The sequence below is a fragment of the Mesorhizobium sp. M0276 genome (genome assembly GCF_040321755.1).
Classification (GTDB): Bacteria; Pseudomonadota; Alphaproteobacteria; order Rhizobiales; family Rhizobiaceae; genus Mesorhizobium.
Window position 1 is genome coordinate 1 of record NZ_JAMYSC010000028.1, and the last position, 53,815, is coordinate 53,815.

Annotated in this window: 64 protein-coding genes (1 of these 64 cut by a window edge); 11 read left to right on the forward strand and 53 right to left on the reverse strand. The window is 61.4% G+C overall.

Annotated elements, in window-relative coordinates:
* Positions 1-114: 114 nt before the first annotated feature.
* The 6 genes from NKJ01_RS21455 to NKJ01_RS21480 form a co-directional block, all read right to left on the reverse strand.
* On the reverse strand, positions 115-480 hold the full coding sequence (locus NKJ01_RS21455; RefSeq protein WP_023757931.1) for a PRC-barrel domain-containing protein: 366 nt from the start codon (positions 478-480) through the stop codon (positions 115-117).
* A gap of 71 nt (positions 481-551) precedes the next feature.
* Positions 552-755, reverse strand: coding sequence for a dodecin family protein (locus NKJ01_RS21460; protein WP_352486701.1), 204 nt, complete (start codon positions 753-755; stop codon positions 552-554).
* A gap of 96 nt (positions 756-851) precedes the next feature.
* Positions 852-1,697 carry a 3-deoxy-8-phosphooctulonate synthase gene (gene kdsA, locus NKJ01_RS21465; RefSeq protein WP_352730766.1) on the reverse strand — a complete coding sequence of 282 codons (846 nt, stop codon included), beginning with the start codon at positions 1,695-1,697 and terminating at the stop codon, positions 852-854.
* Positions 1,694-2,584, reverse strand: a complete 891-nt coding sequence (locus tag NKJ01_RS21470) for a VOC family protein (protein ID WP_352730768.1) — start codon at positions 2,582-2,584, stop codon at positions 1,694-1,696. The genes kdsA and NKJ01_RS21470 overlap by 4 nt, the downstream gene beginning before the upstream one ends.
* A 73-nt stretch (positions 2,585-2,657) precedes the next feature.
* Positions 2,658-2,948, reverse strand: coding sequence for a Dabb family protein (locus tag NKJ01_RS21475; RefSeq protein WP_352730770.1), 291 nt, complete (start codon positions 2,946-2,948; stop codon positions 2,658-2,660).
* Between the two features lie 99 nt (positions 2,949-3,047).
* Entirely contained in the window at positions 3,048-3,182 is a 135-nt protein-coding gene (locus tag NKJ01_RS21480; RefSeq protein WP_352730772.1) for a hypothetical protein, read from the reverse strand.
* Between the two features lie 71 nt (positions 3,183-3,253).
* Here NKJ01_RS21480 and NKJ01_RS21485 point away from each other — a divergent pair, with 71 nt between their 5' ends.
* The gene (locus NKJ01_RS21485; protein ID WP_352730853.1) at positions 3,254-3,466 is read left to right on the forward strand and encodes a DUF1365 family protein; all 213 of its coding nucleotides are present in this window, start codon (positions 3,254-3,256) and stop codon (positions 3,464-3,466) included.
* Positions 3,467-3,526: 60 nt separating this feature from the next.
* Entirely contained in the window at positions 3,527-4,783 is a 1,257-nt protein-coding gene (locus NKJ01_RS21490) for a class I SAM-dependent methyltransferase (RefSeq protein WP_352730774.1), read from the forward strand.
* 46 nt (positions 4,784-4,829) lie between these two features.
* On the opposite strand, the gene NKJ01_RS21495 is transcribed toward NKJ01_RS21490, so the two are convergent.
* Together NKJ01_RS21495 and NKJ01_RS21500 are read right to left on the reverse strand one after the other, a co-directional pair.
* Entirely contained in the window at positions 4,830-6,809 is a 1,980-nt protein-coding gene (locus NKJ01_RS21495; RefSeq protein WP_352730776.1) for a bifunctional 2',3'-cyclic-nucleotide 2'-phosphodiesterase/3'-nucleotidase, read from the reverse strand.
* 211 nt (positions 6,810-7,020) lie between these two features.
* Positions 7,021-8,286, reverse strand: a complete 1,266-nt coding sequence (locus NKJ01_RS21500; protein ID WP_352730778.1) for an NAD(P)/FAD-dependent oxidoreductase — start codon at positions 8,284-8,286, stop codon at positions 7,021-7,023.
* A 166-nt stretch (positions 8,287-8,452) separates the two neighbouring features.
* Here NKJ01_RS21500 and NKJ01_RS21505 point away from each other — a divergent pair, with 166 nt between their 5' ends.
* Positions 8,453-9,115, forward strand: coding sequence for a 5-formyltetrahydrofolate cyclo-ligase (locus NKJ01_RS21505; protein WP_352607698.1), 663 nt, complete (start codon positions 8,453-8,455; stop codon positions 9,113-9,115).
* 140 nt (positions 9,116-9,255) lie between these two features.
* Here the strand turns inward: NKJ01_RS21505 and NKJ01_RS21510 are convergent, their stop codons facing one another.
* Positions 9,256-9,729 (reverse strand): Lrp/AsnC family transcriptional regulator, encoded by a 474-nt coding sequence (locus NKJ01_RS21510; RefSeq protein ID WP_013531467.1) that lies wholly within the window; start codon positions 9,727-9,729, stop codon positions 9,256-9,258.
* Positions 9,730-9,887: 158 nt separating this feature from the next.
* On the opposite strand from NKJ01_RS21510, the gene ald reads away from it, so the two are divergent.
* Entirely contained in the window at positions 9,888-11,003 is a 1,116-nt protein-coding gene (gene ald / locus NKJ01_RS21515; RefSeq protein ID WP_352730780.1) for an alanine dehydrogenase, read from the forward strand.
* 226 nt (positions 11,004-11,229) lie between these two features.
* Here ald and NKJ01_RS21520 read toward each other — a convergent pair whose 3' ends face one another.
* The 5 genes from NKJ01_RS21520 to NKJ01_RS21540 all read right to left on the reverse strand — a co-directional run bounded on the left by NKJ01_RS21520 (position 11,230) and on the right by NKJ01_RS21540 (position 15,217).
* On the reverse strand, positions 11,230-11,697 hold the full coding sequence (locus NKJ01_RS21520; RefSeq protein WP_352730782.1) for a DUF1203 domain-containing protein: 468 nt from the start codon (positions 11,695-11,697) through the stop codon (positions 11,230-11,232).
* A 282-nt stretch (positions 11,698-11,979) separates the two neighbouring features.
* A complete protein-coding gene (locus NKJ01_RS21525) occupies positions 11,980-12,543 on the reverse strand; it encodes a GNAT family N-acetyltransferase (RefSeq protein ID WP_352730784.1) in 564 nt (187 codons plus the stop codon).
* 5 nt (positions 12,544-12,548) lie between these two features.
* Entirely contained in the window at positions 12,549-13,400 is an 852-nt protein-coding gene (sseA, locus tag NKJ01_RS21530; RefSeq protein WP_352730786.1) for a 3-mercaptopyruvate sulfurtransferase, read from the reverse strand.
* A 39-nt stretch (positions 13,401-13,439) separates the two neighbouring features.
* Positions 13,440-14,183, reverse strand: a complete 744-nt coding sequence (locus tag NKJ01_RS21535; protein WP_352730788.1) for an alanyl-tRNA editing protein — start codon at positions 14,181-14,183, stop codon at positions 13,440-13,442.
* Positions 14,183-15,217, reverse strand: coding sequence for a cysteine synthase A (locus tag NKJ01_RS21540; RefSeq protein WP_352730790.1), 1,035 nt, complete (start codon positions 15,215-15,217; stop codon positions 14,183-14,185). The genes NKJ01_RS21535 and NKJ01_RS21540 overlap by 1 nt, the downstream gene beginning before the upstream one ends.
* 227 nt (positions 15,218-15,444) lie before the next feature.
* On the opposite strand from NKJ01_RS21540, the gene NKJ01_RS21545 reads away from it, so the two are divergent.
* Together NKJ01_RS21545 and NKJ01_RS21550 are read left to right on the forward strand one after the other, a co-directional pair.
* Positions 15,445-16,266 (forward strand): SDR family oxidoreductase, encoded by an 822-nt coding sequence (locus tag NKJ01_RS21545; protein ID WP_023757949.1) that lies wholly within the window; start codon positions 15,445-15,447, stop codon positions 16,264-16,266.
* 79 nt (positions 16,267-16,345) lie between these two features.
* The gene (locus NKJ01_RS21550) at positions 16,346-17,320 is read left to right on the forward strand and encodes an alpha/beta hydrolase (RefSeq protein WP_352730792.1); all 975 of its coding nucleotides are present in this window, start codon (positions 16,346-16,348) and stop codon (positions 17,318-17,320) included.
* A 102-nt stretch (positions 17,321-17,422) separates the two neighbouring features.
* On the opposite strand, the gene NKJ01_RS21555 is transcribed toward NKJ01_RS21550, so the two are convergent.
* Positions 17,423-18,847 carry a DEAD/DEAH box helicase gene (locus NKJ01_RS21555; RefSeq protein WP_352730794.1) on the reverse strand — a complete coding sequence of 475 codons (1,425 nt, stop codon included), beginning with the start codon at positions 18,845-18,847 and terminating at the stop codon, positions 17,423-17,425.
* A gap of 409 nt (positions 18,848-19,256) precedes the next feature.
* Here NKJ01_RS21555 and NKJ01_RS21560 point away from each other — a divergent pair, with 409 nt between their 5' ends.
* Entirely contained in the window at positions 19,257-20,789 is a 1,533-nt protein-coding gene (locus tag NKJ01_RS21560; protein WP_352730796.1) for an acyl-CoA carboxylase subunit beta, read from the forward strand.
* A 4-nt stretch (positions 20,790-20,793) separates the two neighbouring features.
* Here the strand turns inward: NKJ01_RS21560 and NKJ01_RS21565 are convergent, their stop codons facing one another.
* Positions 20,794-22,326 (reverse strand): NAD(P)H-hydrate dehydratase, encoded by a 1,533-nt coding sequence (locus tag NKJ01_RS21565; protein ID WP_352730798.1) that lies wholly within the window; start codon positions 22,324-22,326, stop codon positions 20,794-20,796.
* Positions 22,327-22,678: 352 nt separating this feature from the next.
* Here NKJ01_RS21565 and NKJ01_RS21570 point away from each other — a divergent pair, with 352 nt between their 5' ends.
* Together NKJ01_RS21570 and glnA are read left to right on the forward strand one after the other, a co-directional pair.
* Positions 22,679-23,017 carry a P-II family nitrogen regulator gene (locus tag NKJ01_RS21570; RefSeq protein WP_006205430.1) on the forward strand — a complete coding sequence of 113 codons (339 nt, stop codon included), beginning with the start codon at positions 22,679-22,681 and terminating at the stop codon, positions 23,015-23,017.
* A 61-nt stretch (positions 23,018-23,078) separates the two neighbouring features.
* Complete coding sequence (gene glnA, locus NKJ01_RS21575; RefSeq protein WP_023757955.1) at positions 23,079-24,488, forward strand: type I glutamate--ammonia ligase; 1,410 nt, start codon at positions 23,079-23,081, stop codon at positions 24,486-24,488.
* A 1,063-nt stretch (positions 24,489-25,551) separates the two neighbouring features.
* Here glnA and NKJ01_RS21580 read toward each other — a convergent pair.
* The gene (locus tag NKJ01_RS21580; RefSeq protein WP_352730801.1) at positions 25,552-26,592 is read right to left on the reverse strand and encodes a glutamine synthetase beta-grasp domain-containing protein; all 1,041 of its coding nucleotides are present in this window, start codon (positions 26,590-26,592) and stop codon (positions 25,552-25,554) included.
* Positions 26,593-26,907: 315 nt separating this feature from the next.
* Here NKJ01_RS21580 and NKJ01_RS21585 point away from each other — a divergent pair, with 315 nt between their 5' ends.
* Positions 26,908-27,105: a DUF2735 domain-containing protein gene (locus NKJ01_RS21585; protein WP_023757957.1), complete on the forward strand. Its 198-nt coding sequence runs from the start codon at positions 26,908-26,910 to the stop codon at positions 27,103-27,105.
* 77 nt (positions 27,106-27,182) lie between these two features.
* Here the strand turns inward: NKJ01_RS21585 and NKJ01_RS21590 are convergent, their stop codons facing one another.
* The 6 genes from NKJ01_RS21590 to NKJ01_RS21615 form a co-directional block, all read right to left on the reverse strand.
* The gene (locus tag NKJ01_RS21590; protein WP_352730803.1) at positions 27,183-29,072 is read right to left on the reverse strand and encodes an MFS transporter; all 1,890 of its coding nucleotides are present in this window, start codon (positions 29,070-29,072) and stop codon (positions 27,183-27,185) included.
* A gap of 195 nt (positions 29,073-29,267) precedes the next feature.
* Positions 29,268-30,059 (reverse strand): ATP12 family chaperone protein, encoded by a 792-nt coding sequence (locus tag NKJ01_RS21595; protein ID WP_352730805.1) that lies wholly within the window; start codon positions 30,057-30,059, stop codon positions 29,268-29,270.
* An 11-nt stretch (positions 30,060-30,070) separates the two neighbouring features.
* Complete coding sequence (locus tag NKJ01_RS21600) at positions 30,071-30,943, reverse strand: DMT family transporter (RefSeq protein WP_352730855.1); 873 nt, start codon at positions 30,941-30,943, stop codon at positions 30,071-30,073.
* 62 nt (positions 30,944-31,005) lie between these two features.
* Complete coding sequence (locus NKJ01_RS21605) at positions 31,006-31,986, reverse strand: RluA family pseudouridine synthase (RefSeq protein WP_352730807.1); 981 nt, start codon at positions 31,984-31,986, stop codon at positions 31,006-31,008.
* 62 nt (positions 31,987-32,048) lie between these two features.
* Positions 32,049-32,423 carry a fluoride efflux transporter CrcB gene (gene crcB, locus NKJ01_RS21610; protein WP_023757962.1) on the reverse strand — a complete coding sequence of 125 codons (375 nt, stop codon included), beginning with the start codon at positions 32,421-32,423 and terminating at the stop codon, positions 32,049-32,051.
* Positions 32,424-32,500: 77 nt separating this feature from the next.
* Positions 32,501-34,159, reverse strand: a complete 1,659-nt coding sequence (locus tag NKJ01_RS21615) for a hypothetical protein (RefSeq protein ID WP_352730809.1) — start codon at positions 34,157-34,159, stop codon at positions 32,501-32,503.
* A gap of 320 nt (positions 34,160-34,479) precedes the next feature.
* On the opposite strand from NKJ01_RS21615, the gene tnpA reads away from it, so the two are divergent.
* Positions 34,480-34,908, forward strand: a complete 429-nt coding sequence (gene tnpA / locus NKJ01_RS21620; RefSeq protein ID WP_352730811.1) for an IS200/IS605 family transposase — start codon at positions 34,480-34,482, stop codon at positions 34,906-34,908.
* Positions 34,909-35,004: 96 nt separating this feature from the next.
* Here the strand turns inward: tnpA and NKJ01_RS21625 are convergent, their stop codons facing one another.
* The 30 genes from NKJ01_RS21625 to rpsJ all read right to left on the reverse strand — a co-directional run.
* Positions 35,005-35,835 carry an aspartyl/asparaginyl beta-hydroxylase domain-containing protein gene (locus NKJ01_RS21625; protein WP_352730813.1) on the reverse strand — a complete coding sequence of 277 codons (831 nt, stop codon included), beginning with the start codon at positions 35,833-35,835 and terminating at the stop codon, positions 35,005-35,007.
* Positions 35,836-36,231: 396 nt separating this feature from the next.
* Positions 36,232-37,539 (reverse strand): replication-associated recombination protein A, encoded by a 1,308-nt coding sequence (locus tag NKJ01_RS21630; RefSeq protein ID WP_352730815.1) that lies wholly within the window; start codon positions 37,537-37,539, stop codon positions 36,232-36,234.
* 47 nt (positions 37,540-37,586) lie between these two features.
* On the reverse strand, positions 37,587-39,074 hold the full coding sequence (locus tag NKJ01_RS21635; RefSeq protein ID WP_023757966.1) for a Do family serine endopeptidase: 1,488 nt from the start codon (positions 39,072-39,074) through the stop codon (positions 37,587-37,589).
* Between the two features lie 195 nt (positions 39,075-39,269).
* A complete protein-coding gene (rplQ, locus tag NKJ01_RS21640; RefSeq protein ID WP_027044984.1) occupies positions 39,270-39,701 on the reverse strand; it encodes a 50S ribosomal protein L17 in 432 nt (143 codons plus the stop codon).
* Positions 39,702-39,805: 104 nt separating this feature from the next.
* On the reverse strand, positions 39,806-40,816 hold the full coding sequence (locus NKJ01_RS21645; protein WP_352487615.1) for a DNA-directed RNA polymerase subunit alpha: 1,011 nt from the start codon (positions 40,814-40,816) through the stop codon (positions 39,806-39,808).
* A 104-nt stretch (positions 40,817-40,920) separates the two neighbouring features.
* A complete protein-coding gene (gene rpsK, locus NKJ01_RS21650) occupies positions 40,921-41,310 on the reverse strand; it encodes a 30S ribosomal protein S11 (RefSeq protein ID WP_006205444.1) in 390 nt (129 codons plus the stop codon).
* 125 nt (positions 41,311-41,435) lie between these two features.
* Positions 41,436-41,804: a 30S ribosomal protein S13 gene (gene rpsM / locus NKJ01_RS21655; protein ID WP_023757968.1), complete on the reverse strand. Its 369-nt coding sequence runs from the start codon at positions 41,802-41,804 to the stop codon at positions 41,436-41,438.
* A 207-nt stretch (positions 41,805-42,011) separates the two neighbouring features.
* The gene (locus NKJ01_RS21660; protein WP_352730818.1) at positions 42,012-42,608 is read right to left on the reverse strand and encodes an adenylate kinase; all 597 of its coding nucleotides are present in this window, start codon (positions 42,606-42,608) and stop codon (positions 42,012-42,014) included.
* Entirely contained in the window at positions 42,605-43,945 is a 1,341-nt protein-coding gene (gene secY / locus NKJ01_RS21665) for a preprotein translocase subunit SecY (protein ID WP_023757970.1), read from the reverse strand. Before secY ends, NKJ01_RS21660 begins: the two co-directional genes overlap by 4 nt.
* A gap of 193 nt (positions 43,946-44,138) precedes the next feature.
* A complete protein-coding gene (rplO, locus tag NKJ01_RS21670; RefSeq protein ID WP_023757971.1) occupies positions 44,139-44,612 on the reverse strand; it encodes a 50S ribosomal protein L15 in 474 nt (157 codons plus the stop codon).
* 22 nt (positions 44,613-44,634) lie between these two features.
* Positions 44,635-44,832, reverse strand: a complete 198-nt coding sequence (gene rpmD / locus NKJ01_RS21675; protein ID WP_006205449.1) for a 50S ribosomal protein L30 — start codon at positions 44,830-44,832, stop codon at positions 44,635-44,637.
* Between the two features lie 24 nt (positions 44,833-44,856).
* Positions 44,857-45,420, reverse strand: a complete 564-nt coding sequence (gene rpsE / locus NKJ01_RS21680; RefSeq protein ID WP_006333394.1) for a 30S ribosomal protein S5 — start codon at positions 45,418-45,420, stop codon at positions 44,857-44,859.
* A 77-nt stretch (positions 45,421-45,497) separates the two neighbouring features.
* On the reverse strand, positions 45,498-45,857 hold the full coding sequence (gene rplR, locus NKJ01_RS21685; RefSeq protein WP_112395070.1) for a 50S ribosomal protein L18: 360 nt from the start codon (positions 45,855-45,857) through the stop codon (positions 45,498-45,500).
* A gap of 140 nt (positions 45,858-45,997) precedes the next feature.
* A complete protein-coding gene (gene rplF, locus NKJ01_RS21690; protein ID WP_013531432.1) occupies positions 45,998-46,531 on the reverse strand; it encodes a 50S ribosomal protein L6 in 534 nt (177 codons plus the stop codon).
* A gap of 92 nt (positions 46,532-46,623) precedes the next feature.
* The gene (gene rpsH / locus NKJ01_RS21695) at positions 46,624-47,022 is read right to left on the reverse strand and encodes a 30S ribosomal protein S8 (protein ID WP_013531431.1); all 399 of its coding nucleotides are present in this window, start codon (positions 47,020-47,022) and stop codon (positions 46,624-46,626) included.
* A 12-nt stretch (positions 47,023-47,034) separates the two neighbouring features.
* Positions 47,035-47,340, reverse strand: coding sequence for a 30S ribosomal protein S14 (gene rpsN, locus NKJ01_RS21700; RefSeq protein ID WP_010909282.1), 306 nt, complete (start codon positions 47,338-47,340; stop codon positions 47,035-47,037).
* Between the two features lie 27 nt (positions 47,341-47,367).
* Positions 47,368-47,967, reverse strand: coding sequence for a 50S ribosomal protein L5 (gene rplE, locus NKJ01_RS21705; protein WP_013531429.1), 600 nt, complete (start codon positions 47,965-47,967; stop codon positions 47,368-47,370).
* A complete protein-coding gene (gene rplX / locus NKJ01_RS21710) occupies positions 47,960-48,274 on the reverse strand; it encodes a 50S ribosomal protein L24 (RefSeq protein ID WP_013531428.1) in 315 nt (104 codons plus the stop codon). The genes rplE and rplX overlap by 8 nt, the downstream gene beginning before the upstream one ends.
* 12 nt (positions 48,275-48,286) lie before the next feature.
* On the reverse strand, positions 48,287-48,655 hold the full coding sequence (gene rplN / locus NKJ01_RS21715; RefSeq protein WP_006205457.1) for a 50S ribosomal protein L14: 369 nt from the start codon (positions 48,653-48,655) through the stop codon (positions 48,287-48,289).
* An 84-nt stretch (positions 48,656-48,739) separates the two neighbouring features.
* Positions 48,740-48,979, reverse strand: a complete 240-nt coding sequence (gene rpsQ, locus NKJ01_RS21720) for a 30S ribosomal protein S17 (RefSeq protein ID WP_010909280.1) — start codon at positions 48,977-48,979, stop codon at positions 48,740-48,742.
* 11 nt (positions 48,980-48,990) lie between these two features.
* Complete coding sequence (rpmC, locus tag NKJ01_RS21725) at positions 48,991-49,191, reverse strand: 50S ribosomal protein L29 (protein WP_006205459.1); 201 nt, start codon at positions 49,189-49,191, stop codon at positions 48,991-48,993.
* 13 nt (positions 49,192-49,204) lie between these two features.
* Positions 49,205-49,618 (reverse strand): 50S ribosomal protein L16, encoded by a 414-nt coding sequence (gene rplP, locus NKJ01_RS21730; RefSeq protein WP_013531427.1) that lies wholly within the window; start codon positions 49,616-49,618, stop codon positions 49,205-49,207.
* A gap of 27 nt (positions 49,619-49,645) precedes the next feature.
* Positions 49,646-50,371: a 30S ribosomal protein S3 gene (gene rpsC, locus NKJ01_RS21735; protein ID WP_023672753.1), complete on the reverse strand. Its 726-nt coding sequence runs from the start codon at positions 50,369-50,371 to the stop codon at positions 49,646-49,648.
* Positions 50,371-50,760: a 50S ribosomal protein L22 gene (rplV, locus tag NKJ01_RS21740; RefSeq protein WP_006205462.1), complete on the reverse strand. Its 390-nt coding sequence runs from the start codon at positions 50,758-50,760 to the stop codon at positions 50,371-50,373. The genes rpsC and rplV overlap by 1 nt, the downstream gene beginning before the upstream one ends.
* Positions 50,761-50,762: 2 nt before the next feature.
* Positions 50,763-51,041 (reverse strand): 30S ribosomal protein S19, encoded by a 279-nt coding sequence (gene rpsS / locus NKJ01_RS21745; protein WP_006205463.1) that lies wholly within the window; start codon positions 51,039-51,041, stop codon positions 50,763-50,765.
* Between the two features lie 16 nt (positions 51,042-51,057).
* Entirely contained in the window at positions 51,058-51,891 is an 834-nt protein-coding gene (rplB, locus tag NKJ01_RS21750) for a 50S ribosomal protein L2 (RefSeq protein ID WP_027026960.1), read from the reverse strand.
* A 23-nt stretch (positions 51,892-51,914) separates the two neighbouring features.
* Positions 51,915-52,208, reverse strand: a complete 294-nt coding sequence (locus NKJ01_RS21755) for a 50S ribosomal protein L23 (RefSeq protein ID WP_023757976.1) — start codon at positions 52,206-52,208, stop codon at positions 51,915-51,917.
* Positions 52,205-52,825 (reverse strand): 50S ribosomal protein L4, encoded by a 621-nt coding sequence (gene rplD, locus NKJ01_RS21760; protein ID WP_023757977.1) that lies wholly within the window; start codon positions 52,823-52,825, stop codon positions 52,205-52,207. The genes NKJ01_RS21755 and rplD overlap by 4 nt, the downstream gene beginning before the upstream one ends.
* Positions 52,825-53,547 carry a 50S ribosomal protein L3 gene (rplC, locus tag NKJ01_RS21765; RefSeq protein WP_023757978.1) on the reverse strand — a complete coding sequence of 241 codons (723 nt, stop codon included), beginning with the start codon at positions 53,545-53,547 and terminating at the stop codon, positions 52,825-52,827. Before rplC ends, rplD begins: the two co-directional genes overlap by 1 nt.
* A 61-nt stretch (positions 53,548-53,608) precedes the next feature.
* Positions 53,609-53,815 carry the 3' portion of a 30S ribosomal protein S10 gene (gene rpsJ, locus NKJ01_RS21770; RefSeq protein WP_010909272.1) on the reverse strand. The gene runs 102 nt beyond the window's last position, so 207 of the gene's 309 nt are visible here — the last part of the coding sequence; the start codon falls outside the window, past its right edge; the stop codon is at positions 53,609-53,611.

Consider the following 53,815-nt stretch of genomic DNA (forward strand, 5'->3'; position numbering starts at 1 on the left):
ATCCCGCTCAGCCACAAACGACTCAAGGCACGATGGGCCGATCAAAACCTGCTTAGCCTCTTTACTCATATGCGATAGCCCTGCCGTCGAGACGGGGCCATTTTGTTTGAGCCGTCAATGCCAGTAGGGCGTGACCTTGTAGTAGTCGTAGGATGCGTCGCGAGCGATCTCGCCATCCGCGCCGGCCAGTTCATTGATCGAATAGGCAGGTGCGGCCTTCAACTGCTCCTTGGAGAACGGTACGACATAGCCGCCCTTGTCCTCGTCATAGTCGAGGCTCGCCCACGGTATCGCGTGATACTTCTCGCCGATGCCGAGGAAGCCGCCAAAACCGATCACCGCGAACATGATGCCGTTCGACATCTTGTCGAGCATGACGTCCTGGATGGTGCCGATGCTTCTGCCTTCGGTGTTGTAGACCGACGTGCCGATGACTCGCGAAGCCGCGATAGCTTCGGTGTGGCCAGTCTGGGTTGTCATGGTCTTGCTCCTCATTGTCGTTGAACTCTGCTTGGACAATGAGGGCTGCGGGCGAAGGTTCCCGACGCCGGTCACTCTGCGAGGATGAAAGTGACCTTCATATTAACGCGATAGGCGGCGATCTTGCCGTCCTGGACGACGATCTTCTGATCCTGGATCCAAGCACCTTCGACGTTCTTCAGGGTTTTCGATGCTCGCGCAATCCCCTGTTCGATGGCGTCTTGAAAGCTCTTCTTCGACGACGACGTGATTTCGGTGACGCGGGCGACGGACATGGCTTCCTCCTGCCAAAGCGCTCATTTGCCAGGCAAAGCGTACAGCCGGCCCATGCCTTCCACAAGCGCCGGCAGTCGGCAGGGGATGCGACTGGCTTAGTGACCCTTGGCGATGCGATCGAATGCCATCAGCCGTTCGAGCAGGGCCGGCATGTCCTTCAGCGGCAGCATGTTCGGGCCGTCGGAAGAGGTCGAATTGTCCGGATCCTGGTGGGTTTCGATGAACACGCCGGCGACGCCGACAGCGACGGCGGCGCGGGCCAGAGTCTCGACAAAGCGGCGCTCGCCGCCCGAGGAACCACCCTGCCCGCCCGGCTGCTGTACCGAATGCGTGGCGTCGAAGATCACCGGCGCGCCGATCTCGGCCATAACAGGCAAAGCGCGCATGTCGGACACCAGCGTGTTGTAGCCGAAGGAAGCGCCGCGCTCGGTGGTCAGCACATTGGCATTGCCGGAACCGGTGATCTTGGCGACGACGTTCTTCATGTCCCAAGGGGCTAGGAACTGTCCCTTCTTCACGTTGATGACCTTGCCGGTCCTGGCGGCGGCGACCAGCATGTCGGTCTGGCGTGACAGGAAAGCCGGAATTTGCAGGACGTCGACATGCGGCGCGACGATGGCGCACTGCTCCTCTGTGTGGACATCGGTCAGCACGGGAAGCGAAAATTCCTTGCGCAGTTCGTCGAAGACGGGAAGGGCTGCATCCATGCCGGCACCCCTCGTCGCCGACAGCGAGGTGCGGTTGGCCTTGTCGTAGCTGGTCTTGTAGACGAGGCCTATGCCGAGCTTGCCGGTCAGTTCCTTCAGCGCGCCGGCCATGTCGAAGGCATGCTGGCGCGATTCAAACTGGCAAGGGCCCGCGATCAGCGACAGAGCCGCCTTGTTGTCGAAGACGACATTGCCGACGGTTACCGACGAATTGGGCGCCAGGGGTTTGCTCATGGGATCTCCCGGAAGATGAAGGCCGCGCCCTGTCCGGGTGCAGGCTGCACGACGATATCATTGCCGGCTATATCGTGTTGGATGGAATTGGCTGCAAGCAGCCTCGATGTCACATCGGCGCTCCGGACCGAAAAGACGACCGCGGCGAAGCGAAGGTTCGTCGGCGGGCCGGCAGGCAGGCCGTAACGCGCGGTGAAAGATGCTGGGTCGAGCACGCTCAAACCTGCATTCGGCAAGTGAAATGTGCCGCCCTGGCCATCGGCGGTCGGATCGTTCACCGCCACCGAAATCAATCCATGCTGTTCTGCAGGTTGATCGCTGACCGCCACGATCTCGACAATTCCAGTGGCGCCGTTGGCGTGCGCCTGCAAAGCCGCGCGGTCCACATCAGGCGCGTTGACCCGCTCGCAGGCAAACAGGAAGGCGTCCGTGGCCTTGGCTCTCGCCGCAAAGGCGAGCTTGAACGATGCGATGTCGCTTTTCCCCGCCGAATCAGCGAAGGCGCGCGAAAAGCTCAGCATGTCTCCCGCCGAGATGCCGGCCGCGAGGTAGCGCGCATGGTCTTCATCCGCGTCGCTGGTCCCAAGGACCACGGCGGAAAATCCCTCGCCGCCATGGTTGTTGCGATAGAGCCGGTCGCGCGCGACGAACACATTGCCATCGGCAATGGCTGTCGTCGCCACTTGTCCATCGCCGATTGCGAGTGGTTCGAGATAGGTGCCGTCCGCGAGGAACACACAACAGTTTTCGGTCCCGAAGGGATGTATCCCGGTCGGAGCAACAACGAAGCCGAGCGCGGTAAGCCGGGCACGCGCCACATCGAGGTTCTGCGTGGGCAGCACCAGGTGATCGAGCGGATGGGTACCGGCAGCTGTGTTTCGGGTCATGCAGGCGCGATGTGCATCATTCTGCAAGGCGGTTCAAGGCTTGATCGCAATCGCGGCTGGAGCGCAGTCTCGATCAGCTCCCCGCGAGGACATCGGCCGAATAACGCAGCTCTCGCATTGGTTTGACCTTGCTGGTGGTCTGCGCATAGAGCGGGTGCGCCTTGTAGGCGGCCAGCGCGGCGGCATCGGCGAATTCCGCATAAACGACCACATCGACCTCATCCGACAGCGGATCCACCTTGGTGTTCAGCGTCACTTCGAAGAGGCTGGAATGAGGAATGTCGCCGAGCGCCAGCAGGCCTGCACGCACCGCCTCCACATCCTCCTTGCGCCGCGCGCTGAAGAAAACGATATGCCGGATCAACGCCGCCTCCTCGATCTAAATGCCGGAGGTCTTTTGTGACGGCATGACGGTGGCGTCAATCGACAAGGATGTCGCGGCTGCCGGTCATTTGAATGGACGCTAGATATTGCTGGTGACGGACCGCACGACGTGCGTGGCACCACGCACCGTGGAGTCGAGATACCGGCCCTGATTGTATATGCCATCCCAGATCAGGAAAAACGCGACGGCGGCAATGACGACTACATAACGCATGGCTAAATCTATCGCACAGGTCATGCCGCAGCCATAGTGTTTTTGGCGCGTTCGGCCTTTGCTGCGCAAAAATCAGATCCACCGCCGACGAGCGCCAATCACTTGGCACAGCCCGACTTGCAGCCTGCCCCTTGAAGTTCTCCCTCATGACGTGGAAGATTGCCGCAGGGGTTCACTGGGAAGCGCTGAAGCTCAGGCGAAAAAAGGGCGCGCGCTTTCGTTCGAAACCGCTGATCGCGGTCAGCTACCGGGATCAGGCAACAGCGTTCGAACCTGGCGAATGAACCGCGAGAACCGGTGCTCGGCAATTTGCGCAGATACCGCGGAGGTCAGGGGCGCGTGAGATGGCACACAGGGAACATCATGGCATAGCGTTGAACGACGCGGTCAGGCTCGACGAATTCAATTTCGCCGAGATCGTCAAGGGTCTACCGGCCAAGGCGCGCATGGTGCTGTCGGCGGCGATGAACCTGCCGCGTGGTTCGCTAAAGGTCAGAATGCCCGACGGTCGCGCCGTCCTCGTCGGCGGGAAGGGACCCGGCCCGGATGCCGAACTGGTGCTCAAGAATTGGCGACTGCCCGGCCGCGCCTTTTCCGGCGGCACGATCGGCGTGGCCGAATCCTACATGGACGGTGATTGGGATAGCCCCGATGTGACCAGTTTCCTGGAGCTGTTCGTGATCAATTCGGCCATCGGCGAGCGTATCGCGGGTGGCGCCAACTGGCTGATCAACACCGTCCAGCGCATTCGCCACTGGTTCAACCAGAACACACGCACCGGCTCGGCGCGCAACATCTCGGCGCATTACGACCTTGGCAACGCCTTCTATAAGCAATGGCTCGATCCGAGCATGACCTATTCCTCAGCACTCTACACGACCGGTGCCAACGACCTCGAAGGCGCCCAGGCCGCCAAATATCGCGCGCTGGCGAAGGACATAGGCATCGGCCCGAAGGACCACGTGCTGGAAATCGGCTGCGGTTGGGGTGGCTTCGCCGAATTCGCGGCGCGCGAGATCGGTTGTCGGGTGACCGGGCTGACGATCAGCCGCGAGCAGCACGACTTCGCCACGGCGCGCATCGCCAAGGCCGGGCTTGCCAATAAGGTCGACATCAAGCTGCAGGACTATCGCGACGAAACCGGCACCTATGACCGCATTGCCTCGATCGAGATGTTCGAGGCCGTCGGCGAAAAATACTGGCCAGTGTTCTTCAGCAAGATGAAGGCATGCCTGAAGCCCGGCGGTACGGCCGGGCTGCAGATCATCACCATCAACGAAGCTTCTTACGGCACCTATCGTGCCAGGCCGGATTTCATCCAGCGCTACGTGTTCCCAGGTGGCATGCTGCCGACCCCATCGATCCTGAAGTCACTTGGCAAAGATCACGGTCTTGCCCATCTGCGCGAGCGCATCTTTCCGGACGACTACGCGCGCACGCTCGCCGAATGGCGCCTCCGGTTCTGGGCCTCATGGGAGAAGATCGTCCCGCTCGGCTTCGACGACCGTTTCAAGAAGCTCTGGGAGTTCTACCTGCATTATTGCGAGGCCGGATTCCGCGCCAGCTACATCGACGTGCGCCAGGTGGTCTACAAGGCGTAGGTCGACGCGCCGTGACGGCATGGAACCGAGCTTCGAACAGCAGTGGTCAGAGCAGGATGCGGTATTTCGCGAAGCCTGCCTCGCCCTCGCCCGCCGCTTCGATCCTCACCGACTTCACCTGCGCAATGAATTCCTTGGCCTTGGCGCCGGTTTCGAACACCACGCTGGTTCCAGGCATCGGCACGAACGACCAGTTATCGTCCGCAGACGGGTTGATCGTGCCCTCGCTGACGATGTAACGAACGATGACGTCGCGATTGGTGTCCGGCGCTTCGTAGATTATCTTCGAAGCATCGATGTCAGGGAAATTGCCACCGCCGCCGGCACGATAATTGTTGGTCGCGACGACGAATTTCTGTTTGGGATCAATCGGCTTTCCGTCGAACATCAAGTCGACGATACGATTGGCGCCAGCATTCGCCAGCCCACCCTTGGCATCATATTTCGGCGGCTGCGACAGGTCTATCCTGTAGGTGACGCCATCGATGACGTCGAAATTGTAGGACCGGAAGTCGGCGTTGATGAGGGCCTGGTCGGCTCTCCCTGGCTCGATCCGGTTGAAGATGCCGGCCGACATTTCCAGCCATTCCTTGACCTCAGCACCGGTGATTTCGACCGCCCGCACGGTGTTGGGATAGAGATAGAGGTCGGCAACGTTCTTGATGGCGATGTCACCTGCCGGCACGTCGGTATAGTAGTCGGCGCCGTTGCGTCCGCCGGCCTTGAAGGGAGCTGCGGCCGACAGCAGCGGCAGGTCCTTCCATTGCGTGTTCTTGAGAATATCCCTGAGGTACCAGGTCTGCGCCTGGCTGACGACCTGCACCGACGGATCGTCGGCGACCAGCGCGAAATAGGAATAGAGCGGGGCTGAGGTCTTGCCGACCGGCCGACGCACATAGGCCAGCGTCGCCTGGTGATCCTGTTCGAGTGCCGCGATGATGCGGTTGTCGTCCGGGACGGCCGGCTTGTTCTTGTTGTCGACGCGTTCGAAGATCGGCCGCGCCTCCGAGGTGGCTGAAACGACCTTCCATTTCGACCCGTCGCGCTCCAGCATCAGGTCGATCAGTCCCATATGCGAACCCCAGAAGCCACCCATGACGGCGGGCTTGCCCTGCAGCGTGCCTTTCTGCGTGTCGACGCCCTCAAGCGACTGGAAGTCCTTCTTGCCCGGGAACACCAGATGCTGGTGACCGGTGAACACCGCATCGATGCCGTCGACACCGGCGACGAAGAACGAGGCGTTCTCCATCATGTCGCCGTGCTTAACGTCGATGCCGGAATGCGAGAGCGCAATGACGATGTCGGCGCCCTCTTCCTTCATCTGCGGCACCCAGGCCTTGGCCGCCTCGACGATGTCGCGCGTCTTGACGCTGCCCTCCAGGTTCTTGAGATCCCACACCATGATCTGCGGCGGCACAAAGCCGATGATGCCGATCTTGATCGGCTGTTCGGCACCTGAGCCGTCCTTGATCTTCTTGTCGAGGATGACATAAGGCTTCAGATAGAGCTTGTCGTCGCGCGGGTTCGCGGCAAGCTCGGTGCCGCGGATCAAATTGGCGCAGACGAATGGGAAGTTGGCACCGGCCAGAACCTTGTCCAGGAACGACAAGCCATAGTTGAACTCGTGATTGCCGAGTGTCGAGCACTCGTAGCCGAGCAGGTTCATGCCTTTCATGATCGGATGCAGGTCGCCGTCCTTCAGCCCTTTCTCATAGGCGATGTAGTCGCCCATCGGATTGCCCTGCAGCAGGTCGCCATTGTCGACCAGCATCGAATTGCTGGCTTGCTTGCGCACCGCATCGATCAGGGAAGCCGTGCGCGACAGGCCCAGCGTGTCGTTCGCCTTGTCGGCGTAGTAGTCGTAAGGCAGCACGTTCACATGGATATCGGTGGTCTCCATGATCCGCAGATGCGCCTGATTGCCTTGAGCGCGAGCCGAAAACGGATGCAGCACGATCACCGCCCCTGTGGCGGCGGCACCAACAAGCAGATCACGGCGGGAGACGGGATGGAGCAGTTGCGACATGTTTTTTTCCTTCGACGACGGGACGAGAGTCCGTTTGTTGCAGCATGATCTTTTCTCCGAAACCGGTCCCCTCTTTTCGGGATCATGCCTGCCTTGCCCCGAAGCGAACTTCGCTCTGAAACTCATGCGAGTCCATTCAAGAAGTCGCGCGGATCGAACATCAGTCGATCAGCAACAGATGACGAGCGGATGAATGGTCCGGGTGAAGAAATCAGCTCTTGTCGTCGTCGCCTTGCGTGATCAGTCGCGCGCTGCGCTGGCCCGTCGCGTAGATCCATAGCCAGCTCAACGAAACCGCAAGCCGGTTGCGAAAGCCGATCAGGAAATAGATGTGCGCGATCCCCCATAGCCACCAGGCCGCCCAGCCGGTCAGCTTGATCCAGCCGAAGTCGATCACGGCGGCACGCTTGCCGATCGTGGCGAGATCGCCGTCATGCCGGTAGCGGAACGGCCGCGGGCTGATGTCGCCGGCAAGCCGTGCCTTCAGCGTGGCGGCAACATGCCGACCCTGCTGTTTGGCGGCGGGCGCCACGCCGGGAACGGGCCGCCCGTCCGGCCGCAGGACATGCGCGGCATCGCCGATGACGAAAATCTCCGGGCTGCCAGGCACGCTCAAGTCAGGCTCGACCAGCACCCTGCCCGCCCGGTCCGCCGCCGCGCCGAGCCATTCGGCGGCCGGTGAAGCGGCAACACCTGCAGCCCACAGGATTGTCTTCGCAGCCAGACGTTTGTCGCCGAAAACGACGCCCTCGGCGTCGCAACGCGTAACAGCCCGACCGAGTTCGACCGTCACGCCGAGCCGCTCGAGCGCCTTCGATGCATAGTCGGAAAGCTTTGGTGCGAAATTGGCCAGAATCCGGTCGCCGGCCTCGATCAGCACCACGCGCGTCTTCCGTGTGTCGATGTTGCGGAACTCGCCGTGCAGCGTGTCATGCGCCAGTTCGACGATGGTGCCGGCAAGCTCAACGCCGGTCGGCCCGCCACCGACGATCGCAATGGTCAGCAGAGCCTGGCGTTTGGCGGGATCGGCCTCCCGCTCGGCCTGCTCGAAAGCCAGAAGAATGCGCCGTCGAACAGTGGTGGCGTCCTCCAGTGTCTTCAGGCCAGGCGCGAAAGGTTCCCATTCGTCATGGCCGAAATAGGCATGGCGGGCACCGGTGGCGAGCAGTAGCGTATCGTAGGCGACCGCGCTGCCATCTTCGAGCAGCACGCGTTTGCCGGCGCGATCGACGCCGACGACATTGGCTAACAACGTCGTCACGTCCTTGCGCTTGTGCAGCAGGTGGCGGACCGGCCAGGCAATCTCGGACGTCGCCAGCGCCGTGGTCGCCACTTGGTACAGCAGCGGCTGGAAGAGGTGATGGTTGCGTTTGTCGATCATGGTGATGCGCACCGGTGCACCGCCAAGCGCACGTGTGAATTCGAGACCGCCGAAACCCGCGCCAACGACGACGACATGATGGCTGGCTTGGTTCATCTCAATTCACCCCAATGCATCCAACCCGATGTAGGTATTTTTGTGCACCGCAACAACGCTCCGTCCTTTGATGATTGCCTGGGAGTCGCCTTCGAATGTCGTGAATGCACATGTCGACGATCGTGGCCCGGTATAGCGTTCTTCAAAAAGCACCACGAGCTGAGGCATGGCCAATGATCAAGACGACGACGCTCCGACGCTGTATTCTTCGTCGCCCTGCTTCATGCATGAACTCGATCCGGAATTCCGTGTGCCTCTGAACGACTGGACTGATGTGAGACGCTGGCGCAAGACCGAGCGCGAACGCCTGATCGCGGCCCGCCTTGCCGTTTCGGCCGACGCGCGAACGGCAATGTCGCAGCGCATCGCCGAAGGTCTTGACGCGATCATCGGCGAGATCGCCGGCCGCATGGTCAGTCTCTACTGGCCGTTTCGCGGCGAGCCGGATCTGCGGCCATGGATGGCGTCCATCAATGCGCGCGGCGGCCGCACCGCCCTGCCCATCGTTGTCGAGAAAGCGCATCCCCTGATCTTTCGCGCCTACAAGCCGGGCGACCGGCTGGAGAAAGGCGTCTGGAACATCCCGATCCCAGCCGAGGGCGATCCGGTGCTGCCGGACATCGTCATCTCGCCGATCGTCGGCATCGATCCCCAAAACTACCGCCTGGGCTACGGCGGCGGCTTCTTCGACCGCACGCTGGCCGCGATGCCGTTCAAGCCGCTGGTCATCGGCGTCGGCTACGAGTTGCAGCGCATCGCCACCATCTACCCGCAGCCGCACGATATCCCGATGGATCGGATCGTGATCGAGGCATTCAAGATCGGTTAGCTGTGTTGAGATTCAGGTCAGGCCGAGTCGAGAATGGCGGGTTCCGAGAACCGGAACGGAGCGGACGTTTGAGTCCGTGAGTACCGGAAGCACAGGAAACTGCCGTTCGCAGGCCGGCATCACCTGAATATCGACACAGCTCAGGCCATTTCCGGCTTCATGCCCATGGCCGTGCGGTCGACGATTTCGCGTAGCGCAAAAGACGAGTTGATCTTGGTCACATGCGGCATCGCCGACAGCCATTCCTTGTGGATGCGCTCATAGTCGACGAGATCCTTTGCCGCGATCCTGAGAATATAATCGTATTCGCCAGACATCAGATGGCAGGACAGCACGTTCGGGCAGCGCTTGATCGCCGCCTCGAAATCCGACAGCGTCTTCTCGAATTGTCCCGACAAGGATATGTGCACGATCGCCGTCATCTGGTGGCCAAGCGCCGCATTGGAAAGCCGGGCATGGTAGCCGCGGATGGTTCCGGATTTCTCCAGGTTGTCGAGCCGGCGCGAACAAGCCGACTGCGACAGGCCAACCTTCTCGGCGAGCGCAGCATTGGGTATCCGGCCATCCTTCTGCAAAGCCTCGAGAATGGCGATATCAATCCTGTCGAGCGGCATTATTCGTGAATCCTGCGAAAATATGGCTGTTTGGCGCAACAATTATCGAAACGCGCCCGCTGACGCAAGCGCATTCGCAAACACCTGCGCACCGATTCGTGGTTCACTCCACCAACACAGGGAAGGAGCCCAATAGGGCCGGATCAGGGAGAAGAAAAATGCGCGTCGGCTGCCCCAAGGAGATCAAGAACCACGAATATCGCGTCGGCCTCACACCCGGCTCGGTCCGCGAGTATGTCGCCCATGGCCACGAAGTGCTGGTCGAGACCGGCGCCGGAGCCGGCATCGGGGCCGATGACAACGCCTATCGCGCCGCCGGTGCCACGATTGCCAAGACGGCTGCCGACGTGTTTGCCAAGTCGGACATGATCGTCAAGGTCAAGGAGCCGCAGCCCACCGAATGGGCGCAGCTTCGCGAAGGCCAGATCCTGTACACCTATCTTCATCTTGCTCCGGATCCGGAGCAGACCAAGGGCCTGCTCGCTTCCGGCGTGACCGCAATCGCCTACGAGACCGTGACCGACGATCGTGGCGGCCTGCCGCTGCTGGCGCCCATGTCTGAAGTCGCCGGACGCCTATCGATCCAGGCCGGCGCCACGGCGCTGCAGAAGGCCAATGGCGGCCGCGGCGTGCTGCTGGGCGGCGTGCCCGGCGTGCTGCCCGGCAAGGTCACCGTGCTTGGCGGCGGCGTCGTCGGCCTGCACGCTGCCAGGATGGCGGCGGGGCTTGGCGCCGATGTCACCATCATCGACCGCTCGATCCCGCGCCTGCGCCAGCTTGACGACCTCTTCGCCGGCCGCGTCCACACCCGTTACTCGACCGTCGAAGCGCTCGAAGAAGAGTGCTTTTCAGCCGATATCGTCGTCGGGGCGGTGCTGATTCCGGGTGCCGCGGCGCCAAAACTGGTTTCGCGCGAAATGCTGTCAGGCATGAAGAAGGGCTCGGTGCTGGTCGACGTCGCCATCGATCAGGGTGGCTGCTTCGAGACCTCGCACGCCACCACCCATGCCGAGCCGACCTATGAGGTTGACGGCGTCATCCATTATTGCGTCGCCAATATGCCGGGCGCCGTGCCGGTCACCTCGGCTCATGCGCTCAACAACGCGACGCTGCACTATGGCCTGCAGCTTGCCGACAAGGGCCTGAAGGCGCTGGTCGACGATCACCATTTGCGCAACGGGCTCAATGTCCACAAGGGCAAGATCACAAACCGCGCTGTCGCCGAGGCTCTCGGCTACGAACTGGTCGAGCCGAAAGCCGTTCTGGCCGCCTGATTTCACAAAAAGACTGCTTCCTCCAGTCTCGCCCGCCGGTTCATACCGGCGGGTTTTTCTTTGGAGATACACGCAGGCAACAAAAAAGCGGAGCCAAAGCCCCGCTTCCTCGATATCGAGATTTGCCGCCGGTTCATCCGCGGTCGGCAAATCGATCGACAATCGCTTTTTATCGCGACTTTGCGACGGGAGTACGACAGTGTCTCCTGTCTGCAATCTCAGCGCCTCATGCGCGCTCGATGCGGCACTGGTAGCAATTGTTGCGCGCCGAACGAACGTGAACGTAGGCGATATCGTCGCGCTCGAACAAGGTTTCGGCCCGCGCTGTAATCGCCGCAGTGGGGACGACACCCCCGCTGCCATAGACGATACGGTCATCCCTTCCATAGCCGCGCACGATATAGTCGGGGCTCTCGAGAACCTCGGGCAGCGCTTCGGTCTCGGTGGCGCGGTCGCATTCTTCGGCATGCAGGAAGATCGGCCCGGTTTCGGCATAGGGCTGAAGCTCCGCGAATGGCCGGTACGCCAGGACGAGGTAAGCGTCTCCAGCAGCGATGTTCTTCAGACAGTGCCGGCAAGGCACGCCGTCGCCGTCGGAGATCTTTCGCTCGGGCGTATTTCCGTAAGCATCGGGACCGCCGCGCTGCAGGCCCCTGACATCGTCGGTCGGCAAGGCTTTGAACTGGATGGTCATGGTGAAACTCTCCGGTGTCGTTGACCGGAAATTATGCCGCCAACTCCGCGCTTCCCACCCGATTCCTGACAAGGTGCGGGACCGATCGATTCTCAGCAATCAGTCCTGCGACCAGTTCTGTTCGGATCCGGGTTTCGTCCATCCGGCATATTGCGCCGGCTAAATAAAATCGCCGGGTCAGCATATCTTCGTCTCTTCGGCCTCGGCCGCATTGATGGTGCGGACAACATGCCAAAACCGGCCCGAAGCGCCGACGAACGACGGGTCAGATTGCGGCTGGCGTCACGGCCGCATGACGCTGGCCGAACGCTCGGCGAAAGGCATCGGATGCACCGTCTCCTTCTTCTGCGCCACAGGTGCAAAGCCGAGCTTCTGATAAAGTGGCAGCGCCGCCGGATGATCGAGCGTGCAGGTCTGCACCGTCACTCGCTTCGGCCCATACGACCATGCGGCTGCGATCGCGGAGCCCAGGAACCAGCGACCGATGCCTTGCCCGGTTGCGTGTTCCATCATGCCGAAATAAGCGAGCTCGACTTCTTCCAGCAGATGCGGCTTGAGATCGAAGAAGCCGGCTGGTGCGCCGTCGAGGTAGAGCACTCTGATGTCGCGATCCTCGCGGTGGATGCCGGCGGAAAGCTCGTCATCATCGAGCCTGAGAACATTGACCCAGTGCCATTTGCGCCCGACCCGGTCCATCAAATAGCGGTAGAAATGCAGCGGGATGTCTTTGGTCTTCAGCAGCGCAACCTGACGATTATAGGGCACAGGCGGCGTATAGGCCGGAGGCACATGCATTTCGAGGAACGTCACTGTGACCTCGATGTCTTCCAGCACGCCGTTTTCCATCGTCGTCATTCCTTGCCGGTCACGACGGGCGTGTCGGAAAGCCCACCCCACTCCGTCCATGAGCCGTCGTAAAGCCTGTTGTCGGTATGGCCAAGTGTTTCCAGCGCCAGCGTCACCACCGCTGCTGTAATACCGGAGCCGCATGAGGTGACGACAGGTTTCGACAGATCGATGCCGGCCTGCTCTATCACCTTGCGCAGCCGGTCCTTCGACAACAGCTCGCCATTTTCCGACAGCGCCGAATAGGGCAAATTTCGCGCGCCAGGCATATGACCGGAGCGGATGCCAGCGCGCGGTTCAGGCTCCGCACCAGTGAAGCGGCCCGCCCCACGGGCGTCGGCGATTTGGCTTTCCCCAGTGTCGACGATCCGGCGCATGTCGGCGAGGCTGGCGACGCGACCGGCGTCGAAATCGGCATGGAACACGCATGGCGCGATCTTCGTCGGTTCGGCCGTCACCGGTCGGCCGGCCGCCTTCCACCCATCGAAGCCGCCGTCCAGAATATAGGTCTGGAAGACGCCCATTACCCGGAACATCCACCATGCCCGAGGCGCAGAGAAGAAACCCGGGCCGTCATAGACGACGATGGTGTCGTCCGCCGAAACGCCCATGGCGCCGACATACTGGGCGAAGTCCTGCGGCGACGGCAACATGTGCGGCAGTGGCGAGTCCGGGTCGGAAACCGCGTCCTGATCCAGGAACCGCGCGCCCGGAATGTGCGCCGCATCGTATTCGCCGCGCGCATCGCGCTTTTGCGCCGGGAGATACCAGGACGCATCGACAATCGTCAGGCCCGGCTCGCCGAGACGCTGTTGCAGCCAGTCCGCATCGACGGTGAAAGGGCTGTCCTCGGCCATTTTTATCCTCCTTGTTTCGCCTCGCGAACGGCTAGCATATCAGTTCGCCGGCATCGGACCGAAGCGGATGCGGAAACGCCTGTTTTCGCGGCCTTTCTTCTCGATCTTGCCGATGTGGATTTCACCGACTTCGCCGGTGCTCTTCACATGGGTACCGCCGCAGGGCTGGCTGTCCACCGAAGCGTTATCGCCGATGCACACGAGACGGATACTGCCGGTGCCGACCGGCGGCCGGACGTTCTTGGATTTGACCAGGCCAGGATTGGCGGCCAGGTCCTCGTCGCTGATCAACCTGGTGAAGATCGGGTGGTCGGCCCGCACCAGGTCCATCAGGCTCGCTGTCACCTCCTCCTTAGAGAAGCTGGCATCCGGCATGTCGAAGTCGACACGGCTGTCGTCCTCGGAAACCGCGGCACCCGTAATCGGAAACGGACAGACGACCGAGAGCAGATGGCAGGCCGAATGCATGCGCATCAAAAGATGCCGCCGGTCCCAGTCGATCGCCAAACTCACCTTCTCGCCGATCCATGGCGCCGCTTGCTCCGGCGCCGGCACATGGATGATCTCATCCTTGGTCTCGCCCGTAATAGCGGCGGCAATGGCGATGCGGCTGCCGTCGCCGCGCTCGATGTGACCGGTATCGCCCGGTTGGCCGCCCGATGTGGCGTAGAAGATCGAGCGATCCAAAATGATGGCACCACGGTCGTTGACGGCAACGACTGTCGCATCCGCCCTGCGCAGATAGGCGTCGTCGCGAAACAGCGCGTCCGTCCTGTGCGCCATCACGCGACCTTTTCGAACGGCACCGAAATCTTGCTCTTCAGCTCCATCCAGCCCGGCACCGGCAGCTGCTTCTCGCGCAGGAATTCCGGGTTGAACAGCTTCGACTGGTAGCGTGAGCCGTAGTCGCAAAGAATGGTCACGATCGTGTGGCCGGGGCCAAGTTCGCGCGCCAGACGGATCGCGCCGGCAATGTTGATGCCGGTCGAGCCGCCGACGCAGAGGCCCTCTTCCTGGATCAAGTCGAAGACGATCGGCAGCGCATCCTCGTCGGGAATCTGGAAGGAAAAATCCGGCGTGAACCCCTCGAGATTGGCCGTGATGCGCCCCTGCCCGATGCCTTCGGTGATCGAGCTGCCTTCGGACCTCAGCTCGCCGCTGGTATAAAAGGAGTAGAGCGCGGCGCCCAGCGGATCGGCGAGCGCGATCTTTACGTCCTTGCTTTTCGCCCTTAGCCCGAAGGCGACGCCGGCCAGCGTTCCGCCCGAGCCGACCGCCGAGACAAAGCCGTCGACCTTGCCACCGGTCTGGTGCCAGATTTCTTCGGCCGTGGTGCGGATATGGCCGTCGCGGTTGGCGACATTGTCGAACTGGTTGGCCCAGATAGCGCCATTCGGTTCCGTCCGCGCCATCTGCTCGGCCAGCCGCCCCGACAGCTTCACATAGTTGTTGGGGTTCTTGTACGGCACCGCGGGCACTTCGATCAGCTCGGCGCCGAGCAGTTTGATCGTGTCTTTCTTTTCCTGGCTCTGCGTGTCGGGAATGACGATGACGGTGCGGTAGCCGAGCGCCTTGGCAACCAGCGTCAGTCCGATGCCGGTGTTGCCGGCCGTTCCCTCGACGATGACGCCGCCGGGCTTCAGCAGCCCGCGCTGCTCGGCGTCGCGGATGATGAACAGGCCCGCGCGATCCTTGACCGACTGGCCCGGATTCATGAATTCGGCCTTGCCCAGGATCTCGCAGCCTGTTTGTTCAGAAGCCTTGTTGAGGCGGATCAGAGGCGTGTTGCCGATCGCGTCGATCACAGAACGGAGCATTCAGGATTCCTTGTGTAGGTGCGCCGAAACCCTAGAAACCCGAGGCCTCGGTTTCAAGGCAAGAATGTGTCTGGTCCAGTCGCAATTGCGGTACTGTTGTTGCGTCGACGCTTTCCAAGACCAGCCTCTATCGCCACTGTTCATTTTCCGGTTGACGTTGAAAAGCAGCTTTTCATTCGATTTCTTCATCGCTAGAGCAAAGCACCAACAAGTCGACAGGGCGCAGCATGACACTTTACCGGGCCAACCCGAAGCACGGCGTCGCCTGGATCACGGGCGGCAGCAGCGGTATCGGCCGTTCGCTGGCCAGGGATCTTGCTTCCCAGGGTTATGCCGTGGCGGTGACGGCGCTCGACGACGATCCGATCGACACGCTTGTCGTCGAGACGGCGCAGATGCCGGGCAGTGTGACCGCCTTTCCCTGCGACGTCACCGACGAACCGCGCATGGCAAGAACCGTCGCCGCGATCGAGAAGGAGCTCGGTCCCATCGTGCTCGCCATCTTCAATGCCGGAAACTACATTTCGACGCCGGGTGAAAATCTTGTCGTCAACGACTTTCGCCGGTCCTTTGAGGTCAACTATTTCGGCATCATCAATGGCCTGGTGCCTGTCATCGAACGCATGCGCGTGCGGGCGCGCGGCCATGTCGTACTGGTCGGCTCCGTCACGTCCTATTTCGGTTGGCCGACAACGGCCGCCTATGGCGGCACCAAGGCGGCAATCAACATCCTGGCCGAATCGCTGAAGTATGATTTCGACAAGATGAACGTGCGCATCCAGGTGTTCAATCCTGGCTTCATCGATACCCCGCTGACCGAGAAGAACATGCTGCCGATGCCTGGACTGATGCCGGTCAGCCGCGCGTCGCGCCGCATGGCGCGGGGCATCAAGTCCGGCGGTTTCGAAGTCACCTTCCCGCGCCGGACTAGCTGGCCCCTGAAACTGCTCAGCGTGTTGCCGAGGCCGCTTTGCAGAGGGTTTATCAGCCTGATGACCAGTTGGAAGGCGCGGCCGTTGCATTACGACCGCAAGCCGCCAATCGAATAGACAAGCCGTCGAAGTTGGCAAGCACCCGCTTCGGGCGGGTGACAGCCATGGGTTGAGAGATTGTTGCGTGGAGCCAGAGATGGGGCGACGGATCGTGCTTGCTGTGCTGGGCCTTGTAGCCATTCTCGCACTGGCCGTCGTGCTCGGCCCTCGCGTTCCCGTCGACACCACGATCCGCTTTGATCCCTCGGTCATCGGCGACGATCCGCAGGCCTATGTGGCAAAGGTGGAAGCCGCGGTCCCCGGAATCCGCGACGCACTGGAGAAAGAGATCGTCTGGGCCAATCCAATGGTGCATGCCAGGACGCCGCTGTCGATCGTCTACATCCACGGCTTTTCCGCATCGAAGGGCGAGGTCCGCCCGCTGCCCGACGACGTGGCCGACCAGCTCGACGCCAATCTTTTTTACACGCGCCTTACCGGTCATGGGCAGGACGGCGCAGCGATGACGCAAGGCAGCATCAACGCCTGGGTCAACGATTATGAGGAGGCGCTCGCCATCGGTCGGGCGATCGGCGACAAGGTGATCGTCATCTCAACCTCGACCGGCGGCTCGCTGGCGACATGGGCGGCAACGCAGCCGGGCGCATCGGACGGGGTTGCCGCGATCGCGTTCATCTCGCCAAACTTCGGCGTGAAAGCGTCCGGCGCCGAGATACTGACCATGCCATGGGGAAAACAGATCGCCAGGCTGGTCGCCGGCAAGGAACACAGCTTTTTGCCGCGCAACGCGCTGCATGAAAAATTCTGGACCACCCGCTACCCGATCGAAGCGACCTTGCCGATGCAGGCGCTGACCGAGCTTGCCTATGGCGCCCCGGTGGAAAAGGCGACCATCCCCGCTTTGTTCATCTTTTCGGATTCGGACAAAGTGGTGCGGCCCGACCGCACCCGCGAGATCGCCGGGCGCTGGGGCGCTCCGTGTGAACTGGTCCCGGTCGATGATACGGGCGACATAGACAATCACGTTATCGCCGGCGACGCGCTTTCGCCATCGACCACGACCTTTCTGGCGCAAAGGATCGCCGTCTGGATCGAGGCGGTGGTAAAGTAAGCTTACGAAAAAGGGCGACCGAAGCATCGCTTCAGCCGCCCTTTCCCGGTCGGTCTCGGCAATCAGCCAGGCTACGCTTGACTGATTAAAACGCGGCCTGGCTTACGCAGCCCGCGCCGCCGGACGCTTGCCGCCGAAGCGGCGCTTGTTGTTGCCCTTGAAGGCCGGCTTGGCGCCTTCCGGCTTGCGCTCGCCGCCGAAGGCCGGCTTGTCGCCGAAGCGCTTTTTGCCAAAACCGTTGCCTTTGTTCTCGCCACCGGGACGCCTGCCGTCGCGACGACCATTGCGGTCGTTGCGGTCATTGGCCGGTTCGAAGCGCTCGTTCTTTTCAGCCGGATTGCGCTGCGGATCGGGGCTGCCGAGATGGTCGGCAACGATCGGCAGCTTGGTACGGATGATGCGCTCGACCTGGCGCAGCTTGCTGTTCTCGGAAGGATCGCAAAGCGTAATCGCAATGCCGTCCATGCCGTTGCGGCCGGTACGGCCGATGCGATGGACATAGCTCTCAGCTTCGTCCGGCAGGTCGAAATTCACGACATGGCTGATGCCGGGCACATCGATGCCGCGCGCAGCGATGTCGGTCGCCACCAGAATGCGCACCGAACCCTCGCGGAAATCGTTCAGCGCCTTCTGGCGGGCATTCTGCGACTTGTTGCCGTGGATGACGGCGGCCTTGAAGCCGTCGCGCTCGAGGTCCTTGGTCACCCTGTCGGCACCATGCTTGGTGCGCGAAAAGATGATGACGGACTTCATCGCTTCGTCGGCGAGCATCGTCGACAGCACTTGGCGCTTCTGCTTGGTGCGGGCAAAGACGACGCCTTGCACGATTTCGGCCGCTGCCGTGCTTTGCGGCGCGACCTCGACACGGATCGGGTTCTTCAGCAGGCCCTTCGCCAGTTCGGCGATCTCATTGGGCATGGTCGCCGAGAACAGCACCGTCTGACGGTCGGGCGCGGTAGCCTTGGCGATGCGCTTGACGTCATTGATGAAGCCCATGTCGAGCATGCGGTCGCCTTCGTCGAGCACCAGCCATTTGGTGTCGGCAAGCATGAGGTCGCCCTCACGCACCAGATCGGTCAACCGGCCGGGCGTTGCGATCAGGATGTCGACGCCGGGCGCAACCTTCTTCACCTGGCTGAAGCGGGAGACGCCGCCCAGCACGAGCGCGGTCGAGACATGCGCGCCCTTGGCGAGGATCTTGATCGTATCCTCGATCTGCACGGCGAGTTCGCGCGTTGGCGCCAGAATCAGCGCACGCGCCGTCTTAGGCCGGCGCTTGGTGCCAAGTGCAATGATCTTCGACAGGATCGGCAGCGCGAAGGCCGCGGTCTTGCCGGAGCCGGTCTGGGCAATGCCGAAAATGTCGCGGCCTTCCATCTGCGGCGGGATCGCCTGCGCCTGGATCGGCTTCGGTTCGGTGAAACCGGCGTTATGGGTGGCCTTGAGCAGCGCGCCCGAAATACCCAGTGCGGCGAAACCGGTAAGTTCCGCAGTGTTGCTACCGGGCAAAGTGTTTTCGTTGGTCAAAATAATCTTCTTTCACGCGGCTTCTGGCCGCAAACATCGATGGCGGCAGGGCGCAACCTGCCGTCGAACAAATTGTCATGGAACGACAAGGCGGCGGACGTTTCCGTCCGCGCGGCTGCGCTGTCGTGCCCGCAGGCATCATGCCACGGGGCTTTTTCGCCACTTTGTGATGTACCGGAAAGAGGGGCCGATATACCGGAAAGAGGGAAAACAGACGCAACCAGTCTCATTCGTCGAGAAGGCCGGAGTGTCCCGGCCCAAGCGCCTATGTCGCCGCATATGGCCCAGTTCGCCGTCAAATGCAAGGGGCGTCATGCTGCAGTGCAACAAAGACCACGGCGTAAAGCGGCGCTTGCGCTCGCCTGCAGGCACGATTACCACGAAATGCCGCTGGCCTGGGAGGTAATCGATGAAGGACGTGCTGAAGGAACTCGAGCGCCGGCGCGAGATCGCCCGCATGGGTGGCGGCCAGGCGCGCATCGATGCCCAGCACAAGAAGGGCAAGCTCACCGCGCGCGAACGCATCGAGGTGTTGCTCGACGAAGGCTCGTTCGAGGAATTCGACATGTATGTCGAGCACCGCTCGACCGATTTCGGCATGGAGAAGACCAAGATCGCCGGCGACGGCGTGGTCACCGGTTGGGGCACCATCAATGGTCGTCCGGTCTACCTCTTCGCCAAGGACTTTACCGTGTTCGGCGGCTCGCTGTCGGAAGCGCATGCCGAGAAGGTCATCAAGGTGCAGGAGATGGCGCTGCGCAACCGTGCGCCGATCATCGGGCTCTACGATGCCGGTGGCGCGCGAATCCAGGAGGGCGTTGCGGCACTCGGCGGTTATGCCGAGATCTTTCAGCGCAACGTGCTCGCCTCCGGCGTCATTCCGCAAATTTCTGTCATCATGGGTCCTTGCGCCGGCGGTGATGTCTATTCGCCTGCGATGACCGACTTCATCTTCATGGTGCGCGACACCTCCTACATGTTCGTCACCGGGCCGGATGTGGTGAAGACCGTGACCAACGAAACGGTGACCGCCGAGAGCCTCGGCGGCGCTTCCGTCCACACGACGAAATCCTCCATCGCCGACGGCGCCTACGACAATGACGTCGAGGCGTTGCTGCAGATGCGCCGGCTGATCGACCTGCTGCCGGCCTCCAACACATCGGAGCTTCCCGAAATCGAATGCTATCAGTCGGTGACCGACCATGATTTGTCGCTCGACCGGCTGATCCCCGACAACACCAACAAGCCCTACGACATCAAGGAACTGATCCTGAAAGTCGCCGATGAAGGCGACTTCTTCGAGATCCAGCAGAATTTCGCGAAAAACATCGTCACCGGTCTCGGCCGTATCGAGGGCCGCACGGTCGGCTTCGTCGCCAACCAGCCGATGGTGCTGGCCGGCGTGCTCGATTCCGATGCCAGCCGCAAGGCCGCGCGCTTCGTGCGCTTCTGCGATTGTTTTTCGATCCCGATCGTCACCTTCGTCGACGTGCCCGGGTTCCTGCCCGGCACGGCGCAGGAGTATGGCGGGCTGATCAAGCATGGCGCCAAGCTTCTCTTCGCCTATGCCGAGGCCACCGTGCCGAAGATCACCGTCATCACCCGCAAAGCCTATGGCGGCGCTTATGACGTGATGGCATCGAAACATCTGCGCGGCGACATGAACTATGCCTGGCCGACGGCGCAGATCGCGGTGATGGGTGCACGGGGCGCGGTCGAGATCATCTATCGCAAGGACATCGGCGATGCCGAAAAGATCGCAGCGCATACAAAGACTTACGAGGATCGCTTCCTGTCGCCTTTCGTCGCCGCCGAGCGCGGCTATGTCGACGAGGTGATCATGCCGCACTCAACGCGCCGCCGTATCGCGCGGGCGCTGCGCATGCTGCGCAACAAGGACATGCAGAACCCCTGGAAGAAGCACGACAACATTCCGCTGTGAGTAACTACCGCGCTTCGAAGAGTTCGCGCAGCACCGGTACCAGCGCTAGCGGCAGATCCTCGGCGATCAGACCGGGTCCGAACCGGCTGCCGGCTTCGGCATGCAGCCACACGGCAGCGCAAGTCCCCTCGAAGGGCGGCATGGCTTGCGCCAGGAGACCGGCAATGATGCCGGACAACACGTCGCCTGACCCGGCAGTGGCCAGCCATGGAGCGCCGTTGGAATTGATCGCTGCCCTGCCATCGGGAGCAGCAATCACCGTGTCAGCGCCCTTGTAGACGATGACGGCATTGGCCCGTGCTGCGGCCGCTCGCGCCTTGGCCAGTTTCGACAGGGTCATGACGCCGGCGATGTCAGGAAACAATCGGCCGAATTCACCCTCATGCGGCGTTATCACCAATGCCGGCGCGTTCGGCTGACGGGCGACTTCGAACAGTGCCTGGGGCTGGTGAGCCAGCGACGTGATGGCGTCGGCATCCAGGACGATCGCATCTGCGTGGCTTGCGGTCGCCGATGCGCGCGCACCATCCGCCAAAGCCTTGATCAGTTGCAGGGCAAAATCGCCGACCTTGGGTTTTGGGCCGAGCCCCGGTCCGAACACCAGTGCTTCGGGATGGCGCGCCATCAGGAATTCCTGCACCTCTCCGAGCGAGCCCGCTTGCCGCAGCATGATGGAGGTCAGGTGTGTCGCATTGACCTGCATGGCATTGGCTGGCGACAGCACGGTGACCGCCCCTGCCCCGCTTCTCGCCGCGGCGAGCGCCGACAGCCGCGCGGCGCCCGTGGCGCTGGGGCCACCGGAAAAGACGCCGACATGGCCGCGCTTGTATTTGTGCGCGTCGACCGCCGGCACGGGAAATTCCTGCAACCACAGGTTTGGCACATTCTCGAAAGTCGAGACAGCGAGTTGGGCGATGATGTCGTCGCCGATGCCGATATCGGCAAGCACGATTTCACCGCATTGTCCGCGTCCTGGGAGCAGCAGGTGGCCAGGCTTTTTCCGCGCGAAGGTGACTGTGATCTCGGCGCGAAACGCCCTGCCCAATATTTCGCCGCCGGCTCCCGAGACGCCAGACGGCAGGTCGACCGCGATCACAGGCAAGCCCAAGGCGGTAGCGGTATCTATGGCCTTGGCGGCATCGCCAGACAGCGACTTGGACAGCCCTGCGCCATAGAGCGCGTCGACCACGATCGAGCCGGTCGCGGCATCAAATCCAGACAGCGGCCGCGGCTTGATCGAGCATTGCGCAGCGGCGAGCTCCGCATCGCTTTCCGGTCTTGGTGCTCCGGATGCCCAGATTGTGGTGCGCACACCGCTGTCGGCCAGGATGCGCGCGACGACGTAGCCATCACCGCCATTGTTGCCTGGGCCGCACAGCACATGGACATGCGTCGCCGAGGGATAGCGCTTGAGAACCTCGGCCGCGACCGCCTGGCCGGCTCTGCGCATCAGGCCGATACCGTCGGCGGGACCAGCGGCAACCGTAAGCCGATCTGCCTCGTTCATTTCTGAAGGAACAAGAAGTTCGTTGCTCATGGATTGCCGATCCGCATTCGATCAAGCATTGTCCAATTTTCGATCCGAAGCAAACAAGGGGGAGTTGCCGAGATCTGCGGCCACATTGTTGGCACGAAGGCACAGGATTGCCTGAAGGATAGGCGATATGCCTAGTTTTTGGGCAGATGCAGTTGGCGTTGCCGTGTAGTCTCCGGCAGCCCGTGCCGCTTCCGGTACAGGGAATGACGTGAATTTGTATCCAGGTGCGGTGCGACTTTGAAATCGTGTGATACTGCTTCGAATCCGTCCAATTGGCACAGTTCGTGCTAGATCGAAGCGCAAGCGGGGGGTTCACAACCCGTTTTTTTTGGCAGTGGAGGCCACTTTTTACATGAAAAAGATCGAAGCGATCATCAAGCCATTCAAGCTGGACGAAGTGAAGGAAGCGCTTCAGGAGGCCGGACTGCAGGGCATTACTGTTACCGAGGCAAAGGGCTTCGGTCGTCAGAAGGGTCATACCGAGCTCTACCGCGGCGCCGAATATGTCGTCGATTTCCTGCCCAAGGTGAAAATCGAGGTGGTGCTTGGCGACGATGCGGTCGAAGGCGCGATCGAGGCCATCCGCAAGGCCGCCCAGACCGGCCGTATTGGCGACGGCAAAATCTTCGTTTCCAATATCGAGGAAGTCGTGCGAATCCGTACCGGCGAAACAGGCATGGACGCGGTCTGACCCGACCCGGCATTCTCCTAACGTCATCATAAAAAAACGTCATCACACAGGGATACATGACATGACAACAGCCAAAGACATCATGAAGCAGATCAAGGACAACGACGTAAAATTCGTCGACCTGCGCTTCACAGACCCGAAGGGCAAGCTGCAACACGTGACGATGGATGTCATCGAGGTCGAGGAAGACATGTTCGCCGATGGCGTCATGTTCGACGGATCGTCGATTGCCGGCTGGAAGGCCATCAACGAGTCCGACATGGTGCTGATGCCTGATCCGGACACCGTCCACATGGACCCGTTCTTCGCCCAGTCGACCATGGTCATCCTGTGTGACATCCTCGATCCGGTTTCGGGTGAATCCTACAACCGCGATCCGCGCGGTACGGCCAAGAAGGCCGAGGCCTACATGAAATCGGAAGGCATCGGCGACACCATTTATGTCGGCCCGGAAGCCGAGTTCTTCGTGTTCGACGACGTGAAGTACAAGGCCGACCCGTACAACACCGGTTTCAAGCTCGACTCGACCGAACTGCCGTCGAATGACGACACGGACTACGAGACCGGCAATCTCGGCCACCGTCCGCGCATTAAGGGCGGTTATTTCCCGGTGCCGCCGATCGACAGTGCGCAGGACATGCGCTCGGAAATGCTGACCGTGCTGGCCGAGATGGGCGTGCGCGTCGAAAAGCATCACCATGAGGTGGCGGCTGCGCAACACGAACTCGGCATCAAGTTCGACACGCTGGTCCGCAACGCCGACAAGATGCTGATCTACAAATATGTCGTGCACCAGGTCGCCAACGCCTATGGCAAGACGGCCACCTTCATGCCGAAGCCGATCTTCGGCGACAACGGCTCGGGCATGCACGTCCACCAGTCGATCTGGAAGGGCGGCAAGCCGACCTTCGCCGGCAACGAATATGCCGGCCTTTCGGAGAGCTGCCTGTTCTACATCGGCGGCATCATCAAGCACGCCAAGGCGATCAACGCCTTCACCAACCCGCTGACCAACTCCTACAAGCGTCTGGTCCCGGGTTATGAAGCGCCGGTTCTGCTCGCCTATTCGGCGCGCAATCGCTCGGCCTCCTGCCGCATCCCGTTCGGCTCGTCGCCCAAGTCCAAGCGCGTCGAGGTCCGTTTCCCCGATCCAGGCGCGAACCCCTACCTCGCTTTCGCCGCCATGCTGATGGCCGGTCTCGATGGCATCAAGAACAAGATCCATCCCGGCCAGCCGATGGACAAGGACCTTTACGACCTGCCGCCGAAGGAGCTGAAGAAGATCCCGACCGTCTGCGGTTCGCTGCGTGAAGCGCTGCAGAGCCTCGACAAGGACCGCGGCTTCCTGAAGGCTGGCGGCGTCTTCGACGACGACCAGATCGACAGCTACATCGAGCTGAAAATGGCCGAGGTGATGCGCTTCGAAATGACCCCGCATCCGGTCGAATACGACATGTACTACTCCGTCTGAGATTGAATCTCAGACTAAAGGTTCAGCGTAATGTTCAAGCCCTTGAAAGATTTTCTCTTTCAAGGGCTCTTTGCTGCACTCCGATAGTCGTGCCTGCCGTCGGCCCGCTCTCGCTGTCGCCCGCTGCAGATGGGCAACGCTTTTTGCGTTTTGTTTTTTGACGATCGTGTGTGTGCCGTGGTCCACGGGCGCTGGGTCAATCTGCAAGCACGGCACGTCAATCCGGTGACGCCGTCTCGGGTCAGCAAGATCTGGTGGGTGACAAGCGGATCACTGTTCGAGCGCGAACATGGAGCCAGGAGCGAGCGGCGCACTGTCTCAGGCTACAGTGACCGCTCGTCCGGCGCCCCCCGCCAATGCCGCCGTTCAAGAAAACCCCGCCCGTCCGAACAGCATTGCGTGACGTAACCCCAAGGCCTGCGAATTCGCATGCTGCGCTGCAACCTGTCAACGCCGCCAAATGGGTCGTGGACAGTCGATTTCGCAACGTGAACAGGTGCTTATGGGAGGGTCTTTGCCACAAATAAGTGCTGGAAAGCGCTGTTTTCCAAGCTTTTTTGACAGATAGTCGCCGGAATTGCCTGGTTGGCGCCGGAACGTCGCAGGGATTTGCGATCGCCCGAATTGCCTGACTTTTTCTGGGTATGTTCCGGCCGGGATGCGATCTGCCGGTTAATGGGAAAAGAACCCGGGTCCTTGGCTGGGGTTCTTGCGTGCGGGCCGGACGCACGCTGCATTCTGGATCGCAGCGGCAAGCCGCCGCCCGGACAGCAAACCTCATGGCAAGCAATACTGCGCGGCTCAGCCGGCGGGCACAACGATCCGCCCCAGAGGAATGCATTCGAGCAGGCCAGCCTGGTGGGAATAGATCCGGACTACGCCAGAAAATGGTGCTTCGATTTCTGTGACAATGTGAAGGCCGCGCTTCAGGCCTTTCGGTAGAGCGAGCGGCGCGCCAAAGTTCCATTACAAAAAGAACCCCAGCTTTCGCCGGGGTTCTTGCTTGGGAAGACCGTAGGATGGGCCTGAGACGGTCACGGCAGGTTTCCGCCGTGACGAAGGCTCAAGCCGCAGCTGAAACCTGGGCGCTTGCCGGCACCGAAGCGATCGTCTTCAGGATCTGTGAGGCGATCTGGTAGGGGTCACCCTGCGAGTTCGGGCGGCGGTCTTCCAGATAACCCTTGTAGTCGTTGTTGATGAAGGAATGCGGCACGCGGATCGAGGCGCCGCGGTCGGCGATGCCGTAGCTGAACCTGTTCCACGGCGCGGTCTCGTGCTTGCCGGTCAAACGCTTGTCGTTGTCCGGGCCGTAGACGGCGATGTGATCCATCAGGTTCTTGTCGAAAGCCGCCATCAGCGCTTCGAAATAGGCCTTGCCGCCGACGTCGCGCATATAGGCGGTCGAGAAGTTGGCGTGCATGCCCGAGCCGTTCCAGTCGGTGTCGCCAAGCGGCTTGCAGTGGTATTCAATGTCGATGCCGTATTTCTCGGTCAGGCGCTGCATCAGGTAGCGGGCCATCCACATCTGGTCGGCGGCCTTCTTGGAGCCCTTGCCGAAAATCTGGAATTCCCACTGGCCCTTGGCCACTTCGGCGTTGATGCCTTCATGGTTGATGCCGGCGGCGAGGCAGAGGTCGAGATGTTCCTCGACGATCTGGCGCGCGACGGAGCCGACATTGGAATAACCGACGCCGGTGTAGTACGGGCCCTGCGGTGCGGGATAGCCGCTCTCGGGGAAGCCGAGCGGGCGGCCATCCTTGTAGAAGAAATACTCCTGCTCGAAGCCGAACCAGGCGCCCTCGTCGTCGAGGATGGTGGCGCGCTTGTTGGAAGCGTGCGGCGTGACGCCATCGGGCATCATGACTTCGCACATAACCAGCACGCCGTTGGTGCGGGCGGGGTCCGGATAGACGGCGACGGGCTTCAGCACACAGTCGGAGCTGTGCCCCTCGGCCTGCTGGGTCGAGGAACCATCAAAGCCCCATAGCGGCAGCTGCTCAAGCGTCGGGAATTCGGCAAATTCCTTGATCTGCGTTTTGCCGCGAAGGTTGGGAACCGGCGTGTATCCATCGAGCCAAATGTACTCGAGCTTGTATTTCGTCATTCTAGCCTCTCGTTGCTTAATCACCGAACCTGGATGACGCAGGCGCGCCGAGCCATCCAGCAGCCCAGCTGCCAAGTCGATAAAATGCAATTCGTGTGCCATTTCCGCTGCGCTGGGTGCGTCAAAAATGCCAGTTCACATCTGAGATGCAACCAAGCCGCCTAAGCAATGCGCCAAGATCGACCAAAGACAAAATCTGCATCAATAACAGGCAACTATTGATCTTTCCTTAGGCATCTTGCCTAAATGGTTCGCAGGACTTACCTTCATGCAAAGATGAATCGACAAGGGTCCGCAGAAGGAAGGAGACAGCCAATGGAGATCACGTCAGCCCGTCCGTCGGCAAAAATCCTGATGTTCCCGGTGGCATCGCGCATGACTGCCTCAAATTTAGGCGTAAAGGCTAAGTTCGCGGCAGAGCTTGCCTCTTTGCGCGATCACCCGCTCGACCATGGCGAGGCCTGGTACCATGAGGCTGCCATCGCGGAAGCCGAACTACCTCGCAAGAGCTAGACGTCTCCAGACCATTACAACAGAAAAACCCGGCGCGATTGCTCGCGCCGGGTTTTCCTTTGACCACTTGAGCTCGCCTACTCCTTGGCGTGCAGGTCGGTGCCGAGCGTATCCTTCACGAAGATCATGCCGATGACCAGCGACATCGCCGCGATCACCACCGGATACCAGAGGCCATAATATATGTCGCCCTTGTAGGCACTCAGCGCGAACACCGTTGCCGGCAGCAGGCCTCCGAACCAGCCATTGCCGATGTGGTAGGGCAGCGACATACCGGTGTAGCGAATGCGGGTCGGGAACATCTCGACCAGGATCGCCGCGATCGGCCCGTAGACCATGGTCACGAACAGGACCAGGATGAACAGGATACCGATGGTCATTGGCCAGTTCACTGCCGCCGGGTCGGCGAACATGGCGAAGGCGCCGCCAGCCGGGATGTTGTAGACGGTGACTTCAGGCGCACCCGCTGCTTCATCGGTGGTCAGCAACTTGTCCTTCACCGCCTGGTCGACCGGCACAGTAGCCTTTTCACCGGCGCGGATCGCGGCACCGTCCAGCTTCAGTTCCGGGTTGGCGGCGACAAACGCGTCGAGCTTCTGGTCCGCAACCTTGATCGCCGCGCGCTTCAGCGGATAGCCTCCGTCTTTCAGAGCCATGTTGACGGCTTTCACGAAGGCCGCCTCCTTGGCCTTGGCCTGATCGCCAGCGGCGACAGCGTCATAGGAAGCCACCGTTTCGTTGCCGATCTTGACCGACGCGGCTGTTCCGGCCGCAGCCGTCGACACCACGTCATAAGGAACCGAGTTTCTGGTCAAGAAGGCTGTCGCGATATCGCAGGACGTTGTGAACTTCGCATTGCCAACCGGATTGAACTGGAACCTGCAGTCGCCGGGTGCAGCCGTCACCGTCGCCCGCGTGTTCTGCTGAGCCGTGGCAAGCGCCGGATTGGCAGCCCAGGTCAGTGCCTTGAACAGCGGGAAGGTACAGACAATCGCCAAGGCAAGGCCCGCCATGATGATCGGCTTGCGGCCAATCTTGTCAGAGAGCCAGCCGAAGACGACGAAGAAGATCGAGCCGATCGCCAATGCGATGGCGATCATGATGTTAACCGACTGCGCGTCGACCTTGAGCACGTTGGTCAGGAAGAACAGCGCGTAGAACTGGCCATTGTACCACACCACGGCCTGGCCGGCGGTGAGACCGAGCAGCGCCAGCAGGGCAATCTTGGCATTCTTCCATTGACCGAAGGCTTCCGTCAGCGGCGCCTTGGAGCCCTTGCCCTCGTCCTTCATGCGCTGGAAGGTCGGCGATTCGGAAAGCGAAAGCCGGATCCAGATCGAGATGCCGAGCAGCAGGAAGGATACGATGAACGGAATACGCCAGCCCCAGGCGGCATAGCTTTCCTTGCTCAATGAAGCCTGTACGATCAGGATCACAATCAGCGACAGGAACAGGCCGAGCGTCGCCGTCGTCTGGATCCAGGAAGTGTAGTAGCCTCGCCGATTGTCCGGGGCGTGCTCAGCGACGTAAGTGGCCGCGCCGCCATACTCGCCGCCCAGCGCCAGGCCCTGCAGCATGCGCAGGATGATCAGGATCATCGGGGCGGCGATACCCAAGGTCGCATAACCAGGCAGCAGACCGACCAGGAAGGTCGACAGGCCCATGATCGTCATGGTGACAAGGAACGTATATTTCCGGCCGACAAGGTCGCCGATGCGGCCGAACAGCAGTGCGCCGAACGGGCGCACCAGGAAGCCGGCCGCGAAAGCCAGCAGCGCGAAGATATTACGCGTCGCTTCCGGAATGGTCGGACTGAAAAACGTCGAGCCGATGAACACTGCGAGCGAGCCGTAGAGATAGAAATCGTACCATTCGAAAACGGTGCCTAGCGAGGAAGCGAAGATGACCTTCTTCTCTTCCCGCGTCATGCCGCGGCTCGTTCCGCCGGCGGTCGATGCCATTGCCATTGTGTTTTCCTCCCGTGAGACCCGTTGACCTCGAAGCTGCGCGGCAACATCCGTGTTCTCCTCCGAACGCGGACTCAGGGCAGCCATCAACGGGAAAAATGACAGAAAGCGCTGGCCAAAGGCAGCGCGTCTTTGGGATTATGACTTTGGTATTAGGTGCGCTGCGGGATGAATCCGAGCGAGCGGCGGATCCCGTCAGCCCCTGAGCGCCTCGAGCAGTCCGGTGGCAGCCAACATGTCGCGCTTGCGGGCCGAGCGGCGCGCGACGGCCTCCGCATCCTGCCCCCAATGCTCGATCTGCCAGTCCTCGTCGACATGCCCGGCAGCCCAGGCGCCCTCGGCGTCGAGTTCGCCGAAATCGACGGCCAGCGCCAGCAGCGCCGAGCCGGTCAGCGACGTCATCACATGGATGGCGGCGAGCCGCAGCGGATCGGTGCGCCGGGCAAGATGGCTGCCCAGCACGGCGATGGCTTCGCGCGGCTGCTCGACATGGACGATTCCTTCGGCGAGGTTGAACCTTGCCCCGAGCGTCTCCCTCGCCCAATCCAGAACCGGATCCCAATGTTGGTTCTGCCGCTCCACCAGCCCCTGCGGCGCGTCGGCGCGATAGCAAAGCAGATCGGACGAGGCAAAGCGCAGGATGTCCTCCAGCACCGCCTGCGGATCGCTGGCAACGCCGTCGATCGCGGTGTTGACGAGGCGCATCACCGGCATGGTCACCGGATCGATGGTCTCGCCCTGGGCGGCGAACTCGTTGGCGACGAGCGCAGCCGCCGCCTCGGTCGGCAGCGTCAGGAGCGCCTTGCCCGGCGTGCGCACCGGCTTGCCGTCGAGATGCACGGCAAAGCCGTCTTCCACCGGCGCGACCGAGACGGTCTTGTAGAAGCGCTTCGGCAGATGCGTCTTCATCTGGATCTGGGCGCGGCGCACCGGATCGGGGTCGGAAAGATGCTTGCCCGCTTCGAGGTCGTTGAGGATATCACGCATAGAGGTCTCTCTCACACCGGCACGATCTTGCGCACCGGCCGATTGACGATGATAAGGCCGGCGGCAATCAGGCCAAGTGCCAGGAAAATGCGCATGGTCAGCGGCTCATTCAAGAACACGGCGCCGCACAAGACGCCGAAAACCGGCGACAGGACGGTAAAACTGGACAGGCCAGATGCCGGATAGCGCCGCAGCAGCCAGAACCACAGCACATAGGTGAAGGCGACGATGTAGACCGCCTGGAAAAGCAGCGCCAAAGTCGGCAGCACGGTCGGATCGCGAACGGGCGGACCGGCGAGAGGCAGCACCAATATGCCGACGATTGCAGCACCGGCGAGCTGGTAGAGCAGAAGCTTTTCGGCAGTCGCCTCGACCAGCTTCGACCGCTTGATGAGGATGTTGGTCAGGGCCCAGAAAAATCCGGAGCCGAGGCTCAGGAGATCGCCGAACAGCATGTCTCCGCCACCGCCAAGCTTGTCGGAAAACACTGCGGCAAGGCCGGCAAAGGCCAGCAACAGACCGAGGAATTTCCTCAAGGTGATCTGTTCGCCAAGCAGGAAATGGCCGCCGAGCAGCATCCAGAACGGCATTGTGTTGACCAGCAGCGTGTTGCGGGCGACGTTCGTGTGCTCCAGGCCGACATAGAGGCAGAGGAACTCGATGCCGAACAGCACGCCCACGGCGATGCCGGCGCGCAATGTCCCGTCGCGCGTGAACAGCGCGATGCCGCGCCAACGGCACCAGAGGAAGACGCAGAAGCCGCCGATGATCGAGCGCGCGATCGACAGGAAGACCGGGTCGTAACCGGCAAAGGAAATCTTGGCGGCGACGTAGTTCAGCCCCCAGGAAAAAGTCAGGCCGACCATTATGGCGGCGGCGGCCATGTCGATCGTATCGTGGCGATCAAGCGTATCGGTGGCGAGCGCGTCGGTGGCCCCGCTCACGATCAGTCCTCAGCGCTGGCGTCGTCGAAGCCGATCAGGTTCCAGCTCTGGCGCATGTGCGGCGGCATCGGCGCGGTGACATCGATGACGCCCTTGTCCGGATGCGGAATGATGATGCGGCGCGCATGCAGATGCAGGCGGTTTTGAATGCCGCCCGGAAAATCCCAATTGGTGTCGGCCTCGAAATATTTCGGATCGCCCAGGATCGGGCAGCCGATGTAAGCGGCATGGACGCGAAGCTGGTGGGTGCGCCCCGTATAGGGCTCCATCTCCAGCCAGGTCATCGTCTGCGCCGCCCGCTCGATGATGCGATAGTAGGACACGGCGTGGTCGGCGCCCTTTTCGCCGTGCGCGGCGACGCGGACGCGGTCACCATCCGGCGTCGGCTCCTTGATCAGCCAGGTCGAGATCTTGTCCTCGCGCTTCGGCGGCACGCCCTTGACCAGCGCCCAATACGTCTTCTTAGTCTCGCGGGCGCGAAACGCTTCGGCGAGCTTCATGGCGGCAAGGCGCGTTCGGGCGACGACCAGCACACCCGATGTGTCGCGATCGAGCCGATGCACCAGGCGCGGCTTCTCGCCCTTCTGGTTGCGCCAGGCTTCCAGCATGTCGTCGACATTGCGGGTGACGCCGGAGCCGCCCTGCACGGCAAGGCCCGCCGGCTTGTTGAAGACGAAGACCTTGGGGTCCTCGTGGATCAGCATTTTCGCCAGGACATCGGCATCGCCCTGGTTGCGGATCGAGTGGCCAGTCAGCGCGCTCTCGCCCTTCTTGTCGACCTCGAGCGGCGGGACACGCACCATCTGGCCGGGCTCGACACGCGTGTCGGCCTTGACCCGGCCGCCATCGACGCGAATCTGGCCGGAGCGAAGCAGCTTTTGCAGATGGCCGAAACCAAGGCCCGGGAAATGGGTCTTGAACCAGCGATCGAGCCGCATGCCCGCCTCGCCGGCCTCCACCGTGATCTGTTCAACGCCTGCCATATTCTTCTTCGCTTATCCGTTTCCCGGCAGGGCTCGGCCCTGCTCTCGGCGCGGCAATAGCATTATGAAACGGTTCTTGCGAGCCAAAGTCCCAGAAACAGGGCGATAATGGCGCCAATGACGCTGGCAAGCGCATATCCGAACGCCGGAAGTGTCGCTCCCCGCTCCCACAGCGTCGCGAAATCGAGCGAAAAGGCTGAGAAAGTGGTGAAGCCGCCGAGCATGCCGGTGGCAACGAACAGCCTAAGTTCGTTCGATCCGCCGCGACGCGCCAAGATGGCGATGAACAGGCCCATGGCGAAGGAGCCGACGATGTTGATGGCCATCGTGCCCCAGGGATAGTTGGGGCCGACAAGGCGCAGCGCACCCATGCTGGTGAGATGACGAATGCCGGCACCGATGCCGCCACCGACCACAACGAGAAGCAGATTCAACATGACCGTTTTACTGCCCCTACAGGGGCAGCCTGGTCAATCCCTGCGTTGGGCAGAACTGCGCAGACCAGTCGAACTGGTCACCACTCAGGTGTTATCCAGCTTGGATATTTCTTCCTGAAGTCGGTGTAGAGGGCGTCCACTTCAGCTTTGCTGACCGGGCGCGTCTGTTCGTAGAGATAACCGGTAACGCCACCGGACAACTTGTATTCCGCGAGGCGTCTGTAGGCGGTACCGATGCCTTTCCCGTCGAGAATATACTGGTTGGAAAGCGTAACGCAGAGCTGCGCACCTGATTGCAAATGGGTAACGGGCGGGTCGGTTACGACAGCATATCTTGACTTCAATGTGTCAGGTACGAATCCATCGCGACTGTCCACTTGGCAAGGCCATTCAATGTGAGGATATAGGCTTCTTTTCAGGGCGAACAACAGCCAGCTGTTCATGACAGAGCCTGAAGCAAATACCGCAAAACGGTCCTCAGGACGCATTTCCCTGGTAAGGTCATCAGTAAGGCGTTTGTATTCAGACATACTGTCAAGATGAAGAGGCAGAATACCTTGGCTGGCATAAACATAATTGATCGGCGACAGCAACTGGCGGCCGATCGGGAAAAAGGTTCCCAAAAAAGCAAGTCCGGCGACAACGACTATGATGGCGGCCGACAATCGCGATCTCAGCGCCGGCATCGAAACGATCGCAACGATTGCCTGGGCGTATGCGGGAAAGAGCCAAAGAAACATTGGCATCGAATGATGAAGGTCCGGATCTTGTGTCCGAGTGAATAGAAAAAAGGTGGTTATCGAAGCGACGGCACAGAATAAAGAAAAGCGATTGCGACGTAAAAAAGAGATGTAAAGGCCAAATATTATCAACAGCCAGTTCACATAGCTGAGCCGGGATACCACCTGATCGAGCTGGGATGCCAAGGTCGTCTTGTATCCGCTGTAGATATCACCATAGTTGGTCCACAGAATCCTGAGGATCAGAGGTTGCTGGAAGGCCAGTGCGGCTCCGGCGACGACGAGAAGCGCGCACACGCCGCCTAACGCGGCTTTCAGGAGCACCGGAAAGTCCCGGTCTTTTGCCGCCTGAAACAAACAGAAAAAGGCCGCCGAAATTCCAGCGCCTATACCGGCATAGGCATACCAGCGGCGCAGCATGAACGCCAACCACAGGTACCCACCGACACGTATTCCGCTGATCACCGGTTCACGGGTCAGAAACTTCGATTTCCAGAGAAAATAGGTCGCTGCAGAAAGCGCCAGGCAACCGCCGAGATCCGGCCATCCGCGAAGCGTTGCCGCCCAGAACGGCGTGTAAAGAAAGGCCGCAATCCATACGGCAGGCCAGCCCCAGGACGGAGACGTCTCGGAGACCGCCTCCATGTAGCTCATTCTGCCCATGAAAAGAGCGGTCGGGACCAGGTAGACCGCGACCACTCCGGCGACATATGAAAGCCTCGATCCGCCAAATAGTAAGTAAAACGGCATCAGGGGCGCCAAAATTGCCGTGCTGTAATCGTCCGTGGCGATAGAGCCCCTCAGCAGGCGCAGCCACCGAACAGGATCTTCGACCAACAACACGCCCTGCTGGTTGAATATCTCGAAATAGGCAGCGAAATCCCAATAATATATTGGCTCTTCAAGCGCTACATATATGGCTACAAAAGCAACACCAAGCAAGATTGTACATAGGTAGGTCCTTATCCAGAATCCGAAAGTCTCGTTCTTCGTCACTTGGGGCCGCCAAAGAAAACAAGTGCAGGATTGTCGAGGTCAAACCGGGACTCCTACCGATACAGACAGGAACGGAGCCCGCGCGATTCGGAACAATAATCATCAAGTTGATATGGGATGTACACTTTAACCGGTGGCCGCCGCAAGCGCAAATAGTAGCAATACTTACGATCACACTAAAGTAGCAATCGATTATATTATAAATGTGCCTAAATGCCGCCAGCGAAGCCAGCAGCATTTAGAGTCCCCGATAGGGGATCAGGAAACCCCACGCCTTTAGGCGGCTGGGATCGCGGCGCTTGCCGTGTAGACTGGGCTGGATGGAAGCGTACAAGCGTGGCAGCCACACGGTTTGGGACTGCAAGTATCACCTGGTTTGGGTGACGAAGTGCCGTTACGCGGTGCTTGGCGGCGACGTTGGAAACCGGTGCCGGGAGTTGCTGCGCGAGACGGCGCGCGCGCACGAGATGGTTGTGCATGCCGGCTCGATCAACCGCGACCATGTGCATATGCTGGTGTCGATCCCGCCGCGGCTGTCGGTGTCGCGCGCGGTGCAGCACCTGAAGGGGCGCAGCTCGCACAAGCTGCTGAGCGAGTTCGCAATACTGCGCAAGCGCTACTGGGGCCAGCACCTGTGGGCGAGAGGCTACTGGGTGGTGAGCAGCGGGAATGTGACCGACGAGATGTGGGCCGAATACATCATGAACCAGGAGCCGCCCGAGCCCGACGACAACTTCAACGTGACGTGAGTTCGCGCCCTGTCCGCCGGACGGCGGACCGATCCGGCTTTAAGCCGTAACTTGAAGCCACCGCCTTTAGGCGGTGGAGTATTCACAAATTTAAGCTCAGGTCGTCTCGGTCTTCTTCGCCTTGGTCGAACCGATCATCTTCCAGTTCTTGTAGAACATGGAATTGATGCGCTCGACGCTCACCGAGACGATGGCGAGCATGGCCGCGATCAGGCCGGGAACAGGGGACGGACGGATGATGTCCATGAACACGCAGTAGCGGCGGCCGTCATACTCATTGACCGAGCGATGCAGCAGGGTGTCGTCGAAGATGAACAGCGGATTGTCGTACCAATAATTCTTGACGTTGCCGCACTCGACGAAGATCTCCGATTTCACCGGGACCAGATTGTATAGGATGCGCAAGCTGAGCCGCAGCGGGCCGAAGTGCCAGGAGGTCGATTCGCGCTTGCTGAAGACGGAAACGGCGATGGTCTTGATGTATTTGAAATCCTTATTGAACTCGGCGACGTTGTCGATTTTGTGCTTGCCGTACCACTGGTAGACATACATCCCGCGCCGGCCGGCGCCGAAATTGGCGTCGATGTCGGCGATGATCTCGTCCTTGCGCGCCTTGAAGATGTCCAGGACCTCATTGACCTCGCGCTCATAGTCGGCGGGAAACTGCTCGAGCTTCCAGACGCCCGGATTTCTGTAGCACACAAGGTCGACCAGCAGATTGAACGGCGAAAGCAGCCAAGTGAACAGGCCGTTGCCGAGGAAGTAACCGCTGAACAGCGATAGATCCTTGCGATCGTTGCGCAGCACGTCGATCAGGCCGCAAACGATGAAGATGGTCGTCAGGATGGGAATGAAATAGAAGCCAAGGGCGAGAAGCGGGATGGCAATGGCGAATTTGCGAAGGGTTTTGCGAAGGGTTTTTGTCATTTTTCCACGCGCGACGCGCGATCCTGTTGCGAATGAGGTGCCCAAATCACGGCAACGACCACCGCCCGGTCGTGCGCCTTGATAAGGTTTTTTGGGTTACCACACAACGGCCCCTGCTATCGCGGCCGGCTGGCTGCCTGGTGAAGCCCACCAGTTTCGGTCAATGCACCGCCGGCAGGCCAAGCTCGTGCCATTTTCCCCGGGGGCCAGATTGCGTCGGGCACGACCCGCTCCGGCTGAAATCCGCGCGCCAGCGGCGTATCTGGTCCATGGCCGCTTCGGCAACGGCATCAAGCCAGCTTCGCGGCGAGCAGCGTATGAAGAACGACCGCGGCGGGAATGCCCTATAGCGAATCTCGGTTCGCAGCGTGACGACAACCAGGTCACGCAGCGCAGCTATCCCCGCTCCTTGCGCAGCTTCGCCCAATAATCGAGCCGCTTCCTGATGTCGCGCTCGAAGCCGCGCTCGGGCGGATCATAAAAGGTCTGGCGGCCCATCTTCTCCGGAAAATAGTCCTGGCCCGAAAAGGCGTCCGGCTCGTCATGATCATACCGGTAGCCGGCACCGTAGTCCTCCTCCTTCATCAGCTTCGTCGGTGCGTTGAGGATGTGCTTGGGCGGCAGCAGCGAGCCGTGTTCCTTCGCGGCCCGCGTGGCTGCCTTGAACGCGTTGTAGACGGCGTTGGATTTGGGCGCGGTTGCGAGATAGACGGCGGCCTCGGCAAAAGCCAGTTCGCCCTCGGGCGAACCTAGATAGTCGTAGGCGTCCTTGGCGGCGTTGGCGACGACCAGTGCCTGCGGGTCGGCAAGGCCGATATCTTCCATGGCCATGCGCACCAGCCGGCGGCCGAGATAAAGCGGATCCTCGCCGGCATCGAACATGCGCGCAAGATAATAGAGGGCCGCGTCAGGGTCCGAACCACGCACCGATTTGTGCAGCGCCGAGATCAGATTGTAGTGGCCGTCCTGGCCTTTGTCGTAGATCGGCGCGCGGCGCTGGACGATGCGCTGCAATCCTTCGGGATCGAAGACCTCGCCGTGTTTGGCTGCCCGCCAGACTTCTTCGGCGAGCGTCAGCGAGGCACGGCCGTCGCCATCGCTCATGCGAATAAGCATGGCCCGCGCCTCCTCGTCGAGCGGCAGCGCCCTGCCCTCGGTTTCCTCGGCCCGTGCCATCAGCTTGGCGATGCTCCCCTCGCCCAACGAATGGAAGACCAGGACCCGCGCGCGTGACAGCAGAGCGGCATTCAGCTCGAAGGACGGATTTTCGGTCGTGGCGCCAACCAGCACGACGGTTCCGTCCTCCATGACAGGGAGAAAACTGTCCTGCTGGGCGCGGTTGAAGCGGTGGATCTCGTCGACGAACAGCAAGGTCTGGCGGCCCTTGGCGCGGCGCAGCTTGGCTGCCTCGAACACTTTTTTCAGATCGGCGACGCCGGAAAACACCGCCGATATCTGCTCGAAGGCCAAGCTGGTTTCGCCGGCCAGCAACCGCGCCACCGTCGTCTTGCCGGTGCCGGGCGGTCCCCAGAAGATCATCGAGCCAAGCGAGCCGGAACCGATCAGCCGGGTCAGCGCGCCGTCAGGGCCGGTCAGATGCTCCTGGCCGACGACCTCACCAAGGTTTCTTGGCCGCAGCCTGTCGGCCAGCGGCCGCCCGGGCGACGCTTTTTCCGGTTCATCGACGCTGAACAGATCGGCCATGCACTTCTTTTCGTTGGAGCATGAACCCTGATGCTCGGGGCTGTGCCCTAATAACGCAACACCTGACGCAGTATCTGCCCGCCGCGTTCGACCGTAAAGCGCCACCAGCGCGTATCAGTCTTGGCCGCCAGTTCCAGGGTCGCCGCGGTGTCGATGGTGGTGCCATTCACCTCGCGCACGATATCGCCCGGCTGGAAGCCGAAATCGGCGGCCGGCGAATCGCGGTTGATATCCACCACAGTGACACCTTTGATATCAGTGCGCAGGCCGAGCCGCTGGGCGAGCCGGGGCGACAGTTCCGCGACCTTGGCGCCCGAAAAAGGGCTGCGACCATGCAGGGTCACTTCGGCAGCCTTCATGCCCTCCGGAGCGCGCTCCAGCGCGATGTCCATCGCCGCCTGCTGGCCCTTGGTCAGAACCGCGAAATTGGCGGTGGTGCCGATCGACAACGTCGCCATCCGGTAGTCCAGCGCTTCGATGCTCTCGACCGGTTTGCCATTGAGCTGCAGCACGACGTCGCCGGGCTTGAGCCCCGCCTTGGCGGCCGGTCCGGTCGCCTCGACCGACGAGACCAATGCACCGGTCGGCTTTTCCATGCCGAGCGATTCGGCGATCTGCGGCGTCACCGCTTCGAACTCGGCGCCGATATAGGGCCGCTCGAAGAAGTCGAGCCCGGCCTTGGCGGCGTCGGCGAAGGCGCGAACCATGTTCGAGGGAATGGCGAAACCAATGCCGATCGAACCACCGCCGCGGCTATAGATGGCCGTGTTGATGCCGACCAGTTGGCCGCCCATGTTGATCAGCGCGCCGCCGGAATTGCCGGGGTTGATGGCGGCATCGGTCTGGATGAAGAAGCTGGAATCCGACACGCCGATATGGCTGCGGGCAAGTGCCGAGACGATGCCGCTGGTGGTGGTCTGGCCGACACCGAAGGGGTTGCCGATGGCCAGCAGCAGATCGCCGACCTCAAGCGCGTCGGAATCGCCGATCGCAATCACCGGAAACGGCTTGTCGGAGGCGATCTTGAGCACGGCAAGATCGAACGTCTCGTCCTTGAGCAGCACCTTGCTGTCGAATTCACGCCCGTCCGCGGTCGCCACCTTGACCTGATCGGCATCCTTGATGACGTGGTAATTGGTGACCACGACGCCGGTTGTGTCGACCAGCACGCCGGAGCCGAGCGACGACTGGGCGCGCGGCTGCGAGCGGCCGAAGAATTCCTCGAAGAACGGATCGCCATCGAAGGGCGATGTCACCTTGGCGGTCTGCGAGGCATAGACATTGACCACGGCCGGCGCCGTCTGCTTGACCAGCGGAGCGAACGACAGCTGCACCTCCTCACGACCGAACGGCACGCGCTTGTCCGGACCAGAGGTAGCGTTTTCGCCTTCGACGCCGTGCAGCAGATCGGTCAGCACGTCCGACAGGCCGGGATCGGTCTTGGTCTCCTCGGCCAATGCCTGCCTGACCACCGGTGCGGCCGCAAACGCCGTCATGGCGAAGAGCAGGACAAGGGACAGTCGGGTGGCGCGCATTCACGAATCCTCCAAGGCGAGTTCGGGGCCATTGTCCCGACGATTGTGCAAAATGAAAGGCTAAGCCGCCGAAATCCGATTATTTCGGCCAAAGACCCTTGGTTCCGGCCAGAAATCGGCTCTGGCCGCAAGTTTCTGCTTTCAGAAACAAAAAGGGGCCCGCAGGCCCCTTTGAATTCCAGGATAGACCGAGCCTTATGCGGCTGCGGCGTCCGCTTCGGTGCCTTCGGCTTCGATGCGGGCGCGGTCGCCAGCGCCCTTGGCCGAGGTGTCGCGATCGACGAACTCGATGACGGCCATGGCGGCGTTGTCGCCGTGGCGGAAGCCCGCCTTCATGATGCGCAAATAGCCGCCGTTGCGGGTGGCGTAGCGCGGTGCGATGGTGTCGAACAGGCGCTTGACGACGCCTTCATTGCCGATCTGCGCGATCACCTGGCGGCGGGCGTGCAGGTCGCCGCGCTTGCCGAGCGTCACCAGCTTCTCGACGATCGGACGCAAATCCTTCGCCTTCGGCAGGGTGGTGACGATCTGCTCATGCTCGAGCAGCGACACGGCGAGGTTGGCGAACATCGACTTGCGATGGCTAATGCTTCGGGCGAAGCGACGGCCTTTGAAACCGTGGCGCATGGCTCTTTTCCTTCTTCAGTTGTTCAAGAGGCCGAGGCCCCTGATGGTTTTCCGCATGACCGTCGGATCGAGCGGCCCACGCCGCCGATCCTTGGAATTCATGCTCAATATTGATCTTCGTAACGCTTGGCGAGGTCTTCGATGTTTTCCGGCGGCCAGTCCGGCACTTCCATGCCGAGGTGCAGGCCCATCGCTGCCAGGACTTCCTTGATCTCGTTCAGCGACTTGCGGCCGAAGTTCGGGGTGCGCAGCATCTCGGCTTCGGTCTTCTGGATCAGGTCGCCGATATAGACGATGTTGTCGTTCTTCAGGCAGTTGGCCGAACGCACCGAAAGCTCGAGCTCGTCGACCTTCTTGAGCAGCGCCGGGTTGAAGGCGAGCTCGGTGACGGCCTCGGTGGCGACTTCCTTCTGCGGCTCGTCGAAGTTGACGAACAGGCCAAGCTGGTCCTGCAGGATGCGGGCGGCGAAAGCCACCGCGTCCTCGCCGGTGATCGAACCGTCGGTCTCGATCGTCATGGTCAGCTTGTCATAGTCGAGAACCTGGCCCTCGCGGGTGTTCTCGACCTTGTAGGAGACCTTCTTGACCGGCGAATAGAGGCTGTCGACCGGGATAAGACCGATCGGAGCGTCTTCGGCGCGGTTGCGGTCGGCCGGCACGTAACCCTTGCCGGTGTCGACGGTGAATTCCATGCGGATTTCCGCACCCTCGTCGAGCGTGCAGATGACGTGGTCGGGGTTGAGGATCTCGACGTCGCCAACCGTCTGGATGTCGCCGGCGAGAACCGCACCCGGTCCCTGCTTGCGAACGACCATGCGCTTGGGGCCATCGCCTTCCATGCGGATAGCGATTTCCTTGATATTCAAGACGATGTCGGTCACGTCTTCGCGCACGCCGGCGATGGACGAGAATTCATGCAGAACGCCGTCGATCTGCACGGCGGTAACGGCCGCACCGCGCAGCGAAGACAAAAGCACGCGACGCAGCGCGTTGCCCAGCGTCAGGCCAAAGCCACGCTCGAGCGGCTCGGCGACCAGCGTGGTCAGAGTCTTCTTCTTCGACGAGAACTCGATCTTGTTCGGCTTGATCAGTTCCTGCCAATTTTTCTGGATCATGATGCTTTCCTTCCGTTGACCCGCCACCATCCAATCGTGGCGGGCGACCTGGAATGCCGTGGAGGAGCGCCCCAAGGGCGCTCGCGCGACGTTCGGTAAATTGCTTAGACGCGGCGCTTCTTGCGCGGGCGGCAGCCATTGTGCGGGATCGGCGTCACATCACGGATCGATGTGATGGTGAAGCCGGCCGCCTGCAGGGCGCGCAGCGCCGATTCACGACCCGAGCCAGGTCCGCAGACCTCGACCTCGAGCATGCGCATGCCGTGTTCCTGGGCCTTCTTGGCAACATCTTCGGCAGCCATCTGGGCAGCGAACGGGGTCGACTTGCGCGAACCCTTGAAGCCCTGGGCACCGGCCGACGACCAGGCGATCGAATTGCCCTGCGCGTCGGTGATGGTGATCATCGTGTTGTTGAAGGTCGAATTGACGTGGGCAACGCCCGACGAAATGTTCTTGCGTTCGCGACGGCGAACACGGGCGGCTTCCTTGGCCATGATGGTCCTTTCAGTTGATCTCTACACCGCCGTAATGCCAGCGGCTCCACCTGGAGAGCGAGTAGTGAGTAGGGAATAGCGAATAGGGATTCCTACTCGCTATTGGCTACTCGCTATTCGCTCGCTTACTTCTTCTTGCCGGCGATCGACTTGGCCGGACCCTTGCGGGTGCGCGCATTGGTATGCGTGCGCTGGCCGCGGACCGGCAGCGAGCGGCGGTGACGCAGGCCACGGTAGCAGCCGAGGTCCATGAGCCGCTTGATGTTCATCGAGACTTCGCGACGCAGGTCGCCCTCGACCTGATAATCACGGTCGATGGCTTCGCGGATCTGCAGCACTTCCGCGTCGGTGAGCTGGTTGACGCGACGTTCGGCCGGGATGCCGACCTTGTCGACGATCTCCTGGGCGAACTTTTTGCCAATGCCGTGAATGTACTGAAGCGCGATGACGACGCGCTTGTTGGTCGGAATGTTGACGCCGGCTATACGAGCCATGTTCTTCTCTTCTCCATGTGGGCCGGCCAACCTTCAGAAAGGCGGGTCCGGCGCTATCTTAAGTTGCCCCGCGTCCGGTGGAGGCCGGCCCATGCGGGAGTTTCCAGTTCAAAGCGACTGCCTTGCCCTTGCGGACAAGCAAAGTCCATGCCTGATAGGAAGACGGGCCGCCATACCGCAGCGAACCGCCTCCGTCAAGTGTAATCGTTAATTTCCCCGCGTTGCGTTCTTGAGCACCGCTTGGATCTGCTCCGTCACCGCATCGATATCGGCCATGCCGTCGACGCTCCGGAGCTTGCCCTTGGCATAATAGTAGCCAATCAGAGGCGACGTCTTCTTGTAGTACTCTCGCAGACGCTCCTCGAACACAGCCGGATTGTCGTCCTTGCGAACAGGCAGACCGGCTGCCTGTGCCTCGTCGGCGCGCTTGACGATCCGGCCGATCAGCGCCTTATCGTCAACGACAAGCTCAATGACGGCATCGAGCCCCTGGGAGCGATTCGAAAGCATCTGCTCGACCGCGTCAGCTTGCACCAGCGTCCGCGGATATCCGTCGAGGATGAACCCATTGGCGCAGTCGGCCTGATCGATACGCTCGGCGACGATCGCGTTGACGATGGCGTCGGACACCAGCTCACCAGCATCCATCACCGCCTTGGCGCGCTTGCCGACTTCGGTGCCAGCCTGGACAGCAGCACGCAGCATGTCGCCCGTCGAGAGCTGGGGTATGCCGTGTCTTTCTACCAGTCTTTGTGCTTGTGTCCCCTTGCCCGCCCCTGGCGGCCCAAGCAATATCAACCTCATCTGGCTTTCTTCCCCCCGCGCAGCTTCGACTTCTTGATCAGGCCTTCATACTGATGCGCAATCAGGTGACCCTGAATCTGCGCAACCGTATCGAGCGTGACACTGACCACGATCAGAAGCGATGTGCCACCAAGGTAGAATGGTACGCCAGTCGCCGAGATAAGGAACTCCGGCAGCAGGCACACCAGCACCAGATAGATGGCGCCGACGACGGTGATGCGGGTGAGAACGTAGTCGATATAATCGGCGGTGCGCTCGCCCGGACGATAGCCCGGGATGAAGCCGGAATGCTTCTTGAGCTGGTCGGCGGTGTCCTTCGGGTTGAAGACAATCGCAGTGTAGAAGAAGGCGAAGAACACGATCATCGCCGCGTAGAACGCCATGTAGAGCGGCTGGCCGTGGCCGAGCGAGGCCAGAATCGTGCTTGCCCAGGCCGGCATGTTCGTCGTCTGCGAGAAGCCGGCGACCGTGGCCGGCAGCAGCAGCAGCGACGAGGCGAAAATCGGCGGAATGACGCCCGACGTGTTGAGCTTCAGCGGCAAGTGCGAGGTATCGCCCTGGAACATCCGGTTGCCGACCTGGCGCTTCGGATACTGGATCAGCAAGCGGCGCTGGGCGCGCTCGAAGAACACGATCAAGGCGATGACGACGATGGCGAGCACGATGATCGCCAGGATCAGGCCGGTCGACAGCGCGCCGGTGCGGCCAAGCTCAAGCGTGCCGGAGATGGCATGCGGCAGGCCGGCGACGATGCCGGAGAAAATGATGAGCGAAATGCCGTTACCGATGCCGCGAGCGGTGATCTGCTCGCCGAGCCACATCAGGAACATGGTGCCGCCGACCAGCGTGACGACGGTCGAGATGCGGAAGAACATGCCGGGATCGCTGACGATGCCGTTGCCGTTCTCCAGGCCCACCGAAATGCCATAGGCCTGAACCAGCGCAAGCAGCACGGTGCCGTAGCGCGTGTATTGGTTGATGACCTTGCGGCCCTGTTCGCCTTCCTTCTTCAGCGATTCCAGCGAAGGGATGACCGAGGTCATCAGCTGCATGATGATGGAGGCGGAGATGTAAGGCATGATGCCGAGTGCAAAGATCGCCATGCGCTGTACGGCGCCGCCGGCGAACATGTTGAACATGCCCAGCACGCCCTTGCTCTGCGAGGAGAAGGCCTGGGCGAAGGCGTCGGGGTTGATGCCGGGAAGCGGAATATAGGTGCCGAGGCGATAGACCAGCAGCGCGCCGATCGTGAACCAGATGCGTTTCTTCAGATCCTCCGCTTTGGCGAAGGCCGAGAAATTCAGATTCGAGGCTAATTGTTCAGCAGCCGAAGCCATGCCTGATTCTCCGCTTGGTAACGCTTGATGGCCCTTGAGGTCAGGCGGTGCGTTTCACCGAAGCCCACGAGATAAGCTCCGGGCTCTAAACATGCAAGCGGCCGCGTGGATGCGGCCGCTTGATTAGGCAGATCAAAGCGCAATCGTGAGCAAAAACCGATCCCACTCCTGCCGATCGCGCATCAAATTGCCGTTATTCGGCAGCTGCCTTTTCCGGCAGTTTGACCGAGCCGCCGGCCTTTTCGATCTTCTCGATCGCGGCCTTGGAGGCGCCGGCAACGTCAAAGGCGAGCTTCGCCTTGATCTCGCCGTCCGAGAGGATGCGCACGCCGTCCTTGACGCGGCGGATGACGCCGGCGGCAACCAGCGATTCGGCCGTCACGGTTGCCTTGGCGTCGAGCTTCTTGGCGTCGATGGCCACCTGGATGCGGGCTAGCGAGACGACGGTGAAGCTCTTGGCGAAGATGTTGTTGAAGCCACGCTTCGGCAGGCGCCGGTAGAGTGGCATCTGGCCACCCTCGAAGCCGTTGATGGCGACGCCGGAGCGCGCCTTCTGGCCCTTGACGCCGCGACCGCCGGTCTTGCCGGAGCCTGAGCCGATACCACGGCCGAGACGCTTCTTGGAGTGCGTCGCGCCGTCATTGTCACGCAGATCGGTGAGTTTCATCTGAGTTCTCCTGCGCTCTGGCTCAGCCCTCGTCCACAACGCGGACGAGATGCTGGACGGCAGCGATCATGCCGCGCACGGAGGGCGTATCTTCCAGCGTGCGCTGCTTGTGCATCTTGTTGAGGCCGAGGCCGACCAGCGTCGCGCGCTGTTCCTTCGGACGGCGGATCGGCGAACCGATCTGCTCAACGGTGATGGTCTTGGTTGCTTTCTTGGCCATGGTCAAAATCCCTGGTCAGATCGACTATTCTTCAGCCGCAACGGCGGTGCCGCGGCGGGCCTGAAGGGTCGAATACTTGATGCCGCGAGCAGCAGCCACATCCTTGGGATGCATCTGGCTCTTCAGCGCGTCGAAAGTGGCGCGAACCATGTTGTAAGGGTTCGACGAACCCATCGACTTGGCGACCACGTCATGCATGCCGAGCGTCTCGAAGACAGCGCGCATCGGGCCACCGGCGATGATGCCGGTACCCTGCTTGGCAGCGCGCAGCAGCACGCGTCCGGCGCCCCAGCGTCCTTCGACGTCGTGGTGCAGCGTACGGCCCGAGCGCAGCGGCACGAAGATCATGTCGCGCTTGGCCGATTCAGTTGCCTTGCGGATAGCTTCCGGCACTTCGCGCGCCTTGCCGTGACCAAAGCCGACGCGGCCCTTCTGGTCACCGACGACGACGAGCGCTGCAAAACCGAAGCGACGGCCGCCCTTGACGACCTTGGCGACGCGGTTGATGTGGACGAGCTTGTCCACCATGCCGTCATCGCGTTCTTCACGATCGCGGCCGCGGCCGCCATCCCTACGTTCCTGTGCCATATCCTGTTCCTTGTTTTTTTCCGGAAGCACGGTTGCTGATAAGATCCGGTGCCTCTGTGGGTCACCGGGGCGAAATTTTAGAAGCTCAGACCACCTTCGCGGGCAGCCTCGGCGAGCGCCTTGACGCGGCCGTGATAGATGTAAGCACCGCGGTCGAAGACGACTTCCTTGACGCCAGCCTTGGTGGCGCGCTCGGCGATCAGCTTGCCGATCGCGGCGGCGGCGGCGGTGTCGGCGCCGGTCTTGAGCGAACCCTTGAGGTCCTTCTCGAGCGTCGAAGCAGCGACGATGGTGTGGCCCTTGGCGTCGTCGATGACCTGCACATAGATGTTCTTCGACGTGCGGTGAACAGACAGACGCGGACGCTCGCCGGCGACCTTCTTGATCTGGCGGCGGACGCGCTGCGCACGGCGCTGAGTGGCTTCCTTGGTACCCATGATAATCTTCCTTGCCTTCACAAAACGGGGGCCGCCATGTGCGGTAGGCGAAAGCGCCTCCCGCGACCGCTCCCCGCGGCGTTACACTTCTTTGGCCCTGGTCCTTTCCGAAAGTCTGCAACTTTTCGGAGCCAAGCCCACTACTTCTTCTTGCCTTCCTTGCGGACGATCTTCTCGCCAGCGTAACGGACGCCCTTGCCCTTGTAAGGTTCGGGGCCGCGGTATTCGCGAATTTCGGCCGCAACCTGGCCGACCTGCTGCTTGTCGATGCCTGCCACGGTGATTTCGGTCGGCTTCGGTACGGTGATCGTGATGCCCTGCGGCGTCTCGTAGACGACGTCATGGCTGAAGCCAAGTGCCAGCTGCAGGTTCTTGCCCTGAAGTGCCGCGCGATAGCCGACGCCGGTGATCTCGAGCTTCTTCTCGAAACCGTCCTTGACGCCCTGCAGGATGTTGACGATCTGCGTGCGCGACATGCCCCACTTGGAGCGGGCGGTCTTGGTCTGGTCGCGCGGCTGGACAGCGATCTCGCTGCCTTCCATCTTGACCAGAACTTCGTCGTTCACCACGAACTTCAGCTCACCCTTGGGGCCCTTCGCCGTCACGGTCTGGCCGTTGACGGTCGCGGTCACGCCCTGCGGCAGCGAAACGGGTTTCTTTCCAATACGAGACATTTTGTTGTCCTCGTCACTTCTCTTGTTTCAGGTCTCTGTCTTCGGGGATGATCCCGAAGACCGGATTCCACTTTTTCCGATCACACGCCAGATCAGAAGATCTGGCAGAGGATTTCACCGCCGACGTTCTGTTCACGCGCTTCGTGGTCGGCCATCACGCCCTTCGGTGTCGAAAGGATGGCGATGCCGAGGCCGTTGGCGACCTGCGGAATCGACTTGGCCGAAACATAGACGCGGCGGCCTGGCTTCGAGACGCGGGCGATTTCGCGCACGACCGGCGCGCCGTCGAAATACTTCAGCTCGATCTCGATTTCGGACTTGCCGTTGTCGAAGTCGGTCTGGCTGTAATCGCGGATATAGCCTTCAGCCTTCAGCACGTCGAGGACGCGGGTGCGCAGGCGCGAAGCCGGCGTCGAAACGCTCGACTTCTTGCGGCCATACGCGTTGCGGATGCGGGTCAGCATATCGCCGAGAGGATCGCTCAATGACATGTTATGTCCTCCTTACCAGCTCGACTTGACCAGGCCCGGGATCTGGCCGTTGTTGCCGAGATCACGAAGCGCGATGCGCGATACTTTGAGCTTGCGATAGTAGGCACGCGGACGACCGGTGACTTCGCAGCGGTTGCGGATGCGGATCTTGGCCGAGTTGCGCGGCAGGGCAGCAAGCTTCAGCTGAGCGCGGAAGCGCTCCTCCATCGGCTTGGACTGATCCATGATGATCGCCTTGAGGGCAGCCCGCTTGGGACCGTACTGGTCGGCAAGCTTGCGGCGCCTGTTGTTCTTCTCGACTGAGCTGGTCTTTGCCATTTCAGATTTTTCCTTTTCTCGCTGCCGTTACTGGCGGAAGGGGAAGTTGAAGGCCTTGAGCAATGCCCTGGCTTCGTCGTCCGTCTTCGCAGTCGTACAAACGATGACGTCCATGCCCCAGATCTGATCAACCTTGTCGTAGTTGATCTCCGGGAACACGATGTGTTCCTTGATACCCATGGCGTAGTTGCCACGGCCATCGAAGCTCTTCGGATTCAGTCCGCGGAAGTCGCGGACGCGCGGCAGTGCGATGTTCACGAGGCGGTCGAGGAACTCGTACATGCGTTCCTTACGCAGCGTGACCTTGGCGCCGATCGGCATCTTCTCGCGGACCTTGAAGCCGGCGATCGAGTTGCGGGCGCGGGTGACGACGGCCTTCTGGCCGGCGATCATCGCCAGGTCTTCGGCCGCGATCGAAGGCTTCTTCGAATCCGCGGTCGCTTCGCCAACGCCCATGTTCAGCACGATCTTGTCGATGCGGGGAACCTGCATCTCGTTGTCGTAGCCGAACTGCTCCTGCAGCGCCTTGCGGATGGTCTCGTTGTAGACCTGCTTGAGGCGCGGCGTGTTCTGGGCCTTGGACTGTTTGCTTTCAGCCTTGGGCTTCGTGGTTTGAGCCTTAGCCATTGATGACTTCTCCCGAGCGCTTGGCGACGCGCACCTTCTTGCCGTCCTTCTGGAAGATGAAACCGACGCGGGTCGGCTTGCCATCCTTGGGGTCGGCCAGCGCGATGTTCGACAGCTGGATCGGCGCTTCCTTGGTGATGATCCCGCCCTCTTGGGACTGGGACTGCTTCTGGTGACGACGGATCATGTTGACGCCGCGCACCAACGCGGTGTCTTCCTTCGGCTGTACCGAGAGGACTTCGCCCGAACGGCCCTTGTCCTTGCCGGCCAGCACGACGACCTTGTCGCCTTTTCTAATCTTTTGCATTGGTCCGGCTCCTTACAGCACTTCAGGCGCGAGCGAGATGATCTTCATGTGGTTCTTGGCGCGGAGTTCGCGCGGAACCGGTCCGAAGATACGCGTGCCGATCGGCTCTTTCTTGTTGTCGACGAGAACGGCCGCGTTCTTGTCGAAACGGATCACGCTGCCGTCCGGGCGGCGGATGTCCTTGGCCGTGCGAACCACGACCGCCTTCATCACATCGCCCTTCTTCACGCGGCCGCGCGGGATGGCTTCCTTGATCGACACCACGATGATGTCGCCCACGGAAGCGTATTTCCGCTTCGAGCCGCCCAGCACCTTGATGCACATGACACGACGGGCGCCGGAATTATCAGCGACGTCGAGGTTTGTTTGCATCTGAATCATGACTGGCCGCCTTCTTCTTTTCTAACGGGATGGGCCTCAAAGCCCCTCCCCGGTCTGTCCAAAATTCGTTGTTTGCGCCCGAGGTCAGGCTTGGTCCGAAGACACGACGATCCAGCGCTTGTCCTTGGAAATCGGCTTCGATTCCTGGATGAACACCTGATCGCCAACCTTGTGGGCGTTGTTCTCGTCGTGCGCCTTGTACTTCTTGGTCATGCGCACGGTCTTCTTCATCACGGGATGCGTGAAGCGCCGTTCGACCTTGACGACAACCGTCTTCTCGTTCTTGTCGCTGACGACGGTGCCCTGCAGAATGCGCTTTGGCATGGTTTTCGTCCTTAAGCCTTCTTAGCCGCGGACTTTTCCGCAGCGATGGTCTTGATACGCGCAATGTCCTTACGGACCTGTCTCACGCGCGCGGTCTTCTCAAGCTGGCCGGTGGCCTTCTGGAAGCGCAGGTTGAACTGCTCCTTCTTCAGGCTGGCCAGGTCGTCGGTCAGCTGGTCCTGGGTCTTGGTCCGGATGTCTTCGGCTTTCATGATCAGCCCGTCCTTATTCTGCGATGCGCTGCACGAAGCGCGTCTTGACCGAGAGCTTGGCCGCGCCGAGACGCAGTGCCTCACGGGCGGTTTCTTCATTGACGCCGTCGATCTCGAACATGATGCGGCCCGGCTTGACGCGCGCCGCCCAGTAGTCGACCGCGCCCTTGCCCTTACCCATGCGGACTTCGGTCGGCTTCGAAGTGACCGGCACGTCCGGGAAAATGCGGATCCAGACGCGACCAGCGCGCTTCATTTCACGCGTGATCGCGCGGCGTGCCGCCTCGATCTCGCGCGCGGTAACGCGGTTCGGCTCAAGCGCCTTCAGCCCGAAACCGCCGAAATCCAGATTGGTGCCGCCCTTTGCGGTACCATGGATACGGCCCTTGAACTGCTTGCGGAACTTTGTGCGCTTTGGCTGCAGCATCGTTCTAACTCCAAATTCCTAAATGTCTCAGGCGTTTTCGCGACGACGACCGCGTTCGCGATCACCACCACCGCCATGCGCAGCATCGCCCTCGGTCGCACGACGCTCCGAAGCCATCGGGTCGTGCTCGAGGATCTCGCCCTTGAACACCCAGACCTTGACGCCGCAGATGCCATAAGCGGTGTGCGCTTCGGCCGTGCCGTAGTCGACGTCAGCACGCAGCGTATGCAGCGGCACGCGGCCTTCGCGATACCATTCCATGCGCGCAATCTCGGCGCCGCCAAGACGGCCGGCACAGTTGATGCGAATGCCTTCGGCACCGAGGCGCATGGCCGACTGAACGGCACGCTTCATGGCGCGGCGGAACGCGATACGACGCTCAAGCTGCTGGGCGATCGACTGGGCGACCAGGGTCGCGTCGATTTCCGGCTTGCGCACTTCAACGATGTTGAGGTGCGTCTCGGACTTCGTCATCTCCATCAGCTTCTTGCGAAGCTTCTCGATGTCGGCGCCCTTCTTGCCGATGATCAGACCCGGGCGCGCGGCATGGATGGTGACGCGGCACTTCTTGTGCGGACGCTCGATCACGACCTTCGAGATGGCAGCCTGCTTGAGCTCCTTCTCCAGATACTTGCGGATCTTGATGTCCTCATGCAGCAGCTTGCCGTACTCGCCGGTGTTCGCGAACCAGCGCGAATCCCAGGTGCGGTTGATGCCGAGGCGAAGACCGATCGGATTGACTTTCTGGCCCATTATGCGGCCTCCCCTTTTTCTTCGACTTCACGAACGACGATCGTGAGGTGCGAGAACGGCTTCTCGATACGGCTGGCGCGACCACGGCCACGGGCATGGAACCGCTTCATGACGATCGACTTGCCGACATAGGCTTCCGCCACGATCAGTGCATCGACATCCAGGTCGTGGTTGTTTTCCGCGTTGGCGATTGCCGATTCCAGCGTCTTCTTGACCGTGCCGGAAATCCGCTTGGCCGAGAATTCGAGATCGGAAAGCGCTGTCGCGACCTTCTTGCCGCGGATCAGCGCGGCAACCAGGTTCAGCTTCTGCGGGCTGATACGGATCGTGCGCAACACGGCGCGCGCTTCGTTATCAGCAAGCCTGCGCGGAGCTTTGGCCTTGCCCATGATTATTTCCTCTTCGCCTTCTTATCCGCGCCGTGACCGTAATAGGTCCGGGTCGGAGCGAATTCACCGAACTTGTGACCGACCATGTCCTCGTTCACCGAGACGGGAACATGCTTCTGGCCGTTGTAGACACCGAAGGTGAAGCCGACGAACTGCGGCAGGATGGTGGAGCGACGGCTCCACATCTTGATCACCTCATTGCGACCACCTTCACGAACCTTGTCCACCTTCTTGAGAAGGTAGCCGTCAATGAAGGGGCCTTTCCAAATCGAACGAGTCACTTGGCGTTACCTCTTCTTAGCTCTTGCGCTGATGGCGCGAGCGCAGGATGAACTTGTCGGTCGCCTTGTTGGACCGCGTCTTCTTGCCCTTGGTCGGCTTGCCCCAAGGCGAAACCGGATGGCGGCCGCCCGAAGTGCGGCCTTCGCCGCCGCCGTGCGGATGGTCGACCGGGTTCATGGTCACGCCGCGATTGTGCGGACGCTTGCCACGCCAGACCGTGCGACCGGCCTTGCCGTCATTGATGTTGCCGTGGTCCGGATTGGACACGGCGCCGACAGTGGCCATGCAGGAGCCGTGAACGACACGCTGCTCGCCCGAGTTGAGGCGCAGGATCGCCATGCCCTGGTCACGACCGACCAGCTGACCATACCCACCGGCCGAACGGGCGACCTGAGCGCCCTTGCCCGGCTTCAGCTCGATGTTGTGGACGATGGTGCCGACCGGCATCGAAGCCAGCGGCATCGCATTGCCCGGCTTCACGTCGACCGCTTCGCCGGAGACGATCTTGTCGCCGGGAGCCAGACGCTGCGGAGCGATGATGTAGGACAGCTCGCCATCGTCATACTTGATCAGCGCGATGAAGGCGGTGCGGTTCGGATCGTATTCGATGCGCTCGACCGTGCCGACAACGTCGAACTTGCGGCGCTTGAAGTCGATGATGCGGTACGAACGCTTGTGGCCACCGCCGATGAAGCGGGCGGTGATGCGGCCGTGGTTGTTGCGGCCGCCCGACTTGGTCAGGCCTTCGGTCAGACCCTTGACGGGCTTGCCCTTGTAAAGGCCGGAGCGGTCGACGATGACCAGCTGACGGGTGCTGGGCGTTACCGGGTTGAATTTTTTCAGTGCCATGTTTGTTGTCCTCGCGGCCTTGCTCAGAGACCCGTCGCGACGTCGATCGACTGGCCATCTGCCAGCGTCACGATCGCCTTCTTGACGTCGCTCTGGCGGCCAACCGTGCCACGGAAGCGCTTGATCTTGCCCTTGCGGACAAGCGTGTTCACGGCCATCACCTTGACGCCGAACAGCGCTTCGACGGCGGCCTTGATTTCCGGCTTCGACGCCTTCTTGGCGACGTTGAAGACGACCTGGTTCTGCTCGGAGGCCATGGTCGACTTTTCGGTGATCGCCGGCGAGACGATCACGTCATAATGACGAAGGTCGGTCATTTAAAGCGCTCCTCGAGAGCCTCGACGGCGGCCTTCGAAAGGACCAGCGTGCCGCGGCGCAGAATGTCGTAGACGTTGATGCCCTGGATGGGCAGCACGTCGATGTTGGGGATGTTCGTCGCCGCCAGCTTGAAATTCTTGTCAAGCTCGGCGCCGCCGATCAGCAGGGCGTTGGTCAGGCCCAGCGTCGCGAAATTCGCGATCAGCGCCTTCGTCTTGGCCTCGGTCAGCTTCAGCTCATCGATGATGATGATCGACGCGCTCTTGGCCTTGGCCGAGAGAGCATGCTTGAGGCCGAGAGCGCGAACCTTCTTCGGCAGTTCGTGCTCGTGGCTGCGAACGACCGGGCCGTGGGCCTTGCCGCCGCCGCGGAACTGCGGAGCGCGTGCCGAATGGTGGCGGGCGCGGCCCGTACCCTTCTGCTTGTACATCTTGGCGCCGGTGCGCGCGATCTCGGCGCGGCCCTTGGCCTTGTGCGTGCCCTGCTGTTTCTTGGCGAGCTGCCAGCGCACGACGCGCTGCAGGATGTCCTCGCGCGGATCAAGGCCGAAAATCTCCTCGGAGAGTTTCACCTTGCCGGCGTCCTTGCCGCCAAGCGTTGTGATCTTGAGATCCATTATTCCGCTCCCTCTGTGGCCGGAGCCTCGTTCTTAGCAGCTGCCGCAACGGCGCGGATCGCGGCAGGCTTCGGCGCATTGGCCGGCAGTGCCACCTTGGCCGCATCGCGGACCAGGATCCAGGCGCCCTTCGATCCGGGAACCGCACCGCGGATCAGGATCAGGCCGCGATCGGCATCGGTCGAGACGATCTCGACATTCTGCGTGGTGACGCGGGTGTCGCCCATGTGGCCAGCCATATGCTTGCCCTTGAACACCTTGCCCGGGTCCTGGCGCTGGCCGGTCGAACCGTGCGTACGGTGCGAGACCGAGTTGCCGTGCGTCGCGCGGCCACCGCCCATGTGGTGGCGCTTGATGACGCCCTGGAAACCCTTGCCGATCGTCGTGCCCGTCACATCGACCTTCTGGCCGGCGACGAAATGCTCGACGGTGATCTCGGCGCCGACGTCGATCATGTTGTCGGCGGAGACGCGGAACTCGGCGACCTTCGCCTTCGGCTCGACGGAAGCGGTCGCGAAATGGCCGCGCATCGCCTTCGACGTGTTCTTCACCTTGGCAAGGCCAACGCCGAGCTGAACGGCGGTGTAGCCATTCTTCTCTTGCGTGCGCTGGGCCACGACCTGGCAGTTCTCCATCTGGAGAACGGTGACGGGAACATGTTCCCCGGCATCGTTGTAGATGCGGGTCATTCCCACCTTCTTTGCAATCACACCTGAACGCATCGGTTCAATTCCTTTAGAGTTCCGGGCCAGGGGCACCGCCCCTTACCGCGCTCTCATTCCCTTAGAGCTTGATCTCGACGTCGACACCGGCGGCCAGATCGAGCTTCATCAAAGCATCGACCGTCTGCGGGGTCGGATCGACGATGTCGAGCAGACGCTTGTGCGTGCGCATCTCGAACTGCTCGCGGCTCTTCTTGTCGACGTGAGGCGACCGGTTGACCGTGAACTTTTCGATCCGCGTCGGCAGCGGAATGGGGCCGCGGACGTT

What these genes read in the sequence shown, in the direction of transcription:
- rpsH (WP_013531431.1), bottom strand. Translation starts at nt 47,022, where the DNA reads ATGTCATTGAGCGATCCTCTCGGCGATATGCTGACCCGCATCCGCAAC.
- NKJ01_RS21595 (WP_352730805.1), bottom strand. Translation starts at nt 30,059, where the DNA reads ATGCGTGATATCCTCAACGACCTCGAAGCGGGCAAGCATCTTTCCGAC.
- NKJ01_RS21460 (WP_352486701.1), bottom strand. Translation starts at nt 755, where the DNA reads ATGTCCGTCGCCCGCGTCACCGAAATCACGTCGTCGTCGAAGAAGAGC.
- NKJ01_RS21535 (WP_352730788.1), bottom strand. Translation starts at nt 14,183, where the DNA reads ATGGCGCACAGGACGGACGCGCTGTTTCGCGACGACGCCTATCTGCGC.
- crcB (WP_023757962.1), bottom strand. Translation starts at nt 32,423, where the DNA reads ATGTTGAATCTGCTTCTCGTTGTGGTCGGTGGCGGCATCGGTGCCGGC.
- NKJ01_RS21565 (WP_352730798.1), bottom strand. Translation starts at nt 22,326, where the DNA reads ATGAGCAACGAACTTCTTGTTCCTTCAGAAATGAACGAGGCAGATCGG.
- rplV (WP_006205462.1), bottom strand. Translation starts at nt 50,760, where the DNA reads ATGGGCAAGGCCAAAGCTCCGCGCAGGCTTGCTGATAACGAAGCGCGC.
- rpsK (WP_006205444.1), bottom strand. Translation starts at nt 41,310, where the DNA reads ATGGCCAAGGAAGCCGCCCGTGTTCGCCGTCGCGAACGCAAGAACATT.
- rplC (WP_023757978.1), bottom strand. Translation starts at nt 53,547, where the DNA reads ATGCGTTCAGGTGTGATTGCAAAGAAGGTGGGAATGACCCGCATCTAC.
- NKJ01_RS21540 (WP_352730790.1), bottom strand. Translation starts at nt 15,217, where the DNA reads ATGCTCCGTTCTGTGATCGACGCGATCGGCAACACGCCTCTGATCCGC.
- NKJ01_RS21605 (WP_352730807.1), bottom strand. Translation starts at nt 31,986, where the DNA reads ATGGCAGGCGTTGAACAGATCACGGTGGAGGCCGGCGAGGCGGGCATG.
- rplP (WP_013531427.1), bottom strand. Translation starts at nt 49,618, where the DNA reads ATGCTGCAGCCAAAGCGCACAAAGTTCCGCAAGCAGTTCAAGGGCCGT.
- secY (WP_023757970.1), bottom strand. Translation starts at nt 43,945, where the DNA reads ATGGCTTCGGCTGCTGAACAATTAGCCTCGAATCTGAATTTCTCGGCC.
- tnpA (WP_352730811.1), top strand. Translation starts at nt 34,480, where the DNA reads ATGGAAGCGTACAAGCGTGGCAGCCACACGGTTTGGGACTGCAAGTAT.
- NKJ01_RS21545 (WP_023757949.1), top strand. Translation starts at nt 15,445, where the DNA reads ATGACACTTTACCGGGCCAACCCGAAGCACGGCGTCGCCTGGATCACG.
- NKJ01_RS21635 (WP_023757966.1), bottom strand. Translation starts at nt 39,074, where the DNA reads ATGCGCGCCACCCGACTGTCCCTTGTCCTGCTCTTCGCCATGACGGCG.
- NKJ01_RS21520 (WP_352730782.1), bottom strand. Translation starts at nt 11,697, where the DNA reads ATGACCATCCAGTTCAAAGCCTTGCCGACCGACGATGTCAGGGGCCTG.
- rplN (WP_006205457.1), bottom strand. Translation starts at nt 48,655, where the DNA reads ATGATTCAGATGCAAACAAACCTCGACGTCGCTGATAATTCCGGCGCC.
- NKJ01_RS21570 (WP_006205430.1), top strand. Translation starts at nt 22,679, where the DNA reads ATGAAAAAGATCGAAGCGATCATCAAGCCATTCAAGCTGGACGAAGTG.
- NKJ01_RS21625 (WP_352730813.1), bottom strand. Translation starts at nt 35,835, where the DNA reads ATGACAAAAACCCTTCGCAAAACCCTTCGCAAATTCGCCATTGCCATC.
- rpsM (WP_023757968.1), bottom strand. Translation starts at nt 41,804, where the DNA reads ATGGCTCGTATAGCCGGCGTCAACATTCCGACCAACAAGCGCGTCGTC.
- NKJ01_RS21525 (WP_352730784.1), bottom strand. Translation starts at nt 12,543, where the DNA reads ATGGAAAACGGCGTGCTGGAAGACATCGAGGTCACAGTGACGTTCCTC.
- NKJ01_RS21455 (WP_023757931.1), bottom strand. Translation starts at nt 480, where the DNA reads ATGACAACCCAGACTGGCCACACCGAAGCTATCGCGGCTTCGCGAGTC.
- rplE (WP_013531429.1), bottom strand. Translation starts at nt 47,967, where the DNA reads ATGGCTAAGGCTCAAACCACGAAGCCCAAGGCTGAAAGCAAACAGTCC.
- rplQ (WP_027044984.1), bottom strand. Translation starts at nt 39,701, where the DNA reads ATGCGCCACGGTTTCAAAGGCCGTCGCTTCGCCCGAAGCATTAGCCAT.
- NKJ01_RS21480 (WP_352730772.1), bottom strand. Translation starts at nt 3,182, where the DNA reads ATGCGTTATGTAGTCGTCATTGCCGCCGTCGCGTTTTTCCTGATCTGG.
- NKJ01_RS21580 (WP_352730801.1), bottom strand. Translation starts at nt 26,592, where the DNA reads ATGACGAAATACAAGCTCGAGTACATTTGGCTCGATGGATACACGCCG.
- rplO (WP_023757971.1), bottom strand. Translation starts at nt 44,612, where the DNA reads ATGAAACTCACCGATCTGCGTGACAATGACGGCGCGACGCACTCCAAG.
- NKJ01_RS21490 (WP_352730774.1), top strand. Translation starts at nt 3,527, where the DNA reads ATGGCACACAGGGAACATCATGGCATAGCGTTGAACGACGCGGTCAGG.
- rplR (WP_112395070.1), bottom strand. Translation starts at nt 45,857, where the DNA reads ATGGGTACCAAGGAAGCCACTCAGCGCCGTGCGCAGCGCGTCCGCCGC.
- rpsQ (WP_010909280.1), bottom strand. Translation starts at nt 48,979, where the DNA reads ATGCCAAAGCGCATTCTGCAGGGCACCGTCGTCAGCGACAAGAACGAG.
- rplB (WP_027026960.1), bottom strand. Translation starts at nt 51,891, where the DNA reads ATGGCACTGAAAAAATTCAACCCGGTAACGCCCAGCACCCGTCAGCTG.
- NKJ01_RS21495 (WP_352730776.1), bottom strand. Translation starts at nt 6,809, where the DNA reads ATGTCGCAACTGCTCCATCCCGTCTCCCGCCGTGATCTGCTTGTTGGT.
- ald (WP_352730780.1), top strand. Translation starts at nt 9,888, where the DNA reads ATGCGCGTCGGCTGCCCCAAGGAGATCAAGAACCACGAATATCGCGTC.
- NKJ01_RS21600 (WP_352730855.1), bottom strand. Translation starts at nt 30,943, where the DNA reads ATGGCCGCCGCCGCCATAATGGTCGGCCTGACTTTTTCCTGGGGGCTG.
- kdsA (WP_352730766.1), bottom strand. Translation starts at nt 1,697, where the DNA reads ATGAGCAAACCCCTGGCGCCCAATTCGTCGGTAACCGTCGGCAATGTC.
- glnA (WP_023757955.1), top strand. Translation starts at nt 23,079, where the DNA reads ATGACAACAGCCAAAGACATCATGAAGCAGATCAAGGACAACGACGTA.
- rplD (WP_023757977.1), bottom strand. Translation starts at nt 52,825, where the DNA reads ATGGATCTCAAGATCACAACGCTTGGCGGCAAGGACGCCGGCAAGGTG.
- NKJ01_RS21505 (WP_352607698.1), top strand. Translation starts at nt 8,453, where the DNA reads ATGGCCAATGATCAAGACGACGACGCTCCGACGCTGTATTCTTCGTCG.
- NKJ01_RS21590 (WP_352730803.1), bottom strand. Translation starts at nt 29,072, where the DNA reads ATGGCAATGGCATCGACCGCCGGCGGAACGAGCCGCGGCATGACGCGG.
- NKJ01_RS21510 (WP_013531467.1), bottom strand. Translation starts at nt 9,729, where the DNA reads ATGCCGCTCGACAGGATTGATATCGCCATTCTCGAGGCTTTGCAGAAG.
- rplF (WP_013531432.1), bottom strand. Translation starts at nt 46,531, where the DNA reads ATGTCTCGTATTGGAAAGAAACCCGTTTCGCTGCCGCAGGGCGTGACC.
- rpmD (WP_006205449.1), bottom strand. Translation starts at nt 44,832, where the DNA reads ATGGCCAAGAAAGCAACCAAGACCATCACCGTTGAGCAGATCGGTTCG.
- rpsE (WP_006333394.1), bottom strand. Translation starts at nt 45,420, where the DNA reads ATGGCACAGGAACGTAGGGATGGCGGCCGCGGCCGCGATCGTGAAGAA.
- NKJ01_RS21470 (WP_352730768.1), bottom strand. Translation starts at nt 2,584, where the DNA reads ATGACCCGAAACACAGCTGCCGGTACCCATCCGCTCGATCACCTGGTG.
- NKJ01_RS21645 (WP_352487615.1), bottom strand. Translation starts at nt 40,816, where the DNA reads ATGATCCAGAAAAATTGGCAGGAACTGATCAAGCCGAACAAGATCGAG.
- NKJ01_RS21660 (WP_352730818.1), bottom strand. Translation starts at nt 42,608, where the DNA reads ATGAGGTTGATATTGCTTGGGCCGCCAGGGGCGGGCAAGGGGACACAA.
- rpsC (WP_023672753.1), bottom strand. Translation starts at nt 50,371, where the DNA reads ATGGGCCAGAAAGTCAATCCGATCGGTCTTCGCCTCGGCATCAACCGC.
- rpmC (WP_006205459.1), bottom strand. Translation starts at nt 49,191, where the DNA reads ATGAAAGCCGAAGACATCCGGACCAAGACCCAGGACCAGCTGACCGAC.
- rplX (WP_013531428.1), bottom strand. Translation starts at nt 48,274, where the DNA reads ATGCAAAAGATTAGAAAAGGCGACAAGGTCGTCGTGCTGGCCGGCAAG.
- sseA (WP_352730786.1), bottom strand. Translation starts at nt 13,400, where the DNA reads ATGGCCGAGGACAGCCCTTTCACCGTCGATGCGGACTGGCTGCAACAG.
- NKJ01_RS21500 (WP_352730778.1), bottom strand. Translation starts at nt 8,286, where the DNA reads ATGAACCAAGCCAGCCATCATGTCGTCGTCGTTGGCGCGGGTTTCGGC.
- rpsN (WP_010909282.1), bottom strand. Translation starts at nt 47,340, where the DNA reads ATGGCAAAGACCAGCTCAGTCGAGAAGAACAACAGGCGCCGCAAGCTT.
- NKJ01_RS21560 (WP_352730796.1), top strand. Translation starts at nt 19,257, where the DNA reads ATGAAGGACGTGCTGAAGGAACTCGAGCGCCGGCGCGAGATCGCCCGC.
- NKJ01_RS21585 (WP_023757957.1), top strand. Translation starts at nt 26,908, where the DNA reads ATGGAGATCACGTCAGCCCGTCCGTCGGCAAAAATCCTGATGTTCCCG.
- NKJ01_RS21755 (WP_023757976.1), bottom strand. Translation starts at nt 52,208, where the DNA reads ATGACCGACCTTCGTCATTATGACGTGATCGTCTCGCCGGCGATCACC.
- NKJ01_RS21550 (WP_352730792.1), top strand. Translation starts at nt 16,346, where the DNA reads ATGGGGCGACGGATCGTGCTTGCTGTGCTGGGCCTTGTAGCCATTCTC.
- NKJ01_RS21630 (WP_352730815.1), bottom strand. Translation starts at nt 37,539, where the DNA reads ATGGCCGATCTGTTCAGCGTCGATGAACCGGAAAAAGCGTCGCCCGGG.